Origin of the sequence: Microbacterium oxydans, from assembly GCF_900095745.1 — a bacterium.
Lineage (GTDB): Bacteria > Actinomycetota > Actinomycetes > Actinomycetales > Microbacteriaceae > Microbacterium > Microbacterium oxydans_B.
The window spans coordinates 1-55,872 of sequence record NZ_FMIR01000009.1 but is presented as its reverse complement, the minus strand read 5'-3'; the positions used below and the strand labels follow the sequence as shown (position 1 = coordinate 55,872).

At 70.6% G+C, this 55,872-nt stretch carries 53 protein-coding genes and 1 tRNA gene (1 of these 54 only partly in view); 26 read left to right on the top strand and 28 right to left on the bottom strand.

Annotation, left to right across the window (positions count from 1 at the left end; genetic code table 11):
- The 4 genes from BQ2383_RS03170 to BQ2383_RS03155 all read left to right on the top strand — a co-directional run.
- A protein-coding gene (locus tag BQ2383_RS03170) for an ABC transporter transmembrane domain-containing protein (RefSeq protein ID WP_167381523.1) crosses the window boundary here: on the top strand, positions 1–1,259 show its 3' portion. 376 nt of this gene lie to the left of the window's left edge; only the last 1,259 of its 1,635 coding nucleotides appear in the window; the start codon falls outside the window, past its left edge; the stop codon is at positions 1,257–1,259.
- A complete protein-coding gene (locus tag BQ2383_RS03165; RefSeq protein WP_167381522.1) occupies positions 1,252–3,069 on the top strand; it encodes an ABC transporter ATP-binding protein in 1,818 nt (605 codons plus the stop codon). The genes BQ2383_RS03170 and BQ2383_RS03165 overlap by 8 nt, the downstream gene beginning before the upstream one ends.
- A complete protein-coding gene (locus BQ2383_RS03160; RefSeq protein WP_091029412.1) occupies positions 3,066–3,956 on the top strand; it encodes a siderophore-interacting protein in 891 nt (296 codons plus the stop codon). The genes BQ2383_RS03165 and BQ2383_RS03160 overlap by 4 nt, the downstream gene beginning before the upstream one ends.
- A 71-nt stretch (positions 3,957–4,027) precedes the next feature.
- Positions 4,028–4,219 (top strand): hypothetical protein, encoded by a 192-nt coding sequence (locus tag BQ2383_RS03155; RefSeq protein WP_091029409.1) that lies wholly within the window; start codon positions 4,028–4,030, stop codon positions 4,217–4,219.
- A 27-nt stretch (positions 4,220–4,246) separates the two neighbouring features.
- On the opposite strand, the gene BQ2383_RS19280 is transcribed toward BQ2383_RS03155, so the two are convergent.
- Together BQ2383_RS19280 and BQ2383_RS03150 are read right to left on the bottom strand one after the other, a co-directional pair.
- Positions 4,247–4,322: transfer RNA gene (locus tag BQ2383_RS19280), tRNA-Met, on the bottom strand.
- A gap of 87 nt (positions 4,323–4,409) precedes the next feature.
- Positions 4,410–5,396 (bottom strand): helix-turn-helix transcriptional regulator, encoded by a 987-nt coding sequence (locus tag BQ2383_RS03150; protein ID WP_091029406.1) that lies wholly within the window; start codon positions 5,394–5,396, stop codon positions 4,410–4,412.
- A gap of 62 nt (positions 5,397–5,458) precedes the next feature.
- Between BQ2383_RS03150 and BQ2383_RS03145 the strand changes: the two genes are divergently transcribed.
- On the top strand, positions 5,459–6,523 hold the full coding sequence (locus BQ2383_RS03145; RefSeq protein ID WP_091029404.1) for an ABC transporter ATP-binding protein: 1,065 nt from the start codon (positions 5,459–5,461) through the stop codon (positions 6,521–6,523).
- Complete coding sequence (locus BQ2383_RS03140; protein ID WP_091029401.1) at positions 6,520–7,299, top strand: ABC transporter permease; 780 nt, start codon at positions 6,520–6,522, stop codon at positions 7,297–7,299. The genes BQ2383_RS03145 and BQ2383_RS03140 overlap by 4 nt, the downstream gene beginning before the upstream one ends.
- A 125-nt stretch (positions 7,300–7,424) precedes the next feature.
- On the opposite strand, the gene BQ2383_RS03135 is transcribed toward BQ2383_RS03140, so the two are convergent.
- Together BQ2383_RS03135 and BQ2383_RS03130 are read right to left on the bottom strand one after the other, a co-directional pair.
- Entirely contained in the window at positions 7,425–8,420 is a 996-nt protein-coding gene (locus tag BQ2383_RS03135; RefSeq protein ID WP_091029398.1) for an NADP-dependent oxidoreductase, read from the bottom strand.
- Positions 8,421–8,429: 9 nt separating this feature from the next.
- A complete protein-coding gene (locus tag BQ2383_RS03130) occupies positions 8,430–9,140 on the bottom strand; it encodes an SDR family oxidoreductase (RefSeq protein ID WP_091029395.1) in 711 nt (236 codons plus the stop codon).
- Positions 9,141–9,242: 102 nt separating this feature from the next.
- Here BQ2383_RS03130 and BQ2383_RS03125 point away from each other — a divergent pair, with 102 nt between their 5' ends.
- A complete protein-coding gene (locus tag BQ2383_RS03125; RefSeq protein WP_091029389.1) occupies positions 9,243–9,848 on the top strand; it encodes a TetR/AcrR family transcriptional regulator in 606 nt (201 codons plus the stop codon).
- A gap of 10 nt (positions 9,849–9,858) precedes the next feature.
- On the opposite strand, the gene BQ2383_RS03120 is transcribed toward BQ2383_RS03125, so the two are convergent.
- The 5 genes from BQ2383_RS03120 to BQ2383_RS03100 form a co-directional block, all read right to left on the bottom strand.
- The gene (locus tag BQ2383_RS03120) at positions 9,859–11,247 is read right to left on the bottom strand and encodes a DUF6716 putative glycosyltransferase (RefSeq protein WP_091029386.1); all 1,389 of its coding nucleotides are present in this window, start codon (positions 11,245–11,247) and stop codon (positions 9,859–9,861) included.
- Entirely contained in the window at positions 11,244–12,116 is an 873-nt protein-coding gene (locus BQ2383_RS03115) for an N-acetylneuraminate synthase family protein (protein ID WP_091029383.1), read from the bottom strand. The genes BQ2383_RS03120 and BQ2383_RS03115 overlap by 4 nt, the downstream gene beginning before the upstream one ends.
- 93 nt (positions 12,117–12,209) lie before the next feature.
- Positions 12,210–13,391, bottom strand: coding sequence for an acylneuraminate cytidylyltransferase (locus BQ2383_RS03110; protein ID WP_244175870.1), 1,182 nt, complete (start codon positions 13,389–13,391; stop codon positions 12,210–12,212).
- 5 nt (positions 13,392–13,396) lie between these two features.
- Positions 13,397–14,743 (bottom strand): polysialyltransferase family glycosyltransferase, encoded by a 1,347-nt coding sequence (locus tag BQ2383_RS03105; protein WP_091029379.1) that lies wholly within the window; start codon positions 14,741–14,743, stop codon positions 13,397–13,399.
- Positions 14,740–15,720: a glycosyltransferase family 2 protein gene (locus BQ2383_RS03100; RefSeq protein WP_091029376.1), complete on the bottom strand. Its 981-nt coding sequence runs from the start codon at positions 15,718–15,720 to the stop codon at positions 14,740–14,742. The genes BQ2383_RS03105 and BQ2383_RS03100 overlap by 4 nt, the downstream gene beginning before the upstream one ends.
- Before the next feature lie 404 nt (positions 15,721–16,124).
- Here BQ2383_RS03100 and BQ2383_RS03095 point away from each other — a divergent pair, with 404 nt between their 5' ends.
- Both BQ2383_RS03095 and BQ2383_RS03090 read left to right on the top strand, forming a co-directional pair.
- Positions 16,125–17,051: a hypothetical protein gene (locus tag BQ2383_RS03095; RefSeq protein WP_091029373.1), complete on the top strand. Its 927-nt coding sequence runs from the start codon at positions 16,125–16,127 to the stop codon at positions 17,049–17,051.
- Between the two features lie 9 nt (positions 17,052–17,060).
- Entirely contained in the window at positions 17,061–17,360 is a 300-nt protein-coding gene (locus BQ2383_RS03090) for a DUF4229 domain-containing protein (RefSeq protein ID WP_091029369.1), read from the top strand.
- 15 nt (positions 17,361–17,375) lie between these two features.
- Here BQ2383_RS03090 and BQ2383_RS03085 read toward each other — a convergent pair whose 3' ends face one another.
- From BQ2383_RS03085 to BQ2383_RS03075, 3 genes are all read right to left on the bottom strand, one after another.
- On the bottom strand, positions 17,376–18,350 hold the full coding sequence (locus BQ2383_RS03085) for a 1,4-dihydroxy-2-naphthoate polyprenyltransferase (RefSeq protein WP_091029366.1): 975 nt from the start codon (positions 18,348–18,350) through the stop codon (positions 17,376–17,378).
- Between the two features lie 51 nt (positions 18,351–18,401).
- On the bottom strand, positions 18,402–18,692 hold the full coding sequence (locus BQ2383_RS03080) for a DUF4287 domain-containing protein (RefSeq protein WP_091029363.1): 291 nt from the start codon (positions 18,690–18,692) through the stop codon (positions 18,402–18,404).
- Between the two features lie 103 nt (positions 18,693–18,795).
- Entirely contained in the window at positions 18,796–19,254 is a 459-nt protein-coding gene (locus tag BQ2383_RS03075; protein WP_091029359.1) for an Lrp/AsnC family transcriptional regulator, read from the bottom strand.
- Between the two features lie 72 nt (positions 19,255–19,326).
- On the opposite strand from BQ2383_RS03075, the gene BQ2383_RS03070 reads away from it, so the two are divergent.
- Positions 19,327–20,766: a DUF6421 family protein gene (locus tag BQ2383_RS03070; RefSeq protein WP_091029357.1), complete on the top strand. Its 1,440-nt coding sequence runs from the start codon at positions 19,327–19,329 to the stop codon at positions 20,764–20,766.
- 131 nt (positions 20,767–20,897) lie between these two features.
- A complete protein-coding gene (locus BQ2383_RS03065) occupies positions 20,898–21,557 on the top strand; it encodes an SDR family NAD(P)-dependent oxidoreductase (protein ID WP_091029353.1) in 660 nt (219 codons plus the stop codon).
- A 9-nt stretch (positions 21,558–21,566) separates the two neighbouring features.
- Here BQ2383_RS03065 and BQ2383_RS03060 read toward each other — a convergent pair whose 3' ends face one another.
- Complete coding sequence (locus BQ2383_RS03060; RefSeq protein ID WP_091029350.1) at positions 21,567–23,015, bottom strand: MFS transporter; 1,449 nt, start codon at positions 23,013–23,015, stop codon at positions 21,567–21,569.
- An 84-nt stretch (positions 23,016–23,099) separates the two neighbouring features.
- On the opposite strand from BQ2383_RS03060, the gene BQ2383_RS03055 reads away from it, so the two are divergent.
- Positions 23,100–24,167: a threonine aldolase family protein gene (locus BQ2383_RS03055; protein ID WP_091029346.1), complete on the top strand. Its 1,068-nt coding sequence runs from the start codon at positions 23,100–23,102 to the stop codon at positions 24,165–24,167.
- A gap of 21 nt (positions 24,168–24,188) precedes the next feature.
- Here the strand turns inward: BQ2383_RS03055 and BQ2383_RS03050 are convergent, their stop codons facing one another.
- The 7 genes from BQ2383_RS03050 to BQ2383_RS03020 form a co-directional block, all read right to left on the bottom strand.
- Complete coding sequence (locus BQ2383_RS03050; protein ID WP_091029342.1) at positions 24,189–24,911, bottom strand: FadR/GntR family transcriptional regulator; 723 nt, start codon at positions 24,909–24,911, stop codon at positions 24,189–24,191.
- Between the two features lie 14 nt (positions 24,912–24,925).
- Entirely contained in the window at positions 24,926–26,368 is a 1,443-nt protein-coding gene (locus BQ2383_RS03045; RefSeq protein WP_091029339.1) for an aldehyde dehydrogenase family protein, read from the bottom strand.
- Between the two features lies 1 nt (position 26,369).
- Positions 26,370–27,743 (bottom strand): glutamine synthetase family protein, encoded by a 1,374-nt coding sequence (locus BQ2383_RS03040; RefSeq protein WP_140403290.1) that lies wholly within the window; start codon positions 27,741–27,743, stop codon positions 26,370–26,372.
- A complete protein-coding gene (locus BQ2383_RS03035) occupies positions 27,740–28,504 on the bottom strand; it encodes an SDR family NAD(P)-dependent oxidoreductase (RefSeq protein WP_091029329.1) in 765 nt (254 codons plus the stop codon). The genes BQ2383_RS03040 and BQ2383_RS03035 overlap by 4 nt, the downstream gene beginning before the upstream one ends.
- 23 nt (positions 28,505–28,527) lie before the next feature.
- Entirely contained in the window at positions 28,528–29,298 is a 771-nt protein-coding gene (locus tag BQ2383_RS03030; RefSeq protein ID WP_091029326.1) for a gamma-glutamyl-gamma-aminobutyrate hydrolase family protein, read from the bottom strand.
- A 30-nt stretch (positions 29,299–29,328) separates the two neighbouring features.
- Entirely contained in the window at positions 29,329–30,813 is a 1,485-nt protein-coding gene (locus BQ2383_RS03025) for an APC family permease (RefSeq protein ID WP_091029325.1), read from the bottom strand.
- A 123-nt stretch (positions 30,814–30,936) separates the two neighbouring features.
- Positions 30,937–31,542, bottom strand: a complete 606-nt coding sequence (locus tag BQ2383_RS03020) for an NUDIX hydrolase family protein (RefSeq protein WP_091029320.1) — start codon at positions 31,540–31,542, stop codon at positions 30,937–30,939.
- A gap of 72 nt (positions 31,543–31,614) precedes the next feature.
- Here BQ2383_RS03020 and BQ2383_RS03015 point away from each other — a divergent pair, with 72 nt between their 5' ends.
- A complete protein-coding gene (locus BQ2383_RS03015; protein WP_244175869.1) occupies positions 31,615–32,271 on the top strand; it encodes an alpha/beta hydrolase in 657 nt (218 codons plus the stop codon).
- A 70-nt stretch (positions 32,272–32,341) separates the two neighbouring features.
- Here BQ2383_RS03015 and BQ2383_RS03010 read toward each other — a convergent pair whose 3' ends face one another.
- Together BQ2383_RS03010 and BQ2383_RS03005 are read right to left on the bottom strand one after the other, a co-directional pair.
- Entirely contained in the window at positions 32,342–34,093 is a 1,752-nt protein-coding gene (locus BQ2383_RS03010; protein WP_091029316.1) for a siderophore-interacting protein, read from the bottom strand.
- 1 nt (position 34,094) lies between these two features.
- Complete coding sequence (locus tag BQ2383_RS03005; protein WP_091029311.1) at positions 34,095–35,087, bottom strand: ABC transporter substrate-binding protein; 993 nt, start codon at positions 35,085–35,087, stop codon at positions 34,095–34,097.
- Positions 35,088–35,240: 153 nt separating this feature from the next.
- On the opposite strand from BQ2383_RS03005, the gene BQ2383_RS03000 reads away from it, so the two are divergent.
- From BQ2383_RS03000 to BQ2383_RS02980, 5 genes are all read left to right on the top strand, one after another.
- Positions 35,241–35,984, top strand: a complete 744-nt coding sequence (locus BQ2383_RS03000) for a helix-turn-helix domain-containing protein (protein ID WP_208617607.1) — start codon at positions 35,241–35,243, stop codon at positions 35,982–35,984.
- Positions 35,985–36,039: 55 nt separating this feature from the next.
- Positions 36,040–37,089, top strand: a complete 1,050-nt coding sequence (locus tag BQ2383_RS02995) for an iron chelate uptake ABC transporter family permease subunit (RefSeq protein ID WP_091029304.1) — start codon at positions 36,040–36,042, stop codon at positions 37,087–37,089.
- Entirely contained in the window at positions 37,086–38,135 is a 1,050-nt protein-coding gene (locus tag BQ2383_RS02990) for a FecCD family ABC transporter permease (protein ID WP_091029301.1), read from the top strand. The genes BQ2383_RS02995 and BQ2383_RS02990 overlap by 4 nt, the downstream gene beginning before the upstream one ends.
- On the top strand, positions 38,132–38,905 hold the full coding sequence (locus BQ2383_RS02985) for an ABC transporter ATP-binding protein (protein WP_091029298.1): 774 nt from the start codon (positions 38,132–38,134) through the stop codon (positions 38,903–38,905). Before BQ2383_RS02990 ends, BQ2383_RS02985 begins: the two co-directional genes overlap by 4 nt.
- Positions 38,906–39,151: 246 nt before the next feature.
- Entirely contained in the window at positions 39,152–40,843 is a 1,692-nt protein-coding gene (locus BQ2383_RS02980; protein ID WP_091029294.1) for an ABC-F family ATP-binding cassette domain-containing protein, read from the top strand.
- A gap of 45 nt (positions 40,844–40,888) precedes the next feature.
- On the opposite strand, the gene BQ2383_RS02975 is transcribed toward BQ2383_RS02980, so the two are convergent.
- The 3 genes from BQ2383_RS02975 to BQ2383_RS02965 are packed head-to-tail and all read right to left on the bottom strand — an operon-like array spanning position 40,889 to position 43,610.
- Entirely contained in the window at positions 40,889–41,548 is a 660-nt protein-coding gene (locus tag BQ2383_RS02975; protein ID WP_091029291.1) for a response regulator, read from the bottom strand.
- A complete protein-coding gene (locus BQ2383_RS02970) occupies positions 41,545–42,813 on the bottom strand; it encodes a sensor histidine kinase (RefSeq protein WP_091029288.1) in 1,269 nt (422 codons plus the stop codon). Before BQ2383_RS02970 ends, BQ2383_RS02975 begins: the two co-directional genes overlap by 4 nt.
- Positions 42,814–42,848: 35 nt before the next feature.
- Positions 42,849–43,610 carry a DUF998 domain-containing protein gene (locus BQ2383_RS02965; protein ID WP_208617606.1) on the bottom strand — a complete coding sequence of 254 codons (762 nt, stop codon included), beginning with the start codon at positions 43,608–43,610 and terminating at the stop codon, positions 42,849–42,851.
- Positions 43,611–43,758: 148 nt separating this feature from the next.
- On the opposite strand from BQ2383_RS02965, the gene BQ2383_RS02960 reads away from it, so the two are divergent.
- The 5 genes from BQ2383_RS02960 to BQ2383_RS02940 are packed head-to-tail and all read left to right on the top strand — an operon-like array spanning position 43,759 to position 50,559.
- Positions 43,759–48,363, top strand: coding sequence for an ATP-dependent helicase (locus tag BQ2383_RS02960; protein WP_091029284.1), 4,605 nt, complete (start codon positions 43,759–43,761; stop codon positions 48,361–48,363).
- 43 nt (positions 48,364–48,406) lie between these two features.
- Positions 48,407–48,655: a type II toxin-antitoxin system Phd/YefM family antitoxin gene (locus BQ2383_RS02955; protein ID WP_091029280.1), complete on the top strand. Its 249-nt coding sequence runs from the start codon at positions 48,407–48,409 to the stop codon at positions 48,653–48,655.
- Positions 48,652–48,918: a Txe/YoeB family addiction module toxin gene (locus BQ2383_RS02950; RefSeq protein ID WP_091029277.1), complete on the top strand. Its 267-nt coding sequence runs from the start codon at positions 48,652–48,654 to the stop codon at positions 48,916–48,918. Before BQ2383_RS02955 ends, BQ2383_RS02950 begins: the two co-directional genes overlap by 4 nt.
- Before the next feature lie 19 nt (positions 48,919–48,937).
- Entirely contained in the window at positions 48,938–49,786 is an 849-nt protein-coding gene (locus BQ2383_RS02945) for an EI24 domain-containing protein (protein ID WP_091029273.1), read from the top strand.
- Positions 49,786–50,559 (top strand): DNA-formamidopyrimidine glycosylase family protein, encoded by a 774-nt coding sequence (locus BQ2383_RS02940; protein ID WP_091029270.1) that lies wholly within the window; start codon positions 49,786–49,788, stop codon positions 50,557–50,559. Before BQ2383_RS02945 ends, BQ2383_RS02940 begins: the two co-directional genes overlap by 1 nt.
- Before the next feature lie 40 nt (positions 50,560–50,599).
- On the opposite strand, the gene BQ2383_RS02935 is transcribed toward BQ2383_RS02940, so the two are convergent.
- On the bottom strand, positions 50,600–51,301 hold the full coding sequence (locus tag BQ2383_RS02935; protein WP_091029266.1) for a helix-turn-helix transcriptional regulator: 702 nt from the start codon (positions 51,299–51,301) through the stop codon (positions 50,600–50,602).
- A 73-nt stretch (positions 51,302–51,374) separates the two neighbouring features.
- Between BQ2383_RS02935 and BQ2383_RS02930 the strand changes: the two genes are divergently transcribed.
- Positions 51,375–52,115 carry an alpha/beta fold hydrolase gene (locus BQ2383_RS02930; RefSeq protein WP_091029263.1) on the top strand — a complete coding sequence of 247 codons (741 nt, stop codon included), beginning with the start codon at positions 51,375–51,377 and terminating at the stop codon, positions 52,113–52,115.
- A gap of 534 nt (positions 52,116–52,649) precedes the next feature.
- A complete protein-coding gene (locus tag BQ2383_RS02920; RefSeq protein WP_091029257.1) occupies positions 52,650–53,057 on the top strand; it encodes a DapH/DapD/GlmU-related protein in 408 nt (135 codons plus the stop codon).
- Between the two features lie 44 nt (positions 53,058–53,101).
- On the opposite strand, the gene BQ2383_RS02915 is transcribed toward BQ2383_RS02920, so the two are convergent.
- Entirely contained in the window at positions 53,102–53,761 is a 660-nt protein-coding gene (locus BQ2383_RS02915; RefSeq protein WP_091029256.1) for a LuxR C-terminal-related transcriptional regulator, read from the bottom strand.
- Positions 53,754–55,001, bottom strand: coding sequence for an ATP-binding protein (locus BQ2383_RS02910; protein WP_091029253.1), 1,248 nt, complete (start codon positions 54,999–55,001; stop codon positions 53,754–53,756). Before BQ2383_RS02910 ends, BQ2383_RS02915 begins: the two co-directional genes overlap by 8 nt.
- 114 nt (positions 55,002–55,115) lie before the next feature.
- On the opposite strand from BQ2383_RS02910, the gene BQ2383_RS19155 reads away from it, so the two are divergent.
- The coding region (locus tag BQ2383_RS19155) for a PspC domain-containing protein (RefSeq protein WP_140403289.1) at positions 55,116–55,872 on the top strand (757 nt) is incomplete at its 3' end.

The window sequence follows — 55,872 nt, the reverse complement described above, 5'->3', positions numbered from 1 at the left end:
CGTACCGCGTGGCCGGAGTCGCCTGGTCGGTCGCGCAACAGTTCTCGACGATCGCCGCGATCGTCGGCGCAGGACTCGCGATGCTGGTGATCTCCCCCGTCGCGACGATCGTGGTGTTCGGCTCGACGATCGCGATGATGTTCGTGATGCAGGTCGTCTCCCGTCCGTTGGAGCGTCGCGGCTTCGCCGAGCAGCATGCCGCGACCGAGGCCGGGGCCGTCGCGGCCGACTTCATGGGCGGCTTCCGGGTGCTCGTGGGAATCGGTGCGCGCGAGGAGGCTGTGCGGCGGTACATCGCCGCCAGCGACGCCTCCCGCCGGGCCGCGACAGCTGCCGGCCGGTCCCTCGCCGCCTACGAAGCGGTGAGCGGCACCCTGGCCGCGGTCGCGACGACTGCCCTCGCCGGCATGTCGGCCTGGTTCGCGGCGGAGGGCCGCATCAGCATCGGCGAGTTGGTGACCGTGCTCGGACTCGCCCAGTTCATCAGCGGATACCTCGCCTACGCCGGCTCGTTCCCCTCGAACTGGATCCACAAGCTCGCCTCCGCCAAGCGCCTCGCCGAGGTGATCGACGCCGAGGATCTGCTCGATGCGCCCGCCGCATCTTCTCCGGCAGAACCGGCCGGCGATGTCGTGCTGGCTTTCCGCGCCGACTCGGGAGCCCCGCTCGTGGAGGTGCGCGAGCGCGAGGTGCTCGGCATCCGTCCCGCCGACAGCGACGCGGCCCGCGCGCTCTCCCGCCTGCTCGGGCTGCGCTCGCGCGCCGAGCCCGGGCTGGTGTCGGTCGCCGTCGACGGCGGACTCCGTGATCTGACCACCCTCGACCCCGTCGAGTACCGCCGCCGGGTCGTCGCCCCGCCCCACGGACAGACGATCGTGAGCGGCTCTCTGCGCGAGGCTGTGCGCGGTCACGGGACAGACGAGCCCGCGCATCCGCCGTTCATCGAGATGGCGGCACTGCACGACACCGTGGTGCAGGTCGGCGGCTGGGAATCGCAGGTCGGCGAAGCCGGTCGACGGCTCTCGGGCGGACAGCGCCAGCGCATCGGGATCGCCCGCGCCCTGCATGCGGAGGCCGACGTGCTGGTGCTCGACGAGCCGACCTCGGCCGTCGATGCCCTCACCGAGGCGCACATCGCCCGCGCGCTCGCGGAGCACGACGAGACCGTGATCGTGATCACCACCTCCCCGGTGCTGCTCGACGCCTGCGACCGGGTCATCGACCTCCCCTCTCCCGGAACGGATGCTCCCCATGAGTGACCCGACCTCGACCACCGCGCTGCTGCCGATCGCGTCCAGCGCCCGCGTACGGGCCGTCGTCGGCGGGCTGCTGCGGCAGCATCCGGGTCGGACGGCGGCGGTCGCTGCCCTCTTCCTCGCGGCATCCGCCCTCGGGATCGTGATGCCGTCATGCCTCGGCCGGATCGTGGATGCCGTCTCGTCGGATGCCGGCTTCGCGACCATCTCCGGGTGGGTCGCCGGCGCGGGCCTCGGTGCGATCGGCGCGGCCGTGATGATGCTGTGGGCCGTGCGAGTGCTCACCGGTCTGGTGCAGGACATGCTCGCCACCCTGCGCGAAGACGTGTTCGCCTCGGCGATGCGGCTGCCGGTCAGCGAGGTCGACGACGGCGAGAGCGCCGACCTGCTCTCCCGCGTCACCGGAGACGTGGATGCCGTGGCCGAGGCCGGCGGCAACGTCGCCCCGACCCTCCTGTCGGCGGGCTTCGCGATCGGGGTCTCGGTGGTCGCACTGACCGCCCTCGACCCGTGGCTCGCCCTCGCCGGAATCGCCTCGGCACCCTTCTATGTGCTCGGCACCCGCGCGTTCCTGCGGCGGTCACGTGTGGTGTTCCGCGAGGTGCGGGTGCGCGAGGCCGCGCGCAGTCAGGCCGTGCTCGACGCAGTCGAGGGCATCGAGACGCTCACCGCGTTCAACGAGCAGGAGCCCGCGCTCGAGCGGGTCCGTGAGCGCGCCGAAGCATCGATCCACATGCAGATCGAGGGCGTGCGGGTGACGAACCGGCTGTTCCGGTGGATCAACGGCGGCGAGCTCGTCGGGCTGGCTGCGATCCTCGGCACCGGGTTCCTCCTGCAGTCCGCAGGCGCGATCACGGTGGGAGCCGTCACCACGGCCGCGTTGCTGTTCCACCGCTTGTTCGGCCCGGTCGGGCAGCTGATCTTCGGGCTCAACGACATCCAGCGTGCGGCCATCGGGCTCGCGCGACTCGTCGGGGTCATCGACCTCGCGCCCGCCTCGGCCCCGCGGGACGAGGAGACGGATGCGGCACCACGGGCATCGGCCGGCATCGAGGTGCGGGACCTGACCTTCCACTATCCGACCACCGGTCGCGGCATCAGCGATGTGAACCTGCGGGTCGACCAGGGCACCACGGCGGCGTTGGTCGGCACCTCGGGGTCGGGCAAGAGCACGCTCGCGCGTGTGATCGCCGGGCATCATCCGCCGACCTCGGGCAGCGTGCACCTCGCGTCGAGCGCCGATGCCCCGTATTACCTGTCGCAGGAGCTGCACCACTTCCGCGGCACGATCGCCGACAACCTGCGGCTGGTCGCCCCCGAGGCGAGCGACGACGAGATCGTCGCCGCATTGCGGGCGGTCGGAGCGGAGTGGGCGGTCGGGGCGATGGTTCTCGAGCGGGACGGCCGTGCTGCATCAGAGTCCGCCGTGCCGCTCGACGAGGGACGCATCCAGCAGCTCGCGGTCGCGCGGGCGTTCCTCGCCGACCCTGACGTCGTGATCCTGGACGAGGCCACCGCCGACGTCGGTCTCCATCACCGCGAAGCCGTGGAAGACGCGATCGCGGCGCTGCGCAAGGGCCGCACCGCCGTGCTCATCGCGCATCGGCTGCAGCAGGCCGTCACCGCCGAGCAGATCGTCGTGTTCGCCGACGGCAGGCCGACGCAGCGCGGCACGCACGACGAGCTCGTCGCCACCGAAGGGCTCTACCGCGACTCCTGGCTCGCCCAGACGCGCAGCGCTCCCCATCCGCACACCCCCACCGGCCAGACCCCCACCGGCCAGATCCCCACCACAGAGACGGAGACTCCGTGAGCATCCACCGCGGCATCGTCAGCAGCACCACCACCCTCACTCCGACCCTGGTCCGCGTCACACTCGGCGGTGACGGCATCACCGACTTCCTCAGCACCGGCATCGGCGACGAGTATGTGCGGGTGTTCTTCCCGCACGGCGAGGACCCGAAGGATGTCTCGCTTCCCGTGCCCGCGGGCGACTGGTGGGAGACGCCGGAGGGCGCGCCCGAAGCCCCGATGCGCACGTACACGATCAGCGGTGTACGCCCGGATGCCGGCGAGCTCGACATCGACTTCGTGATCCACGAGGCGGGTGTCGCGGGGCCGTGGGCTGCGCGCGCGGAGCCCGGGCATGTGCTCGGGCTGAACTCCCCGACCGGTCTCTACTCGCCGCCGGAAGACATCACGTGGCAGGTGCTCGTGGCCGACCTCACCGGGCTTCCCGCCGTGGCACGCATCATCGCCGAGGTGCCGTCGGGCGTGCGTACCCGGGTCGTGCTCGAGGTGCCGAGCGAGGCGGACCGCGTGCCGCTCGAGGTCGGCCCCGACGTCGAGGTCACCTGGGTGGTCGGCGGCAACGGCCACGGCCCCAGCGCGCTCGGCCCGCTCGTCCGCGGCATCGTCGACGACCGGCTCCCCCTCGCCGAGGGGTACGTGTGGGTGGCCGGCGAGACCGTGGCGCTGCGCGACGTGCGCAAGTACCTGCGCAAGGAGCTCAGCCTCCCCGCGACCCGCTTCAAGGTCGTCGGCTACTGGACCCCCGTCGCCGCCTGGGACGAGAAGTTCGCCGCGCTCCCCGACTCCGTGCAGAACGAGTTGGACGCGATCTGGGCCGATGCCGAGGGCGACGAGCCCGAAGACGTGCAGGTGCGCTTCGAGGAGCGGCTGGATCAGTTGGGGTTGTGAGGGGCCGAGGTCGACGCCACCTAAGAGCCTCGTCGGTCGACATCGACGCACCCGACTGACAGGGTGGAAGGATGGGAGGCAACGGAACCAGCACCGGCATCCACTGGGGACTGCTCGCCTTCGGCGCCCTCTTCGGGCTGACCTGCGCGGTGCTGATCCTCACCGAGGTGCTGAGCCCGACCCTATGGTTCACCGTCGTCGCGATGGCCTGCGTGGTGCTGTCCCAGGCGCTCACGATCCGTTCGAAGCGACGGAACCGCTGACGGTTCCGCCCGACGGCTGACGCGAAGTGGACGCGACGGCGGGAGTCGAACCCGCAACGCCATCAGGTATGAGCTGAGGCCCGGGACCGCCCGGATCGCCGCGATGGGAATGACGTTACCCGGCTGTGATCTGACCCGCCAGGACCGTTGCCTGGGATAACCCTATGAGTCGGACAATGACGGATGCCGGTCACGCGGCGTCATCGGGCTCCGGGGCGTCGAGGGCGCGCAGCAGCCGAGCGACGGCCTCGCGCAACTCGCTCCGGTGCGGTTCGGCGAGCGCCACCGCGTACTCGACGCCCTCGGGGATCCAGAGCAACGCGTACATCGCCTCCCGCCAGTCCGAGCCTCCGAACGGCCACCGCGTGCGGTCGTCGCCCACCGCCGTCGCGCCCTGCGACCACGGCCCGAAGCGCTCCTGCATCTCGGCGAGCGGCAGCTCCATCACCGCGGCCGCCTCGACCTTCTGCGGCGACCACGACGAGGCGATCAGCACGCGTTCTTCGATCTCCTCGTCGGTGATGTCGCGGCGGGAGAACAGCACGCGCGTGTGCTCGACGGCGGCGATGCGGTCGACGCGGAACGTGCGCCAGTCCGCGCGGTCGAGGTCCCAGCAGAGCAGGAACCACTTGCGCCCGGCCGGCGCCAGGGCGTGCGGCTCGACACGGCGCACGCTCTCGCGCCCTTCGCCGTCCACGTACCGCAGCCGCAGCCGCTCGGTGTCGCGGGTGGCGAGCGCGATCTCCCCCAGCACCTCGGGCGAGACGACCGGACCGTCGCCGATGCGCGGCGCCTGCACCGACGCGGCGAGCGCGTTCACCCTCTGACGCAGCGCCGACGGCAGCACCTGCTCGAGTTTCGCGAGTGCCGTGAGCGTGACCTCGGGACCGCCGACGAGCTGCTGCGTGGCGGCGACCCGCAGACCGATCGCCATCGTGACCGCCTCGTCGTCGTTGAGCAGCAACGGCGGCACGGCACTCCCGGCCTCGAGCCGGTAGCCTCCGGCGACGCCCGGGGAGGACTCCACCCGATACCCGAGCTCGCGCAGCCGGTCGACGTCGCGGCGCACGGTGCGCTCGGTCACGCCCAGCCGGGTGGCGAGCTCGGTCCCCGGCCAGTGCCGGTGCGTCTGCAGCAGATTGAGCAGAGCCAGTGCACGCGAGGTGGTGTCGGTCATGCGTCTCAGATTGCCAGATCATGCGGACAGGATCTGTCCGCATGCCTTAATACGCTCTCCCCATGAACGAATCCCTCATCGAGACCGAAGGCCTGACCAAGGTCTTCACCGTCAAGAAGACGCCGGTGCATGCCGTGACCGACGTCTCCTTCACCGCCGTGCGCGGCGAGCTCGTCGCCTTCCTCGGCCCGAACGGTGCCGGCAAGTCGACCACCCTGCGGATGCTGACCACCCTCATCCCGCCCACCTCGGGGAGCGCACGCGTCGTCGGCCACGACATCCGCACGGATGCCGCCGGGGTGCGCGCCCGCATCGGCTACGTCGGCCAGCTCACCAGCGGAAGCTTCTCGCAGCGGGTGCGCGACGAACTGCTGAGCCAGGGTGCCTTCTACGGGATGACGCGGAGGGACAGCGCGAAGCGCGCCGACGAGTTGATCGAGTCGCTCGACCTCACCTCCTTCGCGACGCGGACCGTGCAGCAGTTGAGCGGCGGGCAGAAGCGCCGACTCGACATCGCGCTCGGGCTCATGCACGCACCGCCGCTGATCTTCCTCGACGAGCCCTCCACCGGACTCGACCCGCAGAGCCGGGCGAACCTGTGGGAGCACATCCTCGACCTGCGCACGCAGCACGGCACCACGGTCTTCCTCACCACGCACTACCTGGAGGAGGCCGACCGCTACGCCGAGCGTGTGATGGTCATGGACAAGGGCCGCATCATCGCCGACGACGACGCCGCCTCCCTCAAGGCGACGCTGGCCGGCGACGTGCTGACCTTCGGGTTCGCGGATGCCGCGGAAGCGGCGAGCGCCCGCGCCGTGGTCGCCCGCCTCAGCAGCGCCGAGGTCACGGTCGAGGGCGAGTCCATCTCGCTCGCGGTGCAGGACGGCGACCGGCTGCTGCCGGTGATCGTGCGCGAGCTCGACGCCGCCGGCATCCTCGTCCGCCGCGCGACCGGCGTCCCGCCCACGCTCGACGACGTGTTCCTGGCACTCACCGGACGCACCCTGCGCGACGCCGGCGAAGGAGCGGATGCCGCCGGCGACGCATCCGATTCCGCCGACACCAGCACGACCTCCGCGAACAGCACGACCGCTGCGAACAGCACGACAGGAGTCCTCTCATGACCACCACCGACACGCTCGTGCGCCCGAACCTCGCGCGCGACACCCGCAACGTGCTGACGCGCGAGCTCAAGCCCGTGGTCCGCGACCCGTTCACCCTGATCTTCAGCCTGCTGCAGCCGCTCGTCTTCCTCGGGCTGTTCGCTCCACTGCTGATCGGCGACTCGGGGCAGCCAGCCGGCGAGACCCTGGCCTGGTTCGTGCCCGGCGTGCTCGTGATGATCGTGCTGTTCGGCACCGGTGCCACCGGGTCGAACCTGCAGTACGAGATGATGACCGGCTCGCACGAGCGCACCCTGGTCGCCCCGCTCGCCCGCTCCTCGCTGCTGGTCGGGCGTGCTCTCAAGGAGATCGCACCGATCGTGGTGCAGGCGCTCGTGATTGTGCTGATCGCCTGGCCGTTCGGCTTCGCCGCCGACATCCCCGGGCTGCTCATCGGACTCGCACTGCTGGCCGTGTTCGGGGTGGGCCTCGGCTCGCTGTCGTATTCGCTGGCGCTGGCGACGAAGGACCGGGAGTGGCTGTTCTGGGGAGTGCAGCAGTCGCTGATCTTCCCGCTGCTGATCCTCTCGGGGATGCTGTTGCCGCTGGACGATGCTCCGGAATGGATGCGCGCCGTGGCGTCGGTCAATCCGGTCAACTGGGTCGTGCAGGCCGAGCGGGCGCTGTTCGCCGGAGACCTCGGCGACGTGACCGTGCTGTGGGGGTGGGTCTCGGCTCTCGCGGTCGCGGTGGTCGGGCTGATCGTGGGGGTGCGCGCCATCCGCCGCAGCAACTGACCAGACCCGACGGTGCGCCGCTGCCTGCGAAATCGCAGACGAAGCGGCGCACCGTCGGCGTGTCCACCCGCAGCGCGCCGGCGACAGCACGATGCGTCTGGGTTTCGGCTGGCGACTCCGAGGGTTCAGTCGTTCGTGACCACGAGCTTGCCCCGGCTCACCCCGGCGGCGAGGTCGGCGAGGGCCTCGGGCAGACGGTCCAACGGGTACGTCTTCGCGACGACGGGGCGGATCGCGCCGCTGTCGACGAGCGCCGTGATCTCGCGCAGCTGGTCGCCATCCGCACGCATGAAGAGGAACTCGTACCGCACGCCGAGCTTCTTCGCCTGCCGCCTGATCTTGCGGCTGAGCGCCGCGACCGCCAGCCGCACGAGAGCGTTCAGCCCCTGGGCGCGGGCGAACGCGGGGTCGGGCGGTCCCGATATCCCGACGACCAGCCCGCCCGGCCTCAGCACCCGCAGCGACTTCTCGAGGTTCTCGCCGCCGAGGCTGTCCAACACGAAGTCGTAGCCCGACAGCTCCTCGGCGAAGTCCTGCCGACGGTAGTCGATCACGACGTCGGCACCGAGCTCACGCACGAAGTCGGCGTTCGCGGCACTGGCCGTCGTGGCGACCGTGGCCCCGAGGTGCGCGGCGAGCTGGATGGCGATGGATCCGACCCCACCGGCGCCGGCGTGGATGAGCACCTTCTGCCCCGCCCTGACCCCACCGCGCTCGACCAGCGCCTGCCAGGCCGTGAGGGCGACCAGCGGGAGCGACCCCGCCTCGGCCATCGAGAGACCGGCGGGCACGGGGGCGAGATCCTTCTCGGCGACGGCGATCCGCTCGGCGAACGTCCCGATGCGGGCGGCGTCGGGACGGGCGTACACACGGTCGCCGGGCCGGAATCCGTCGACGAGCCGACCGACACGGATCACCGTCCCCGCCACATCGTTGCCGAGGACCAGGGGCAGGTCGTAGGGCAGGATCTGCGCGAACTCCCCCTGGCGGATCTTCTCGTCCAGCTGGTTGAGCCCCGCGGCCTCCACCCGCACGAGGACGTCTCGGTCGCCGACTTCAGGTTCGGCGACCTCCCGCTCCTCGAGCGGCTGCTTGTACTTGTCGACGACGAATGCACGCATGACGGCGTCTCAGGCGTTCGCCCGCAGCTGCGGGTAGACCGCTTCCAGCGGCGCGCTCAGCCCCGCCTTGACCTGCACCGAGATCTCATCGGCGAGCACTTCGTACTCGTCGCGCTCGGTTGCGTCCAGCACGGCCCTGACGAGATCGGCCGGATCGGTCTTGGGGTCGGTGACGTGCTCCGCCATGGCGGTGTCGACGTAGCCGACGTGCACCCCCACGACGTGCACTCCCGCCGGGGCGAGCTCGAGGCGGAGCGAGTTCGTCGCCGACCACAGCGCCGCCTTGGTCGCGCTGTAGATCCCGCCGACGGCGTACCAGGCGAGGGCGGAGTGGATGTCGATGATCGCCGCTCCCTGGCGTCCGGCGAGGAGCGGGGCGTAGCCGCGCGCGAGGAAGAGCGGCCCGAGGAAGTTCGTCTCCACGTTCCGGCGGATGTCCTCGTCGGAGTGGGTGAGTATCCCCGCGGTCGGCACCGAGGCGCCCGCGTTGTTGATCAGCACGGTCACGTCGGGCGCCGCGTCGACGGCGGCCCGGATCGACTCGGCATCCGTCACGTCGAGGGCGAGCGGAACGACGCGCTCGTCGTCCCAGGTGCGCGGCGTGCGGGCGCTGGCGTAGACCTTGGCGGCTCCGCGTGCGAGCGCCTGGTGGACGAACTGCGTGCCGATGCCTCCGTTCGCTCCGGTGACGAGGACGACGGCTCCGTGGAGTGAAGGCATGGACTGCTCTCTTCTTTGCGACAATGAGTGATAGTTGAGCGTGCGCATAAGCGACTCTCGTCATAACTGAGCGTAATCAGTTTCTATTCCCGGAGGAAGAGCATGTCGACGTCCGCTTCGAACGCCCTCGGTCGTCGCGAGCGCAACAAGCAGCAGAAACTCGAACGGATCACGGCCGCGGCGTCGGAGCTCTTCGCCGAGCACGGCATCGACGATGTCACGACTCAGCAGATCGCCGAGCGAGCCGATGTCGGCACCGGCACCCTGTTCCTGTACGCGAAGACCAAGGGCGAGCTGCTGCTGCTCGTGCAGAACGCGCACTACGCCGTCGCCCTCGAGAAGGGCATCGCGGCGGCCGAAGCGACTCCCGATGCGCGCGCGGCGATCGTCGCACTGCTGCGACCGATCGTCGAGTGCAACCGCGTTCAGGTCGAGAACGGACGCACCTACCTGCGCGAGATGGTGTTCGCCGAACCCTCTGACGGGCACCATGCCGAAGCGCTCCGCATCGTGGGCGAGACCGAGGACGCCGTGGCGTCGATCCTCCGCCGCGACCCGAAGTCGAGCGAGGAACGTGCCGCCGCCCTCGCCCGTATCGTGTCCGCCGTCATGTTCCTCACCCTGACGGCGAGCACGAACGTCGATCTGACCGTCGACGAGCTCGTCGACGACATCGACCGTCAAATCGTCGCCCTCCTTGGGCGCTGAGACCGCCGGTTCAGCGCCGGAGGGAGTCGTCGAACGGGTTCGGCTCGAGCGTGTAGTCGGTCGACGCGTCGGACCAGGTGTCTCCGCCGGACCGAGCTCGCCGCGCGCGGACCGCGGAGAGCGCGCGGGTCGCGGGAGCCCCCACGGCGAGCGCGACAGCACCCGGCACCGTGCGATCCTCCGCCCCGAGCACGCTCGCCCGATGCCACGCCTCGTGCAGCGCTCCCCCGCGAGCGGCCGGCACACGACGCGCCGGCAATGCCCCGGAACGCCGAAGAGCCACGAGCTGCTCCACCCGCTCCCACCACGTCGACTCGTCTTCGGGGTGGAAGTAGTTGTCGCGGAGCCAGTCCGGATGCGGATGCCGGAACCGCCCGGCCACGACCTCGCTGCGACCGCCGAGCAGACCGCTTCCCACGAACACCGTGTTCAGCAGGCTCTTGCTCACCCCGAACGAGTCGAGTGCGATGACGGGCACGCCGAGGGCGGTGGCCTCGATTGCGGCGGTCGAGCTCACCGTGACGAGACCGGCGGCCGTCTGCAGAGCGGCGGACATCGAGTCGTACGAGAACACGAGGTTCTGCGGCAGGCGCGACGGCAGCAACCCCGCGTAGGGCTCGCGTTCGAGGTGGGTCTCCGACTCCCCCGGCCGCGACCGCAGCTTCACCACCACGCGTCGCGCGGGCTCGGCCTCGGCCGCCCGCACCAGCATGGCCGCGATCTCGGCACGCTCGTCCTTCCCGACGGGCACGAGCGCCTGCGCGGCGAACACGATGTCGGTCGCAGGCGGACGTGCCGGAGCAGCCGGTGCCGGGCGCTCGGCGACCGCGATGCCACCGCGACCGCCGGCCGCCGCGTCGACCCGCATCCGCTCCGGGTGCAGCATCCGCTGCCGGCGCCGGGCGAACGGCAGGGTCGCGAGCGCCACGGGCGTCTGCACGCCGATGCGTCGTCCGAGCTCTTCGAAGGCCCGCACCTCTCGATGGGAATGCACGACCAACAGGTCGGTGTGGCGTCGGTAGTCGAGCGCCCCGCGCTGGGCGGGGATGGCCATGCCGGGAAGCCCCGAGACGGTGACCGGTCGATGCTCCAGCGCGTCGATGACCCGTCCCATCAACCGCACGAACGGTCCGCGCCCGGCGAGCAGCACCACGTCGGGGCGCTGCCCGGCCAGCCAGGCCGCCGTCTCCGCGAACCCGATCCGGGTGATGTCGTCGGGGCCGAGCGTCGTGCCCGCCAGAGCGGTGCGCTGCTGCTCGACACTGGCCGTGAGCGGGGTGCGCACGAGCAGCAGGTGCGGCCGCAGGCCCGGCACCGCCCCGAGCAGCGAGGCCGCCCACTTCACGAAGGAGTCGGCGTCCGCGATGGCGACGACGCGGATGCCGGGGGCCTCGGTCATGCCGAGATGCGGCGCAGCTTCGCCATCGGCGCCCGCTCGCTGTCGAACACCCGCTTGACACCGTCTCCGGTCGCCCGCTCGATCACCCGGATGTCGCGCACCAGGTGCTCGAGACCCGTCGGCTCGAGGGAGGCCGCGTGGTCGGAGCCCCACATGGTGCGGTCGAGCGTGATGTGGCGCTCGACCGCGACCGCGCCGATGGCCACCGCGGCGAGCGAGATCTGCAGGCCGCGCTCATGCCCCGAGTAGCCGACCGGCACACCGGGGTAGCGGTCGCGCAGGGTGGCGATCACGCGCAGGTTCGCCTCTTCGGGCTCGAGCGGGTAGGTCGACGTCGCATGCATGAGGACCACCCGGTCGGTGCCGAGCGTGTCGAGTGCGCGGTCGATCTGCTCGATGGTCGACATGCCGGTGGAGAGGATGACGGGCTTGCCGGTCTCGCGCAGGGCGACCAGGAGCTCGGTGTCGGTGAGACTGGCCGAGGCGACCTTGTGCGCCACCACATTGAGGTCTTCGAGGAAGGCGACGCTCGGCACATCCCAGGGCGATGCGAACCAGTCGAGGCCGAGCATCGTGGCGTGGTCGCCGATCTCGACGTACTCGTCGCGGCCGAACTCGACGCGACGGCGGTAGTCGAGGTAGCTCATGACGCCCCACGGTGTCTCACGCGGAACGTCGCGCATGTGCTCGGGGGTGGAGATCTCGGGCGTGCGCTTCTGGAACTTCACGGCATCGGCGCCGGCGCGGGCCGCGACGTCGATGAGCTTCTTCGCGATGTCGACATCGCCGTTGTGGTTGAGTCCGATCTCGGCGATGACGTAGGCAGGACGCCCGCCGCCGATCACTCGTGAGCCGATGCTGACAGTCATGATTCCTCCGGTCGTCGAGCGCTGGTGCAACCCCTCCCTCCTGACTACGGGCCGAGGATGAACACCGGGCGACGGCCGGGTTACCGGCATCGGTCAGCTCGACAACACTCGTTCGATCAGCTCCCGTACGGCGCCCTCGCCGCCGCGGCGGCGCAGCACGACGCGGGCCTCTTCGATGACGAGCGGGTGGGCGTTCGCGACGGCGATCGGCCACCCCACGATCCGCAGCGCCGGCAGATCGTTGACGTCGTTGCCGAGGTAGGCGATGTCGGCGAGGGGCACGTCGTTCTCCCGCGCCCAGTTCCGCAGCGCCGTCTCCTTGTCGTCGATGCCGTGCAGGACCGGCACGCGGAGCTTGTCGGCGCGAGCGCGGACGACCGGATTGACCTCGGTCGACAGGATCAGCAGGGGCACACCGGCGCGGCGCAGCAGGGCCACCCCCATCCCGTCCTCGCGGCTGACCCGCACCCGTTCCCCGCCGTCGGCATCGATGATCGCGGTGTCGTCGGTGTGCACGCCGTCGAAATCGGTCACGACCGCCCGGACCGGGATGCGCCCTGGGACCTCGTGCAGTGCCGCCAGGGTCCGGGCGACCCGGAGCTGATCCGCATCGTCGATCTCGATCGCCGTCCACTCCGGCACCGCCGCGATGCGGATCCTGCCGAAGAACCGATGCCGGCTCTCACGGAACCCCGCGGCCCGGAAGACGTAGAAGGCGCCGGTCTCGAGGTGGTGCGGCTCCCGGTCCTGCCGGCGCGGGCGGTGCGCGGCCTCGTGGTTGATCGCGACCGCCTCGCCACGGTTGTCCTCGCGCCACAGGAATCCGTAGGTCTCGTGGGCCGCGAAAACACTGTCGGCGCGGTCGGCGCGGATCTCCTCCACTGCCGCGGCGAGCGCGTCACTCGGGATGAACGGCGACGTCGCCTGCAGGAACGCCACGATCTCGACCCTGTCCCCGCCCGCCTCGAGCTCGTCCAGGGCGTGCAGGATCGCACTCTCCGAGGTCGCCGTGTCGCCGGAAAGCTCGGCGGGGCGGCGGATGACGCGGGCCCTCGCGGCCGTCGCGACCGCGGCGATCTCGTCGTCGTCGGTGGAGACCACGACCAGGTCGATGCCGGCTGCGGCAGCGGCCGCCCGCACGGCCCGCTCGACCAGCGGCACCCCGCCCACCCGCTGCAGGTTCTTGCGCGGCACCTGCTTCGATCCACCGCGCGCGGGGATGATCGCCACCGTGAGGGGCCGCTGCTCGTCCATGTCGTCCATCCTCGTCGTCATCGTCATCATCGCCCGCGCAGCGCGCGCCAGGCCCGGCCGACGCGTCGCCGCGCGCCGAGGGCGTGGAGCCGCCACTCCTCGACCCTGCCCACTCCCCCGGCCGGGCGCAATGCACGGTTCAGGGCACTCTCCCGCGGTGCCCCCGGCAGCCCCAGCTCCGCCAGCCGCCGCGGGGCGAAGTATCGATCCCGCTCGAACGCATCGAGCCCCCGCAGCAGCTCTTCGGCGCGACCGCGCAGGTGGCCGGCGTTCTCGGGCTGCATCGCGTAGCCGACCGCGTCGACCAGCAGCTGCAGCCGGGCAGGGTCACCGTAGGGCGAGTCGTCGCGGGTGAGGGCGTCGACCAGGGTCACGGGTATGCGGTTGCTGTTCTCGAACGGCGTCAGTGCCGCCAGCATCCGGTCGTTGCCCGCTGATCCGATCGCCCTGCCGAAGAGCGTGTGCACGGTCGGCAGCGCGGTCGAGAACCCGGCGACGACGGCCAGCGCATCCAGGCGTTCGGCCAGCAGCTCCGCCGCGAGCGGGCCGCGATACTCCACGAAGTCGATCCCGTGCACGTGCGCCCGATCGCGGACCGCCGCGGTCATCAGCGGCGGTGCGGCGGGGTGCGGCTTGAAGACGATGCGCTGCGGAGTCCACCGCGCGGCACGGTCGATCAGCTGCTTCTGCAGGTCGATCTCCTCGGCGGGCGTCATGAGCCCGAGCGCCGACAGGTACTGGCCGAGGACCAGCACGTTCGAGGTGTCGCGGTCGTCGCCCGACTCGCCGGCATCCGTCTCCCGCAGTCCCGCGGCGAACGCCGCGGGAGGAACCGGCACGATCTCGGCACGAGGGGACCCGACGAGCGGCCGCACTCCGGGCACCACGTCCGCATGGACCACACGTTCGATGCGCGCCGCGACCGCATACGGCAGTCGCACCCGCATCGGCGAGTACGTCATGAGGCCGTCCCCCACGATCGTGATCCGCGCGTGCGGGAACAGCGTCATCAGGGTGCGGGCGGGCGCGACCTGCGGGCTCTGCACGAAGAGTTCCAGGTCCCGCGGATCCAGTCGCCACGTCCGCACGAGCAGGCGCTCCAGCATCGGGAGGTCGGCCTCTGCGGGTTCCCACGAGCTCGGATGCAACGGGCCGAGAACGTCTTCCAGCGGCTCGATGCGGTCGAACCGCGCGCGCAGCGGCGCCACGACCGGGTCGTGGGCGATGCCGACCGCCGTCTCCGGCACCCGGCTCGAGGTGAACGGCACGAGGATGCGCTCCGCCCCACTCTCACGGCCGAGGAGCCCGGCGTCGATCGCCGCGGCGGCCGTGGCGAGTCCGTACGCACTGTGCAGCGCGAAGACCTGGGTCATGCCGTGCGCCCTGCCTGTCGGAGAACACGCGCCAGCACCCGCCGGCGCGGCCCGTCGAAGCGCGTGAGCGTCTCGTCGAGCTCGTCATCGGGCAGCCGGCGGAGCATGTCCCGGATGCCGCTGCGCATCTCGGCGCGCAGCCGCGGGTGCATGCGACGCGCACGCACCAGATGGTGGGAGCTGAGCGCGAGCGCGGTCCACACGACCTTGGGCAGGAAGCGCTCCGCCTCGGGATCCTGCTCGACGACGGCGATGACCTCGTCCATCGCGCGGGCGAAGTCGAGCTGGCGGCGATCCCGGGCCTGGGTGAGCGACGTCGCGATGCCGCGTCGGTAGAGCAGCGCGGGGGCATCCACGACGGCGAACGACCCCGCGCGAAGATGGAGCCGCCAGATCCAGGGCCGGTCCTCCGCCGTGAACAGCCCCTCGGGGAACCGCGCCAGCCCGTCGTCGAGAACGCGGCGGTGGAAGACACCCGCCCACGCGTAGGGGTAGTCGACCATCGTGGATTCGTTCTCGGGCAGGATCGCCTCCCGCGGAACGAGCACGCGTTCGCGCCACGGGTGCGGGGCACGCACGAGCGCCCGGTGCGATCCGGTGACCGTGACGTGGTCGGTGCGGAGGAAGTCGCAGTCCAGCTCGCGCAACCGCGACACCAGCACCTCGAGCCGGCGCGGCTGCATCCAGTCGTCACCGTCGAGGAAGCAGAAGGCGTCGCCCTCGACCCGTTCGAGCCCTTGATTCCGGGCGGTCGCCAGCCCCCGGGCGATCGGGTTCCGGATGAGCTCGACGTTCGGGAGGCGCTCGGCATACGCGCGCATGAGTGCACCGGTGTCGTCACGCGAGCCGTCGTCGATGGCGACGAGCTTGAGCGCAGAAGGATCGTCGAACTGGCGGGTGAGCGTCTCGAGCGTCGTCCCGATATACGCGCCGGCGTCTTTCGCGGGCAGGATGACGGTGACGAGGGGTGTGCGCACGGAACTCCAGGGACAGGTGGTGTCCCGGAATCGTGCCAGGTCGCTGTTGCCGGACGGCGACGCGAAGGTGAACGACCGGTGTCCACGGACGCTGCCGAGGTGCGCAGTGAGGTGTGGCCCCGTACCCGAACGGAGCCACACCTCCCAGTGCTACGCACTGCCGAACGCGAGGCGTTCGGAGAGCGGGGCCACCGATGATGGCCCCGCCCGCCTCGTGCCCTGCTGACCCCCATCAGCCGGACCCGGGACGTTCCGTGTCGTCGCGCTCCCTCCCCCTAGAGATCAACGCGACGACACGTAACATGATACATGTCGCATTTCGTTAAGCTGTACATCGGCCGAGATCCGACGCACGGTTCGTTGTCGAGTTCGCGACGGCGCCTTCGTTCGGCCACGATGGGAGCATGCTCTGGCCGTTCGGATCGACGTGGCGTCCGGTGCGGCAGAAGCAGCGCGACACCCTGGATCTGCGCTGGCTGACCGCCCGGACCTGGACTCGACGTTGGTACCCGCAGGGCATCGATCTCGGCGAGTGGCGCGGGCGGCGCACCGTGGCGGTGAGCTGGTTCCGGCAGCAGCTCGACGGCGTGCACCTCGCCTCGCGCGTGACGTTCGTCGATCTCGAGCGCTCCCGCCATCTGGACGTGCTGCTCGCCATCGCCGACGACGACGGAGAGCTGCAGCCGGCTCCGATCCATGCCGGGGGCCTCGCCTGGTTCGACGACCGGCTGTTCGTCGCGGCGACCGGACGCGGTATCTGGGAGTTCGATCTCGCGGATGTGCGGACGGTCCGCGGTGCCACCGCTCAGCGCATCGCCGGCGCACGCCCTCGGCGCGGTCGCGCCACGGCGCTCGTCGCCGTCCGCACGCGCGTGCACCCCGTCGCGCTGCGCTGCTCGTATCTGGGTCGAGTGTTCGACGAGGACGGCACTCCCCTCCGGCGTGTCCTCATCGGCGAGCACCGCACCGACGACCGCGGCCGGATCGGCGAGTTCTCGATCCCGGAGGACGCCGACGGCCGGTTCACGGAGGAGCCCGTCTTCAGCCCCGGCATCCCCCGCATGCAGGGCGCCGTGCGGTGGGGAGACCGCCACTTCGTCTCACAGTCTGACGGCCTGCGCCCCGGTGCGCTGTGGAGCGGGCCGCGGTCGGCGCTGGAGCGGGATGACATGCCCCTCCCGGTCGGCTGCGAAGACCTGGCGCTCGACATCGACGCCAAGCTGCTGTGGTCACTCGGGGAGCACCCGTGGCATCGGGTGGTGCGCGGCATCCCGTTCGCTCGGCTCGGCATCGAGGGCACCGGCGCCGAGCCACCCCCGCGGCGAACGTAGACTGGAAGGGTGAAGAAGCCCGCGCCTTTCCTCGTCTACACCGTGCTGCGGCTGCTGGCGTTCCTCGTCCCGCTCGCCATCCTCTGGTTCTTCTTCCCGATCTTCCGCGAGTACTGGTGGCTCGCCGCGATCTTCGCCGCGCTCATCGGCATGAGCATCTCGATGCTGTTCCTGCGCACGCCGCTCACCGATGCTTCGGCCCGACTCGCGGAGCGCCGCGAGAGCCGGTCGTCCGGCAGCCAGGCCGATGCGGATGCCGAGGACCAGGCGATCGACGCGAACGAGCCCACCGACGACCCGAGGGCCTGACCGCCGCGCTGCCGCTCAGCCGACGAAGGCCCAGAACAGGGCGCCCGCGTACAGCAGTGATGTCAGTGACGTCAGGGCGAGCGCGGTCACCAGTTCCCTCGGCTGCCGGTAGGCCCAGACGATCACGATGGCAGGAAGCCCGGCCAGCAGCGCGAGGAGCGAGATCCACGCGATCGGGAACAGCAGCGCGAGGGACACGGCGATGCCGAACGGCGCCAGGACGAACAGGGTGAACAGCACCTGAGTGGCCCGGCGCCCGATCAGAACGGTGAGCGTGCGCTTGCCGACCTCGCGGTCCTGGTCGATGTCACGCAGGTTGTTGGCGAGCAGCACAGCACACGCGAACAGGCCGGCGGCGATGGCTCCGAGCCACGCCTGCAGCGGCAGCTCGAACACCTGCACCCAGGTGGTGCCGAGCGTGGCGACGAGCCCGAAGAACACGAACACGAAGACCTCGCCGAGGCCGTAGTACCCGTATGGCCGCTTGCCGCCCGTGTAGAACCAGGCCGCGACGATGCACGCCGCACCGACCGCCAGCATCCACCACTGCCCGGTGCGCACGACGATCGCGAGGCCGACGACCGCGGCGAGCGCGAAGAAGACCAGGCCGATGATCAGGACGGTGCGTGGCTTCACCCGCCCGGATGCCGTCAGGCGCGCGGGCCCGACGCGGTGGGCATCGGTGCCGCGGACGCCGTCGCTGTAGTCATTCGTGAAGTTCACGCCGATCTGCAGCAGCACCGCGACGGCGAGGCACGCGGGCGCGATCACCCAGTGGAACTCGGGTCCGGTGCTGCGCGCCGCACCGGTGCCGATGATCACCGGGGCGATCGCGAGCGGGAGGGTGCGCAGCCGCGCGGCCCCGATCCAATCGGATGCGGTGACCGGGCCCGCCTCGACGACCGGACGCCGCGCCGGGTTGCCGCTGGTGCGGGCCGGGGTGTGCTTCGCGGTCCGACTCTTCTTCTTGCGCTGGGAGGATGCTGCCACGCAGGGAATCCTACTGGCCGGGGCGATGCCCGACCTCAGCGGGACGACGGATCAGGGATTCGGGTTGCTGTCCTTGCCGTCGAGCCAGAGCGTGTCGGAGGCGTCGCCGTGGGCACCGCCCGTACCGACGTGCTTGCTGCTGATCTGCGGGCCCTTGGTGATCACATGCACGAGGGCCATCGCGTGCCCCTGCCCCAGCGCGTAGTCCTCCTTGAGCCACGCGACGATGGGAGCGGCCTTCGTCGTCTGGTCGAACCCCTTCTCGGTCGCGAGCTCGATGAACTGTCGCGGGGTCAGCCCCGTCTTGGTCTCGATGTTGTCGAGGTATGCCTGGAAGGACATGGTGCTCCTGGTGCTCAGTCCTCGTCGAGGAACAGGGGTGGCCGGGGATCTGCCCGAAACCTAGCACCGCACCCCGACATCGCGGGAGGCCTTGTCCTTCGTTCTACTCGGCCGAGCCGACGGGGATGATCGGCCGGTGCTCGTAATAGGTCTGCAGCACCACGGTCGTGCGGGTGCTGACGTTGGCCGCGAGCCGCACGTCGCGGACCAGCTCCTCCAGCGCGCGCGGAGACGGGACCCGCACGAACAGCATGTAGCTCGCGTCGCCGGCGATGGAGTGGCAGGCCTCGATCGCGTCGAGGTGCTCGAGCAGTTCGGGGGCATTGTCGGGCTGGGCGGGGTCGAGCGGAGTGATCTCGATGAACGCCGAGAGCGGGGTGCCCACCTGCTCGGGGTCGAGGATCGCCTGATATCCGGCGATGACACCCCTCGTCTCGAGTCGTCGCAGCCGCGACTGGACGGCCGAGACCGAGAGCCCGACGGCATCCGACAGCTGGGAGAGCGTGGCGCGCCCGTCACGGGAGATCGCGGTCAGGATCGCACGGTCGACAGAATCATCCATGGCTGTAAGATTATCGTGAGTATTCCGTTTATACCGGAATCTTTCCGTTGAAAACTCCGATCGGAGGTCCCGATGTCCCTTCTTTCCGCCAACAGTTCCGCTGTCCAGGCCATCGTCGGCGAACCCGAGGTCGTCGAGGACGCGTCGATCGCCGAGCAGTCCGCCGCCTGGGGGCAGCTCAAGGACGCCGCGATCGCGATCCGCGAGATGCAGATCAAGGACGGCTCGATCCCGGATGCCGCGCACCACGCCGCGGCCCGCGAGCTCGTCGGCGCGATCACAACCGCGATCCGCGCCCTCGCCCCCGCCTTCCCGCACGACGCCGATTACCTCGCCGCTTCCGTGGTCGACTTCGACCGCTGGGCGTCGGAGGACTTCGGCGTGCCGGACTTCCTCGACTCGCTGATGGCCTTCCAGCCGCAGCAGACCCGCGTCGACGGCATCCGTCACCTGGTCGTGTTCCCGATGTACACGCAGAACGGCTCGAGCGACCGCCTGGTGGAGGCGCTGATCGTCGAGACGATCTGGCCGGAGTTCATCGCCGCCCTCGAGGCCGGCGACTACGGCAACAAGCTGTTCGTCTCACTGCGCCTCGTCGACTTCACGCCCGGCTACGACACGAACTCGGCTGTGCTCTTCCCCGAGACCGTCGCGATGCGCGAGATCCCGACCTTCACGTGGGGCGCGATCTTCCAGGACCGCGAGGCCGCTCGCTACCGTCGCGTCACCCGTGCCGCAGCCGAGATCACCAACCTCGACCTGCCCGAGCGGGCCGCCGCGATGCTCGACGACCAGCAGGTGGCCGAGAAGACCTTCGTCATGTGGGACATCATCCACGACCGCACCCACATGCGCGGCGATCTGCCGTTCGACCCGTTCATGATCAAGCAGCGGATGCCGTTCTTCCTGTACTCGCTGGAGGAGATGCGCTGCGACATGACCGCGTTCCGCGAGTCGGTGAAGATCGAGCGCGCCCTCGCGGCCCGCATCGCCGCCGGTGAGGAGCTCACCGAGACCGAGCAGGAGATGCACGACTACGCGCACCTCGTGCAGTACGCGGTGATCTTCGACCGCATCTTCCGCTTCTCGATCACCGGCACCCGCACGCGCAATTACGACGCGGTGGGCGGACAGCTGCTGTTCGCGTGGCTGCACCAGCGCGGCGTGCTGCACTGGACCGACACGGCTCTCACCTTCGACTGGGACGCTGTGCCGGACGCCGTCGTCGCGCTCGGCGACGCGATCGACGATCTGTACTGGCACTCGATCGACCGCCCCAAGGTCGCGCACTGGCTCGCCGCCTACGAGCTCGTCCGCGGCACGCTCACCCCGCACCCGGCCTCGCAGTGGGCCCGCGGACTGTCGGACGAGATCCTCGCCGGGGCGCCGAAGGGCTACACGGATGCCGTGATGGACGACGAGTTCCCGCTGTCGATGTTCTTCGAGACCCTCCACAAGAAGATGAAGCCCGTCATCGAATCGACCGTGGGCATCCGCGGCACGGACGACTGATGACCACGCGCGCATAGCGCGCGTTCCGAGTGTGACGCTGGGGCGCACCGCGCTGCGGCCGGAACCTGTTCTGCGGATATCTCCGCGGGTTCCGGCCGCAGAAGCCCCTCCGAACCGGAAGAGTGAGCGACATGGATGAACTCATCGACTCGAGACTGTCCGGCCGCACGGTGGTGCTCGCCGGAGCGACCAGTGCGGCGGGGCGGGCGGTGGCACACGCCCTGCACAGCGCGGGGGCACGCGTGATCGCGACCGGCCGTACCCCCGAAGGGCTGCAGCCGTTGGCAGATGCGGGCGCGGAGGTCTTCCTCGCGGATGCGACCTCGCTCGACGAGATGACGGCGCTGGCGGCGCAGATCGGCCCCGTCGACGCGGTGGTGCCGCTCGTCGGGGGTTGGCGCGGGGGCGGCGGCCTCGCCGGGCAGTCCGACGAAGACTTCGCCGCACTGCTGCCCGCGCTCGAGGCAGTTCGCGCGACGAGCCGGGCGTTCGACGCGGCACTGCGTGCGTCGGGGGCGGGTCGGTTCGCGATCGTGTCGTCGACGGCGGTCGCGCGGCCCCTCGCCGGCGGGGCGAACTACGCCGCGGTGAAGGCGGCGAGCGAGGCCTGGACCCGGGCCGTCGCCCAGGGGTACGCGAAGTCCGCACGCGATTCCGGTGAGCAGCTGCGCACGGCATCCGTCGTGTTCCGGGCCAGGTCGCTCGATCCCGAGGTCTTGGCCGCACGGATCCTCACCCTCTGGGATACCGACGCCACCGCCCTCAACGACCGGGTGTTCGACCTCGACTGAGCCCGACGCTCAGCGGGACTCGGGCGGCATTCCCGGCACGATGGGTGGGGCATCGGCATGCCGCCGCTCGCCCGCCCGCTCCTCTTGCGCGCCCGCCTCGACCCCCTGCTCGCCCCCGCCGGTGTCTCCGTGGTCGATCTCCTGCTCGGGAGCCTCGGCGTAGAGCTCGGTGAGCTTGCGGTACGACCGGGTGAAGAAGGCCAGCGTCGCGGCCACCACCATGATCAGTCCCGCGAACAGGCAGATCAGTGCGATGCCTCGAGCCTCACCCTCGCCGAGCAGCCAGCCCCACCTCTGTTGCCCCTCGCGGGTGTTCATGTACGGGATGATCAGGAACTCGGCGATCGGGGCGATCATGAACGCCGTGATCGGGGCCGCCGCCGCCTCCATCGCCGCGGCCACGCCGAACACGCGCCCCTGCCGTTCGTACGGCACGACCTTCTGGATGATGGTCTGCTCCGCCGCCTCGACCGGCGGCACCAGCGCCATGTACGCCCACATGCCGATCACGTACAGCGGCCACCACTCGCGCAGCATGAACACCGAGCCCAGCAGCCCCATGGCGATCACGACGAGCAGCATCGTGCGCATGGGCTTGGGGCCGAGCCCGAACTTCGCCACCAGGCCGCCGCCCACCAGGAAGCCGGTCGAGGCGAACGCCAGAGCGAAGCCCCAGGTCTGCGCATCGAAGAGGGTCAGGCCGTACGGGTCCATGAGCGCCATGTAGACGCCCCCGATGAGGTTGTTGAAGGTGGAGAAGATGATCAGGGCGAACAGGCCGGGAGCGAGTCGGATCGCCCGCACGCTGCCGCGGAAGTCGAGTGCGCTCGATGCGTCGGGGTCGGGCTCAGGCGTCCCCTCGGGGATGCGGATGAACAGCAGGTGGGCGAACGTGAGCGCCATGGCGGCGATCGCGATCGCGAGGGTCCAGCCCATGCCGAGGAACCCGATCGACAGCCCCGAGAACACGCTCGTGACGAGGAAGGCGATGCCCTGCACCGTGCCGACGAGTCCGTTGGCGTTCGCGCGCTTGTCTTCGGGGATCAGCAGCGTCACGGTCGTGGACAGGGCGATGTTGCGCAGCTGCTCGATCACGCCGCCGAACAGGATCACACCGGAGAACAGCCAGAACCACGGGCCGCCCAGATCGAGCAGCGCGGCCTCGGGCTGCCAGAGGTAGAGAAGCCCCGCCACCAAGAAGGCGGCGGCGGAGATGACGCTCGAGATCACCATGACGGTGTGCTTGCGGTTGCGATCGACGATCGTGCCGAACGCCATCGCGAAGAACGCGACGAACAGCATGTACGCCCCGCCGATGATGCCCGTGGCCAGCACTGACTGCGTCTCGATGTACACCCAGAACGTGAGCGCGAACCAGAGGAAGCTCGTCGTCACGTTGGCGATGAGCGTGTTGACGAGGACGTTGCCGAATGCCCGAGTGGCGGCGGTGCGCTCCATGGCTATGAGGGTAGATCCGGCATCCGACATCCGGAAGACCCTCCCCCGGACCGCGAGCGCGATGCGGACAATTAGGCTGGGTCGGTGAGCATCCAGCATGACCCCGCGATCCGGGGCTTCGCCAGTGACAACTACTCCGGCATCCACCCCGAGGTCCTCGCGGCCATCGCGGCGGCGAACGGCGGACACCAGAGCGCCTACGGCGAGGATGCGTACACCGCGCGCCTGCAGGAGGTCTTCCAGGCGCACTTCGGCGAAGGCGTCGAGGCGTTCCCCGTGTTCAACGGCACGGGTGCGAACGTCACCGGCCTGCAGTCGATGCTGCCCCGCTGGGGCGCGGTGATCGCGGCATCCACCGCGCACATCAACGTCGACGAGGCAGCGGCACCCGAGAAGATCGGCGGCTTCAAGCTGCTGACGGTCCCCACCGACGACGGCAAGCTCACCACCGAACTCATCGATCGCGAGGCCTGGGGCTGGGGCGACGAGCACCGCGCGCAGCCACTGGTGGTCTCGATCACCCAGTCGACCGAGCTCGGCACGCTGTACACGGCCGACGAGATCCGCACGATCGCCGACCACGTGCACGAGCGCGGCATGAAGCTGCACCTCGACGGTGCGCGCCTGTCGAACGCCGCCGCCGCCCTCGACCTGCCGCTGCGTGCGTTCACCCGCGACGCCGGCGTCGACGTGCTCACCTTCGGCGGCACCAAGAACGGCGCGATGCTCGGCGAGGCGATCGTGGTGCTGAACCCCGACGCCGCCGACGGCCTGAAGTACTCGCGCAAGTTCAACATGCAGCTGTCCTCGAAGATGCGGTTCGTCTCGGCCCAGCTGATCGCGCTGCTCGAGGGCGACCTGTGGCTGCGCAACGCGAAGCACGCGAATGCCATGGCCGCGCGTCTGCGTTCCGAGATCGAGGCCGGCATCGCCGACGGATCCATCCAGGGCGTCGACTTCACGCAGCCGACCCAGTCCAACGGTGTCTTCGCGATCCTGCCCGACGGCGTCGCCGACCAGCTCCGCGACTCGTTCCGCTTCTACGACTGGGACGCGGCGCGCAAGGAAGTGCGCTGGATGTGCGGCTTCGACACCGAAGAGGCCGACGTCGACGCGTTCGTCGCCGAGCTCTCCCGCCTCACCACGCGCTGACCTGCCCGAGCCCCTCGGGCGTCAGGATTCGACGACGCGCGTGAATTCCTCGCGCGTGGTGAGCAGGTGCGCGCGCATCGCGGCATCCGCGGCCTCGGCGTCGCCCCGACGCACCGCGTCGAGGATCTGCTCGTGCGCCTGCCAACTCGATTCCTTCACGAAGTCGAAGCTCATCAGGTCGACGGGCTCGAACATGCGAACCCTCGCCTCCTCGACCGCATCACGGACGAAGGAGTTGCCGGATGCCTCGGCGAGGGCGATGTGGAAGTCGGTGTCGGCGATGCGGGACTCGGCCTTCGTGCCGGCGGCGGCGAGATCGCGCTGCGCCAGCGCCATCGCCTCCAGGTCGGCGTCACTGCGGCGGTTCGCAGCCAGCGCCGCCCCACCGGACTCGACGATCGAGCGGAACTCGGTGAGCTCGCCGATCTCGGCCGAACGCGTGCGCACCTCCTCGCGGATGAGCCGCGGGTCGAGGGCGGCATCCTGCACGAACGCCCCACCGGACGCACCGCGCGAGATCACGATCTGCCCGCTGCCCTCGAGGATCCGCAAGGCTTGACGCAGGGTCTCGCGCGAGACGCCGAGCTGCTCCGCGAGCCGACGCTCCGGCGGGAGCCGATCGCCGGGGCGGATGCGGCCGAGCGCCATCTCGCGCCGCAGGAACCCGGCGACCGCCTGATAGCCGGAGACCGGCTGCAGCGCGGCACGGGAGAAGTCGTGCGGCGCGTCGTCACGCTCGCTCATCCGTGCTCCTCCGATCAGAGGGGCAGACCCGGGCGGTCGGAGCCCACGATCTGCTTCCCCACGAAGAAGTCAAGCACATCGGCGTCTCCGTGCCCTCCCAGCCCGCTCGCACCGAAGAAGCTCTGCGACGACTCCGGCGACATGTCGAGCACGCTCGTGCCGTTGACCTTGACCTCGCCCGCGACGAGCCGTGTGCCGAGTGCGGCCGCTGCGTGCTCGTCGGCGCCGAACACGTAGCCGGCGAGTCCGACCTGCCCGGTGTTCGCGAGGGCCACCGCCTCGTCCTCGTCGGCATAGCCGCCCACGAGCAGCAGGGGTCCGAAGACCTCGTCCGCGAGGCCGGGACCGTCGAGCACCGCCACCGTCGGCTCGAAGAACCATCCCTGTGCGGGCACCTGCGTGACGCGCAGCAGCTCGGCACCGGCCTGCGCCAGCCGCTCTCGCTGCTCGGCGAGCTCGTCGCGGCGCCCGGCGAACGCGACCGGCCCTACCTCGGTCGCATCGTCCAGGCTCGACCCGATCGCCCGGCGGCCGAACTCGGCGATCAGGAGACCTGCCAACTCGTCCCGGCGCGCACGGTCGATGAGCACCCGGCGGGGTGCCTCGCACCACTGGCCCGACAGCTTCAGCACACCATCGGTCAGCGCCTTCGCCGCCTGCTCCAGGTCGGCATCGGGGCGGACGATCGCGGCGTTGTTCGAGCCCAGCTCCAGCTGCAGTCTCGCGAAGCGCGGAGCGGCCGTCGCGGCGATCGCGCGCCCGGTCGGCGTCGAACCGGTCATCGAGATGGCAGCGATGCGCTCGTCGGCGACGAGACTGCGTCCGACGCCCCCGCTGCCCTGCACGAGACCCACCACCCCGTCGGGGATGCCGACCGCGTGCATACCCTCCAGCAGCAGCTGCGCACTCCACGGCGAGAACGAGGAGGGCTTGAGCACGACCGTCGCACCGGCGGCGAGCGCGAACGCCGTCTTCTTCACCGCCATGGCCGACGGGGCGTTCCACGGCAGGATCAGCGCGGTGGGACCCCAGGGCACTCGATACAGTCGCACGGGTCCGTGCTCGGCGGCGAGCGCCCGCGAGTCGCCGACCGCGACCGCGCGCCGGGCGGCATCCCGCAGGGTCGCGCCGTTCGCCCCGCCGAACAGCCGCGTGACGGAGATCGGCACGCCGCTGTTGAGTGCGTCGAGACGCGCGACTTCCTCGGCCCGCTCGTCGAGCCAGTCGGCGAGCGCTTCCAGCTTCTGCGCGCGGCGCTCGGGGGCGAGGCCGCGCCAGCGCCCGTCGTCGTGCGCCTGCTGCGCCGCGGTCACGGCGCGGCCGACCTGGTCGAGTGAGCTCGACGCGGAGGCGACCAGGGCCTCCCCCGTGTTCGGGTCGTGCAGCCAGGTGCCGTCGCTCTCGGGGCTGTCCTCGGCGACGCCGGCGATCCAGGTGCGCAGGGCGGGGTACGTCATGTCAGATCCGATCGAAGTAGCGGTGCAGGTCCCAGTCGGTGACGCGGGCCATGAACGTCGTCCACTCGTGGTCGAGCAGCACCTGCTGGTGCGAGATCAGCTCGGGAGTGAGCAGCTCCTGCACGAGCGGGCTCTCGCCGAACAGGATGCTCGCCTGACGAGGATCCGCGGGCATGGCCCCGTCGGCGGGAAGGTCGTAGGCGCTTCCGACCACGGCGTCGCCCAGCACGGTGTCCTTCTCCATGCCGTCGCGCGCCGACGCCAGGACCCCGGTGAGGGTGAAGTACGGGTTCGTGTCGGCGCCGGGCAGGCGGAACTCGAAGCGCACCGCCTGCGGCGAGTGCCCCACCACGCGCACCGTCGTGGTGCGGTTGTCGAAGCCCCAGGTCTGCCCGCTCCCCGCCACGTCGGACGAGTTGCTGCGGCGGTAGGAGTTGACGGTCGGCGCGTACCAGGCCATCAGCGCGGGTGCGTGTTCGAGCGCGCCGGCGATCGCCGACCGCATCCGTCCGCTGAGGCGATCGGAAGCCGACTCGTCCCAGAACACCGCCGTGCCCTCCTGGTCGACGAACGAGACATGCACGTGACAGGAGGATCCGGGCTGGTCATTGAGCGGCCGCGCCATGAACGTCGCCGACATGCCGGCGCGAGCGGCGGTGTCGCGCACCGCCAGCTTGTAGAGCGCGTGCCGATCGGCCATCTCCAGCGGGTCGCCGTACTCGAAGGTCATCTCCCACTGCCCGAGTCCCCATTCGCTCTGCGCGGCCTCGACGAGGATGCCGCTGGCGCGGAGGTCGGCGCGCAGCTTCTGGAAGAAGGGCTCGTAGAGATTGCCCTCGTGGATCATGAAGTCCGACGGCGTGAGGGTGGTCGGGTCGAGGTCACGGAATCCCGAGCGGCGCAGCTCCCTGGGGTCGTTGCGGAACAGATAGAACTCCAGCTCCGTCCCCGCGAGCGGGTTGAGCCCGAGCTCCCGGATGCGAGCGAGCTCCTGCTTCAGCAGCACGCGGGGCGAGAGCGGCATCGGTTCGTGCGTGTGCACGTCGACCGGGTCGGCGAGGCAGATGGCCACACCCTCGAGCCAGGCCGCGGGGCGGAGGGTCTCGAGGTCGGGGATCAGCGTCACGTCGGGGACGCCGTTGTGCATGCCGCACAGCGCGAACTTGTTCGCATCGATCAGTTCGAGGCCCTGGTCGATGTCCCACGCCCAGGCACAGGTGCAGATGTCGACACCGTTCTCCACGACGCGGCCGAAGCCCTCGACCGGGATGCGGCGGCCGACGAGTCGACCCTGCAGGTCGGGCGTCGCGACGATCACGGTGCGGATGCCGGCAGCCTCCAGCTCGTCCGGAGCCAGGCGCACGTCGTCGATCATCGCGTCAGCCACCCTCCGTCGACGGGGAGCTGGATGCCGTCGATCCAGGACGCCTCGTCGCTGAGCAGCCAGGAGACCGCGGAGGCGATGTCGGCGGGCACGCCCACCCGCGGCACCAGGAGGCGTTGCTTCATGAACTCCAGAGCCTCGGGGCTCGTGACGCTCTCGTAGTCGAAGAAGTCCGTCGCGATGGGGCCGGGCGCCACGCAGTTGACGCGGATGTTCTTCGCCGCGAGCTCGACCGCGAGCGCCTTCGTGAGCATCGGCACGCCGCCCTTGCTCGCGTTGTAGTGAGGCTGCGCGGTGCCGGTGCTCGTCACGACGACGAGGGCCTCGACGGTCGACAGGTTCACGATCGCCCCGCCGCCGGACTCGACGATGAGCGGGGCGGCCTCCTGCGCGACGAGGAACTGTCCCTTGAGGTTGATGTCGAAGACGAAGTCCCATGCCTCCTCGGTGAGGGTCTCGAACGAGTGCTCGGTGACGACCCCGGCGTTGTTCACCAGGAGGTGCAGCGCCCCCCACGCCGCACGGGCGACGTCGACCGCCGCGCGGATCTGCTCCCGCGAGCGCACGTCCACCACGGCCGCGAGGGCGGTGCCGCCTGCCTCCTCGATGAGGCGGACCGTCTCGGCCGCACCATCGGCGGACACGTCGGTCACGAGGATGCGCGCTCCTTCACCGGCGAGCCGGAGGGCCGTCTCCCGCCCGATGCCGGAGCCTGCGCCCGTGATGAGGGCGTTCTTGTCTGCGTGTCGCATTTCTTCTCCTTGTTCGGTGACGCCTAGGCGATGTTCTGTGTGGCGGAGGGGGTGAGCGTCGCACGGGCGGCGGCCTGTGCGACCAGCCACCCGAAGACCGGGTCGGCTCCGAAGGTCTCGGGATGCCACTGCACCCCGATCACCGGAAGACCCTCGAGCTCGATGGCCTCGACGACGCCGTCCGGCGCCCACCCGGTCACCACGACTCCGCGGCCGGGCACATCGACCGCCTGGTGATGGAACGAGTTGACACGGGTCGTCTCGCCGTAGAGCGTCTGGGCGACGCTGCCCGGCGCCGTGCGCACCTCGTGCACCCGATGGGCGCGCGGGTAGGCGTAGGAACCGTGCGACTCCCCCTCGCCCGGCGGCAGGTGCGAATGGAGCGTGCCGCCGCGGACGACGTTGAGGAGCTGTGCACCGCGGCAGACTCCGAGCAGCGGGATGCCGCCGCTGATGGCGGCCTCGATCAGCCCGGCTTCGAACGCGTCGCGCTGCGGGTCGATCAGAGGGGTGAACGGTCCCGGGGTCTGCCCGTAGAGGCGAGGATCGACGTCGTCACCGCCCACGATCACGACGCCGTCGAGGCGCTCGACGAGCTCGGCCGGCACGGCATCCATCGGCAGGTGCACCGGCAGCCCGCCGGCGTGCAGCACCGAGGTCGAGTACTCGCTGAGGTAGGCCTCGAGCGGAGCGTCGGCGAAACCGTGCGGAGCGCCGATCGCCGCGCCGCGCAAGCGTCGTCCGGAGATGCCGATCAGGGGTCGGGGCAGGGCGGGGGTGCTGATGATGTCCATCCTTCGGGTGCGGGGCGGGTGTGTCGAGGGTCAGGCGTTCTCGTCGAATCGGCGCACGATCTGGGCGTACGCCTCGGGCGCCTTCGCGCGCATGATCGCGGCCTGCACAAGCCCGATCACCGGGGCGATGACCACGACTCCGACCAGGGTGATGCTGATCGGGCCCCAGGCGGGGTTCCCCTCGGCGTCGACGTCACTCACGAGCAGCGGGAAGTTGGCGGCGATGAGAACGGCGGAAACGGCGAGACCGACGAAGCCCAGAATCGGGGCGATCACGGTGTGCCATGGACTGCGCAGCACCCGGGTACGGGCGAAGTAGACCACGACCGAGAGGCACGTGACCGCCATCAGGATCACGATCGCGAGCGTCCCGATGCCGGCGAACCAGGAGAAGATGTTCTCCGGCGCGAAGCCGATCAGGGCGAGCACGATGATCGCGATGCCCGAGGTCGCCACCTGCACGATCGAGGCGACGTGCGGCGAACCGTGCTGCGCGTGCACCGTGCCGACGCGGTCGGGCAGCACCCGGGCGTTGGCCATGGCGTGGTGGTAACGGGTCAGCACGTTGTGCAGCGACAGCACCGCGGCGAACATGCTCCCGAGGAACAGCACGGCGACGGCGATCGAGCCGACCGGGCCGAGGTACTGCTCGGTGACACGGGTGATCAGCGTGGTCGGGTCGGCGGCCGCTTCCTCGATGATCGCTCCCTCGCCGACACCCACCACGACGGCCCAGGCGGCGAAGGCGTAGAAGACGCCGATCACGATCGCGGACGCGTAGGTCGCACGGGGGATCGTGCGCTCCGGCGTGCGCACCTCATCGCGGTAGACGACGGTCGACTCGAACCCGATGAAGCTCGCGATCGCGAACATCAGGCCGAGCGCGGGAGCACCGGAGAGGACATTCTGCAGCAGGAACGACCCGAAGGTCACACCCTCCGCGCCGCCGGTGACGAGGATGACGATCCCCAGCAGCACGACGATGCCGATCTCGGCGAGCAGCACGACCACGAGGACGCGAGAGCTGAGCTCGATCTGCCGATAGCCGAGCGCGCCGACGAGCGCCACGGAGGCGAGGGTGAGCAGCCACCACGGGATCTCGGGGCCACCGAGGAGGACGATGCTCGAGCTGATCGTCGCGCCCAGGTAGGAGAACACCGCGATCTGCACGGTCGTGTAGCAGACGAGCGCGAGGTAGGCGGTGGCGAGCCCGGGCGTGCGACCGAGCCCGTGGGTCGCGAACACGAAGAACGATCCTGCTTTGGGGAGGAAGCGGCTCATCGCTGTGAGGCCCACCGAGAACAGCAGCAGGATCACGGTGGCCACGAGGAACATGACCGGGAAGCCGATGCCGTTGCCCACGAGGAAGCCGATGGGCACGAGCCCGCCGACGACCGTGAGCGGGGCTGCGGCCGCGATCACCATGAAGGTGACGGACACCGCCCCGAGGTTCCCGCGGAGATTGCGCTCCTGGGGTGCTGCCGTGCTGCGCGACGTCGTTGTCGAAGCATCCATGTCGAAGCATCCTTTTGCCGATTGGACTAATGGTCTACTTTCTAGCCCATTAGATTCGTCGACGCAAGAGTCACCCTCGGAAAGGCCCAGGGCGGCCGGAGGGAGTGCAGGGTGCGGAGGCGACTAGCGGAGCAGGCCGAGGTAGGCGAGAGCCTGACGGATGAGGGTGCCTCGTCCGTTCTCCATCTCGGCGGCGACCGCATCCGACCCCGCGGCCTCCGGCGAGAACCAGGTGACCTCGAGGGCATCCTGACGCGGCTCGCACGTGCCGGTCACCGGCACGACGAACGCCAGCGACACGGCGTGCTGCCGGTCGTCGTGGAACGCACTCACACCGGGCATCGGGAAGTACTCGGCCACCGTGAACGGCAGCGGCTGCGGTGGCATGATCGGGAACGCCATCGGCCCGAGATCGTTCTCGACGTGCCGGAACAGGGCGTCGCGGATGGTCTCGCCGAAGCGCACGCGACCCGACACGATCGTGCGCGTCATCTCCCCCATCGGCGTGGAACGCAGGAGGATGCCGATCTCGATGACCTGCCCGGAGCCGTCGGTGCGCACCGGGATCGCCTCGACGTAGAGCATCGGCAGTCGGCGCCGCGCCTCTTCGAGTTCGAACTCGCTCAGCCAGCCCGGGTTGCCGTCGGGCGCCGGCGGGTTCGAATCCGAGAACGCGCCGAGACCATCGTCTTCGGGCTCCGGATCGGGATCAGGTGTGCGGACCGACATGTGTCCTTTCTACCAGCCGTCTCTCCCGACCGACACCGCGTGCACGTCGGTCGTCCCTGGCAGGATTACGGTGTGAGCGAGAACCTGACGATCGACGACACCGCGACCCGCTGGTCGACCTCCGACCGCGGACGGATGCCGCTGCTGGTGCTGCTGCACGGCTACGGGGCGGATGAGCACGACCTGTTCGGGCTCGTCCCCTACCTCCCCGAAGGCATCGCCGTCGCATCCGTCGCCGCTCCCCTCGCACCGCCGTGGCCGATGCCGGGGCGGTCCTGGTACGCGATCGAGGGGCTCGACGGACGCAGCCCCGAGGCGGTCACGGTCGCCGCCGAGGCGTTCCTGCGCTGGCTCGACGCCGCGGCAGAAGAAGCTCCCTCGGTCGCACTGCTCGGCTTCTCACAGGGCGCGGCGGTGTCGCTGCAGGCTCTCCGACTCGCCCCGGAGCGCTTCGGCGCGGTCGCGGCGCTCAGCGGCTACGTGGCATCCGGCGAACTGCCGCACGATGAGGCACTGGCCGAGCTGCGCCCGCCGGTCTTCTGGGGGCGCGGCACGCACGACGACGTCATCCCGCCCGAGCTGGTCGATCACACCGCGCAGTGGCTGCCCGGCCACTCCGACCTGTCCGGCCGGGTCTACACCGGGCTCACGCACAGCATCTCCCAAGAAGAGCTGACCGACGTGCACCGCTTCCTCACGAAGTGGATCGACGGGATCGCGAAGAGCTGAGCCGGTCGGCGTTCGGTGGCGGCACCGCTGCGCACCCTCCGAGGAGCGCGGTGCCGCCGCCGAGACCGTTTCAGGCGCGGACGAGGACGGTCGCCTCGATCCCCCAGCCGAGCGGCTCCGCCCGCTCCCACGTCCATCCCGCCGCCGCGGCCAGTTCGCCGAGCCGCTCGCTGGAGCGGAACGGCGCACCGGTCATCGCGAAGCCGACGACCTGATGCTCCTCGGCGTCGGGGCTGAGCGCATCGGGCCTGCTCGACTCGAGCAGGATCAGGCGCGACGTGTGCGGGGCGAGCTCGTCGAGCAGCGCGACCGCTTCGGCATCGGTGCGATGAGCGAGGGCGAGAGCGGCCACCGCGACATCGACGAGTCGGCCGTCCCAGACGGTCGCGGACCCACCGGCATCTTCGACGATCGCGTCGCGCACCAGGCCGCTCTCGTGGAGCGCGATGTCGATGCCGCCCCGGCCCCCGTCCTCGAAGGCGCCGAGGACCGCAGGAGCACCCGGACCGACGATGAGCAGGTGGGCGACCTCGTCCCACATCGGGTTCGCGACGAAGCCGTCGAGCAGGTAGGCGAGTCGGCCGGCATCCTCCACGAGTGTCTCGACGTGCGCGGCATCCGTCTGCGCTTGCGCCGCGAGGGAGTCGCCGTACGCCCGTTGCCAGGGAGACACGCCCTCGCGCAGCGCGTGATCGAGATCGCGCAGCGCCAGCACGGCCTCCGCTTCCAGTCCGTCGAACTCCTCGCGGTGATGCTCCTCGAGCAGCTCCTCCCCGAAGCGCCCGAGGGAGAGAGCGTCGACGTCGCCGGCGACGACCTCGGCCGACGTGAGGATGCCGCGCAGCGCCTCGAGCGACCTCGGAGCCACCCCGAGCCTCGCGGCGAGCGTCGACAGCGGGAGCGGCCCGTCGGCGAGGGCATCCACCACACCCAGTCGGACGGCCGCTCTGACGACGAGCCACGGCACGGGAGACGCCGGCTCGACCACGGGCGGGAGCTCCGCGCCCGCGTCCGCGCTTCCGGGCGCGGCCTCGGCGTGCCAGTATCCGGTGATGTTCAGGCGGTCCTTCGCGAGCCCCCGCTCGCGCTGCAGGTAGCGTCGCACCGGCAGCAGCGCACGACTCTCCGCGGCGGCCCAGGCGTAGCCCTCGCCGTCGGCCGGAAGCGCGAGGTTCCGGACAGCCTCCTCCAACGCCGCCGCGTCGCCGCCGTGTGCCGTCACCCAGGTCACGGTGTCACCGGGGCGCAGGCTCAGCTCCTGGCGGGCGGCGTCGTCCTCGACCAGCAGCAGCACGTGCGCCGCCGCGTCGGTCGGACGCTCGTCGAGGAACCGACCGACCGCGGGCAGGCCCGTCTCGTCGGCGATCAGCGCGATCCAGTCGAGCTCTTCCGGCAGTCGCAGCGACGACTTCGGTCCGACGAAGCAGAGCTCGTCGCCGATCGTGGCCGCCTGCGCCCAGGATGCTGCCGGTCCGTCGCCGTGCAGCACGAAGTCGAGCGCCATCTCGCCGGCCTCGGCATCCACCCAGCGCGGCGTGTAGTCGCGGGCGAGCCGGTTCTCGGCGGCGGTCCATTCGATGCCGTGCGGGAGTTGGATCGGCAGCGCCGAATCGAGGTCGCCGTCTGCGGCGAAGATCAGCTTGATGTGGTCGTCGAATCCCGGGGCCGCGAAGGCCCGGTGGGTGTGCCCGTCGACGACGGTCTCCCCCAGGCCCTCTCCGCCGACGACGATGCGCCGCATCCGAGGAGTGATCTCCTCGATGCGGCGCACCGTCACGCGGCGCACGACCAGCGGATGCGAGGTGAATGCGCGCTGTGCCATCTCAGCCGAACAGCTCCTCGATGATGTCGAGCAGAGCCAGCGCCTCGTCGTAGTCGCCGCGGGCGACCCAGTACGGCAGCACGTAGGCGGCGTCGTTCTGGAACGCCGGGAGCGCGGCGAGGACCGGGTTCTCGGACAACGTGTCGACGTCGCCGATGTCGGTGTTGAAGCCGGTGATGAAGACCGTGGGCTGCGTGATGACCTGGCCGACCTGCTCGGTCGACAGCTCGAACGAGTCGCCACCCGGGGTGTAGGGCTCGTAGTCGCCGTCGGCGAAGAGCGGCGCGGCCTCGATGCCGACGGCGTCGAACACCACCGGAAGGCCCATGTCCTCGCGGGCGACGTACACCGTGCCGTCGGGGAGGATCGAGAGGAACGCGGCCGGGGCGGCCGGCACCGTGATGTTCGCGGCGACCTCGTCCACGCGGTCCTCGTAGGCGGCGAGCGCCTCGTCGTACACTTCGCCCTTGCCGAAGACGTCCTCGGCAAGGAACGAGTACTGGTCCTGCCAGGTCGCCTTGTCGCCGCTCACCAGCACGGTGGGCGCGATGTCGCTGAGGTCGTCGTAGGCGTCGGTGGCGAGGAACAGCGGGAAGCCGATGCCACCGCCGACGATCAGGTCGGGCTCGAGTGCGAGGATCGCCTCGAGGTCGAAGCCGTCGCCGCTCCACGTGATGAACTCGGTGCCCTGCTTCTCGGCATCCTCTGCCCAGAAGTCGGAGTACGACGCCTCGTAGCCGAAGTCCTCCGAGGTCACTGCCGCGACCGGCACGTCGAGGTCGTAGAGGTAGCCGGCGAGTGCGTAGTTCAGCACCACGACCTTCTGCGGATCGGCGGGGACGGTGACGTCGCCCTGCTCGGTGGTGACGACGCGGGTCGTCGCCTCTTCGGACGCGCCGGCTCCCGACTCGGGGGCGGGATCGGCGGCGCACGACGCCAGGGCGAACAGGGCGACCACGGGGAGCGCGGCGAGAAGACGGACGGATCTGGACATGGAGAGACCTCGGGTTCGACGGGTGCAGGGACCGGCGGGCAGGCGGCGGACGGCGCTGCTCGGGTAAGGTAAGGCTATTCTCACTAACCGGTCGAATCGTGACGCATGCGACATCGACACGGACGGATGCGACATGTCTCGGAGGGGAACAGCGTGCGATCCACCGCTCTCGCCGGCACCGTCCCGGAGAACTCGATCCGCTTCCTCGGACACGACACCCACGAGCACGACGAGCCGCACGTCGTCTACGTCGTGACCGGCTCGGCCGTGCTGACCGTCGACGGCGTCGACATCCCACTCGGCCGGCACGAGGCCGCCTGGCTGCAGCCGCACGTCCCGCACGCGGTCCGCGTCCGCGAGGGCGGGACGGTGCTGGGGCCGATCCTCGAGGACGCCGCAGCGCCCTCGACGCGCGTCCGTGTGCTCGGCGTCGTCCCCGCGCTCGTCGACGTCATGACCACCGCGCTCGTCGCAGCGCCCAGCACAGACGAGCAGATCCTGCCGTTTCGCCGGGCGATCGCCCGCGTGCTGGAGACCGTGTCGCGCCCCTACTTCCCGGTCGTGTACCCCGAGCATCCGGCCGCCAGACGCCTCGCGAAGGATGCTCTGCGCCTGCCGCTCCCCCTCGATGAGCTGTCGGCGCGCCATCGGATGAGCGCGCGCCAGGTGCAGCGCATCTTCGTCACCGAGACGGGCTGGTCGTTCTCGCGCTGGCGGGGTCGGGCTCGCATGAACGCCGCCGTCGCGCACCTGGTCGGGGGCGGCGATCTGACCGCGGCGGCACGTCTCTCGGGCTTCCGCACGAGGGCGGGCCTCGTGAAGGCCCTCAGCCGAGAGACCGGGATCCCCGCCGACCGCCTCACCACCGATGCCCGCGGCGCCCTCGCCGACGCCTGAACCGCACGGCGCGACCGCCGGAAGCTGTTAGCGTTTCGGCGTTCAGAGGAGCCCCATGACCACCGCCACGCGCACCGCGCCGGCCACCGGAGCCAGCGTTCGGCAGACCCGCACTCGGCGCCGGGTGTTCGGACTCGGCGTCTCGCTGCTGCTCCTCGCCGCGCTGTGCGTGCTGAGCGTGGTCGTGGGATCGGCCGCACTGCCGCTCGACGTGGTCTGGCAGGCGTTCGTGGCCCCGGACGGATCGGTGAGCCAGGTCACGGTCACCAGCGCCCGCGTCGACCGCACGGTGCTCGGCCTCCTCGTGGGCGCCGCGCTCGGAGTCTCGGGGGCGCTCATCCAGGCTCTCACCCGGAACCCGCTCGCCGACCCCGGCATCCTCGGGGTGAACGCCGGGGCGGGCTTCGCGGTCACGCTCGCGGTGGCCTTCCTCGGGATCACCCGGATCGACCAGTACCTGCCGTTCGCGTTCGTCGGCGCCATCGCGGCATCCGCTCTCGTGTACCTCGCCGCCGGCGCCGGTCGTGGTGCGGGGTCTCCGGTGCGCCTGACCCTGGTCGGTGTGGCGTTCGCGGCCGTGCTCACCGGGTTCTCGCACACGCTCGCCCTCATCGACACGGAGACGTTCGACCGGATGCGCTTCTGGGGTGCGGGCACGCTCGCCGATCGCCCGAGCGGCACGATCGACGCGGTTCTCGTGCCCATCGCCGTCGGACTCCTGATCGCGGCGTTCTGCGTGCGTCCGCTGAACGCCCTCGCGCTCGGTGAAGACACCGCGCGGGCCGTCGGTGTGTGGCTCGGCGTCACCCGGGTCGCGATCATCCTGGCCGTCGCGCTCCTGTGCGGTGCGGCGACGGCGGCCGTCGGACCCCTGGTGTTCGTCGGACTGGTCGTCCCCCACGCCGTGCGCTGGATCACCGGACCCGACTGGATCTGGATCACGCTGTACTCCGCCGTGCTCGCACCCGCCCTGGTGCTCGGCGCCGACATCCTCGGCCGGATCCTCGTGATCCCCGCCGAGCTGCAGGTCGGCGTGATGCTGCCGCTGATCGGCGCACCGGTGCTCATCGCGCTCGTCCGCGGCGGGAAGGCGAAGGCCCTGTGAGCGTGACCCTCGTCCTGCGCGCCGGCCCGCTCTCGGTGCGCACCACCCGCCGGATGCTGCTGGTCTGCGCGGCTCTCACCGCCCTCGCTTTCGGCCTCGCGGTCTGGGCGATGACGCTCGGCAGCTACGGAGTCAGCGCCGGTGAGGTGATCGGCGCCTTCCTCGGACAGTCCGAAGGTGCGGTACGCAAGGTCGTCATCGAGTGGCGGGCGCCCCGGGTGGTCGCGGCGCTGCTGTTCGGCGCGGCGCTGGGCATCTCGGGCAGCATCTTCCAGTCCCTCACCCGCAACCCCCTGGGCAGCCCGGATGTGATCGGCTTCAGCACCGGCTCGTACTCGGGCGTGATCCTGATGATGCTGACCGGCGCGACCGGCTATGCCGCCTACGCCGCCGGGGCGCTGATCGGCGGCGTGCTGACCGCGACGATCGTCTACCTGCTGGCGTTCCGCCGCGGCATGCAGGGGTTCCGACTCATCATCGTCGGCATCGCGATGGGCGCGCTCCTGCAGTCCCTGAACACGTGGTTCAGCACCAGGGCCGACGTCGACCTCGCGCTGCGTGCGGCCGTCTGGGGCGCGGGATCCCTCGCGGCGGTCGACTGGACCACTCTCGGATTCGCGGCGATCGCGATCGCCGCGGTGCTGCTGTGCGCCCCGGCCGCTCAGCGCCGGATGCGGCGGCTCGAGCTGGGCGACGACGCCGCGGCCATGCTCGGCATCCCGCTGGAACGCACTCGCGGCATGCTCATGCTGCTCGGCGTCGCCGCGATCGCCGCGGTGACCGCCGCCGCCGGGCCGATCGCGTTCGTGGCCCTGGCCGCCCCGCAGATCGGGCAGCGGCTGACCGGGCGCGGCACCTCGGTCGACCTCGTCGGGGCCGCACTGACCGGGTCGGTGCTGCTGCTGGTCGCGGACATGATCGCCCAGCATGCGATCCCCGACGTGACCCTGCCGACCGGCGCGGTGACGATCTGCATCGGCGGCCTCTATCTGCTCGTGCTGCTCATGCGCGAGAGCAGGCGCTTCACCGGAGGAGGACGACGATGACACGACTCGCGACCGAGGAACTGCGCGCCGGCTACGGCGGACGAGGGGTGCTCGACGGACTCGACGTGCGGATCCCCGACGGCGAGCTCACCGTGATCGTCGGGCCGAACGCCTGCGGCAAGTCGACGCTGCTGCGCGCACTCGCCCGACTGCTCCCCGCCACCGGAGGCCGCGTACTCCTGGACGGCGGCGACATCACCCGCCTGTCGACCAAGGAGGTGGCGCGGCGGATGGGGCTGCTGCCGCAGAGCCCGCTCGCCCCCGAGGGCATCACGGTCGCCGACCTCGTCGGACGCGGCCGCTACCCGCATCAGAGCGTGCTCTCGAGTTGGTCGGCCGAAGACGAGCGGGCGGTCGCGGAGGCCATGGCGGCGACGAACGTCACCGACCTCGCCGAGCGCAACGTCGACGAGCTCTCCGGTGGACAGCGCCAGCGCGCGTGGATCGCGATGGCGCTCGCCCAGGAAACCCCTATCCTGCTGCTGGACGAGCCGACGACGTTCCTCGACATCGGGCATCAGATCGAGGTGCTCGAACTCGTCACCCGGCTGCACCAGGAGGGGCGCACGGTCGTCGTGGTGCTGCACGACATTAATCAGGCCGCCCGCTACGCCTCGCACCTGATCGCGATGAAGGATGGGCGCATCGTCGCCGAGGGCGCACCGCGGGACATCGTCGATGCACGGCTGCTCACCGAGCTGTTCGACCTGAAGGCGCGCGTGATCGCCGACCCGGACACCGGCGCTCCCGTCGTGCTGCCCGGTCGCTGAGTCCTGGCCCCGGGCGCGACACGCCCGGGGTTGCGAAACTCTGACACGCCCGGGTATCGTCGGGGAGTCCTGTCCGCCGTGTCTGGAAGTCCTTTGATCTGATCCGTCGCCTCCGCGCTCCTCTTTCCGCGCGCTGAACCGACGATCGCCGACTCCACGGCAGACCCTCCCCTCCGCATCCGTGACGCGTTCACGCCCGGCCGGGGCTCGGTGTCAGTGCACCCTCGCACTCGACAGGAGACACTCATGTCACAACCCACCACTCTTCACGCGTCGGTCATCCTCGACCGGCTCACCTTCACCTGGCCCGACGGGTCGGTCGCGCTCGACGGCGTGTCCGGTGCCTTAGGGTCCGGACGCACCGGCCTCGTCGGACGCAACGGCGCCGGCAAGTCCACGTTGCTGCGCCTGATGGCCGGCGAGCTCGAACCGACGTCGGGCGTCGTCACGGCGTCCGGCGAGGTCGCGTACCTCCCGCAGCAGCTGACCCTCGACGTCAACCGCCGGGTCGCCGAGCTCCTCGGCGTGTCCGGGGCACTCGACGCCGTGCGGGCGATCAGCGCCGGCGACGTCGACCCCGCCCACTTCGACGCGGTCGGCGACGACTGGGACATCGAGGCGCGGGCCGAGGCGGCGCTCGCCGAAGCCGGCCTCGCTCCGGAGTTCCTCGACCGCCGCGTCGGCGAGCTCTCCGGAGGGGAGGCCGTGCTCGTGGCGATCGCCGGCATCCGCCTGCGTCGTGCGCCGATCACGCTCCTCGACGAGCCGACCAACAACCTCGACCGCGACGCCAGGGCGAAGCTCGCGGCGATGGTGCGCGCCTGGAAGGGCACGCTCATCGTCGTCAGCCACGACCTGTCGCTGCTGGAGCTGATGGACGACACCGCCGAGCTCTACGCCCAGACGCTGAGCGTGTTCGGCGGTCCGTACTCCGAGTGGCGTAGCTGGCTGGATGCCGAGCAGGATGCTGCGAAGCAGGCCGAGGTTACCGCCGCACAGGTGCTCCGCAAGGAGAAGCGCCAGCGGATCGAAGCCGAGGTCAAACTCGCGCACCGCGCCCGCACGGCGAAGAAGGCCGAGATCGAGAAGCGGGTACCGAAGATCATCGCGCACGGCCGCAAGATGGCGGCCGAGGTGTCGGCGGGCCGGCTCCGCACCGAGGTCGGCGCCAAGGAGGAGGCCGCACACAACGCTCGCGAGGAGGCCGGGCGCCGCGTGCGCTCAGACTCGTCGATGAAGATCGAGCTGCCCGATCCGCAGGTGTCCCGGAGCCGCCGGATCGCGACGATCGGAGACGAGGAGCGAGCCTGGGTGATCCAGGGTCCGGAGCGTGTGGCCCTGATCGGCCGGAACGGCGCCGGCAAGACGACGCTGCTGGAGCGGTTGGTCGCGGGTGGTGTTCACAACTCCTCAGAAACGACGGCCGACGGCCCGGAACAGGGCTCTTCGGCCGATTCAGCCGAAGAATTGAGGAGTAATCAACGGCCGACCCTGCACATCGAGGCCCACACCGACCTGATCGGCTACCTGCCGCAGCGGGTCGACGGCCTCGACGAGGAGCGGTCGGTGTTCGAGAACATCGCGGCCGCGGCGCCCCAGGTTCCCGAGAAGGAGCTGCGCAACCGGCTCGCCCGGTTCCTGATCCGCGGCGCGACGGCGGAGCGCCCCGTGTCCGCCCTCTCCGGCGGCGAGCGCTTCCGGGTGGCGCTGGCGAAGCTGCTGCTCGCCGATCCCGCACCGCACCTCGTGGTGCTCGACGAGCCGACCAACAACCTCGACGTCGACACGGTCGATCAACTGGTCGAGGCGCTGCGCTCCTATCGGGGAGCGGTGCTCGTCGTCAGCCATGACGACGCGTTCCTGCGCCGACTCGACCTCGATCTGACGCTCGAGATCGACGGCGGGAGGGCTCTGCAGGAGGTCTCGCTGGGGTCATGACCGGGGCGATCGGTGCCGGGCCGGGATCCGTCCCGGCCCGGCCCCTCACACCAGCCCGGCCTCGTAGGCGAGGATCACGGCCTGCACCCGGTCGCGGAGGTCGAGCTTCTGAAGGATGCGTCCGACATGGGTCTTCACGGTCGACTCCGAGACGAAGAGGCTCTCACCGATCTCGGTGTTGTTGAAGCCCTTCGCGATCGCGAGGAACACCTCCCGCTCACGCTCGGTCAGCACGTCCAACCTCGGATCGACCGTCTCGGTCTGCCGCGGCAGGCGGGTGGCGAACAGGTCGAGCATCGCTCGGGTGACCCGCGGGGAGACCAGGGCGTCACCCGCCGCGATCGAACGGATGGCGGCGAGCAGCTGCGCGGGAGGCGTGTTCTTCAGCAGGAATCCGCTCGCCCCCGCCCGGAGGCTCCCGAACGCGTACTCGTCGAGGTCGAACGTCGTCAGCACCAGGACGCGGCTCGACGGCGTCCCACGGACGATGCGTCTGGTCGCCTCGATGCCGTCCATCTCCGGCATCCGGATGTCCATCAGGATCACATCGGGCCGCAGATCTTCCGCCATGTGCACGGCTTCCGCGCCGGACGCCGCCTCACCGACCACGCGCATGTCATCCTCGGCGTCGAGCACCATCCGCATCCCGCGACGGATCAATTCGTGGTCGTCGACGAGGAGCACGCGAATCTGCTCTTCACTCATGAGTTCTCCTCCTGTTCGGGGATCTCCACCCGTACTCGCCAGCCGCCGCCGGATACGGGGCCCGCTTCCACCGTTCCCCCCGCGAGGCGGGCGCGTTCGCGGATGCCGACGAGGCCGCGTCCCGACCCGACCGACGCCGCCGGTGGCCCCTGCCGCCCGTCGTCGGTGATCTCGATGACGAACAGGTCGGCGCGTAAGTCGAGGTTCACGAGAACCTCCCGCGGTTCCTTCGCGTAGCGGAGGGCGTTCGTGAGGGCTTCCTGCACGATGCGGTGGATCGTGTTCTGCAGGGCAGGCGACGATGGCACGGCCCCTTCCATCCGCACCGTCACCGGCAGCCCGGCGGCGCGGAACGTCTCGACGAGCGATGCGAGCTCGCTGAGGCCGGGGTTCGGCCGCAGCGGACTCTGCTCCTCGCCATCGCCGCCGTCGTCACCGAGAGCACCGAGCAGCTGCCGCATCTCGACGAGCGACTGTCGACCGACCTCGCCGATCTCTTGGATGGCGCTGCGAGACCGCTGCGGATCCTTCTCGGCCAGGGCGCTCGCGCCGTCGGCGAGCGACACCATGACCGAGACGCTGTGCGCGACGACATCGTGGATCTCGCGGGTGATCCGGGCGCGCTCCGCCAGCGTCGCGATACGCGCCTGCTGGTCGCGTTCGCGCGCGAGCTGGTTGGCGCGGTCGAGGATCGCCCCGATGTATCGGCGTCGATCACCCACGGTCACCCCGAGGAGCGCCGCGATCAGCATCACGACGAGGAACAGCAGACTCCCCGGCACGGAGGTGAAGGCGCTCTCCGGTGCGCCGCGACGCACCCAGTCCAGCGCCGGGAAGACGAGGACGCCGGCCAGCACCGTCACTCCGAACGCGATCCATCCGCTGTGGTTCGACCGGTAGACGAAGAGGGCGTAGAGCGCGAGGCCGAGTCCGAACGGCTCCGCCGGGGTGTCCGACACGAAGGCGACGACCGCGACGACGGCGAACACCGCGAACGTGAGCCAGGGCCGCTGGCGGCGCAGGAGCAGTCCGGCGGCGGCGATCACACCGAGCACGAGCGGGACGATGATCGACGCGTCCGGCGCCCAGACTCCCGACGCCAGCGGGGTGACCAGCGCCAGGAAGGTGCTGAGGAGGAGATAGAGGGAGGCGAGCAGCCCGTCGAAGAGCCAGGGATGCCGGCTCCAGAACCGCCGCACCACCCCGGGAGGCCGCGGCAGATTCATCGCGCGGAGCTCGCCATCGGCGGGTGCTGACTCTCGCATGGGACGACTCTACGCACCGCACCCGTCGCGTTCCGTCAGCCGGCGACGGCGACGAGCGCTCCCGTGGCGGGGCGACGCACGGCGGTCCGGTCGACGGCGCGCCCCCGCGGCACCGGCTCCCACGTCTGCCTGCGCACCGCACGCGGTCGCTGCGAGACGGCCGTCTCGAAGCCGAGGATCGCGAGCCACCCCATCCCGATCGTCGTCGCGACGAGTTCGAGCATGCTGCCGATGTCGGTGCGGAACTGCAGGAGCGAGAGGATGCCGCCGGCCGCGGCGATCACCGCGGTCGAGATGCCCGCGCCCAGCGAGAGGATCCGCAGCATCGGGCGGTCTTTGACGAACGACACCTGCAGCATCGCGAACGCGGCGAGCGCGAAAGCGAGCACGGCGACCGTCGTGTGCACGAGATCCTGCCAGGTGAACGTGGGGCCGACCGGCAGGGGGCATCCGGTCGTGCACGGCACCTGCGAGGCGACGAGGAACAGCGACGAGGCGATCGCCACCGAAAGGGACGGCGACCCGACGCTCAGCCACGGCGCCGTCGAACGCAGGCCGCGCGCGGCCCAGGCGACCGAGAATCCGCCGGCGACGAGCAGGAGCAGTGCGAGCTCGAACCACCCGGCCGTCGGCTCACCGGCTGCCCCGAGCCCGCTCACGTAGAGCACCCGATCGATGCTCAGCCGGGCGATCCAGATGATCGTCAGGGCGACGGCGACGAGGACGCTTCCGGCGATCGCGATGAGAGCGCGGAGGGCGGTTCGGGCAGGAGCGGAGGCGGTCTGTTCGGTGGGCATAAGGAGACGGTATGAGCGGAGGCATCCGCGTCGCGTCGGTCCGAAGTGCCCACTCCGGAGGGGCGTCGTACCTCAGTACGACGCCCCTCGCCAGCTCTCCTCATGCCCCTTTCGCCCCGATGTCCCCGGCCTCGACGAAGATGGAGGGATGAGCGACGTGCTCGAACGCTTCACCCCCGCCACACAGGACTGGTTCCGGGGTGCTTTCCCCGCGCCCACTCCCGCCCAGGCGGGTGCGTGGGACGCGATTTCCGCGGGCAAGCACGCGCTGGTGGTGGCGCCGACCGGTTCGGGCAAGACGCTGTCGGCGTTCCTCTGGGCGATCGACAGCGTGTTCCGCGAGCGCATGACCGAGACCGCCCCGCCGGCCAAGGGCGAGCCGCGCACCCGCATCCTCTACATCTCCCCGCTGAAGGCCCTCGGCGTCGACGTCGAGCGCAACCTGCGGTCCCCGCTGATCGGCATCGGACAGTCGGCCCGGCGGCTCGGAGTGCCCGCCCCCGCGGTGACGGTCGGCGTGCGCTCGGGCGACACGACGTCGAGCGACCGCCGCAAGCTGGTCTCCGATCCGCCCGACATCCTCATCACGACGCCCGAGTCGCTGTACCTCATGCTCACGAGCCGCGCGGGCGAGACCCTGCGCGGGGTGCACACCGTGATCATCGATGAGGTGCACGCGGTCGCCGCCACCAAGCGCGGAGCGCACCTCGCCGTGAGCCTGGAGCGCCTCGACGCGCTGCGCCGACTCAACGGCATCGAGACCCCGGCGCAGCGGATCGGCCTCTCGGCCACGGTCCGCCCCATCGACGAGGTGGCGCGGTTCCTCGGCGGCTCGGCCCCGGTCGAGATCGTCGCACCGCCGGCATCGAAGACCTTCGAACTCGGGGTGGTCGTCCCGATGGACGACATGACGAACCCGCCCCCGCCGCCCGGGGTGCCAGGGGAAGCAGCGGATGCCGAGTACAGCGAGGTCACCGGGTCGGTCTGGCCGCACGTCGAAGAGGCGATCGTCGACCGCATCCTGCAGAACAACTCCACGATCGTGTTCGCCAACTCCCGTCGGCTCGCCGAGCGCCTCACCGGCCGTCTGAACGAGATCTACTCCGAGCGGATCGGGGTCGAGCTTCCGGCCGCGACGGTGCCTGCCGCGATGATGGCGCAGGCCGGGGCGACCGCGGGCGCCGATCCCATACTCGCCAAGGCGCACCACGGCTCGGTGTCGAAAGAGCAGCGCGCCCAGGTCGAAGAAGAACTCAAGTCCGGCGTGCTGCGCTGTGTCGTGGCGACGAGCAGTCTCGAACTCGGCATCGACATGGGCGCGGTCGACCTGGTGATCCAGGTCGAGGCCCCGCCGTCTGCGGCCTCCGGGCTGCAGCGCGTCGGCCGCGCCGGGCACCAGGTGGGTGAGATCAGCCGTGCCGCCCTCTTCCCGAAGCACCGCGGCGACGTGCTGCACACCGCGATCGTCACCGAGCGAATGCTGGCGGGCAAGATCGAGGCGATCCAGGTGCCGCGCAATCCGCTCGACATCCTCGCGCAGCAGACCGTGGCGGCGAGCGCGCTCGGAGCCATCAGCGTCGAGGAGTGGTTCGAGACGGTCCGTCGTTCCGCGCCGTTCCAGTCGCTGCCCCGCTCGGCCTACGAAGCGACGCTCGACCTGCTGGCCGGACGCTTCCCCTCCGACGAGTTCGCCGAGCTGCGGCCGCGGCTCGTGTGGGACCGCGACGCGGGCACGCTCACCGGGCGGCCTGGAGCGCAGCGCATCGCCGTGACCAGCGGCGGGACCATCCCGGATCGCGGCCTGTTCGGGGTCTTCGTGGCCGGCGAGACGACCGGCGCGCGCGTGGGCGAGCTCGACGAGGAGATGGTCTACGAGTCGCGCGTGGGCGACGTGTTCACGCTCGGCACCACCAGCTGGCGCATCGCCGAGATCACCCATGACCGTGTCAACGTGATCCCCGCCTACGGCCAACCCGGCAAGGTGCCGTTCTGGCACGGCGACGGCATCGGTCGCCCCTTCGAGCTCGGTGAGGCGCTCGGAGCGTTCTCCCGCGAAGTGTCGGCGGCGACCCCCGAGAAGGCGGCCCAGCGACTGATCGACGCCGGGCTCGACGAACAGGCGCGGGCGAACCTGATGGCGCACCTGACCGAGCAGCGCGAGGCGACGGGCACCCTCCCCACCGACCGCACGCTCACCGTGGAGCGCGGCCGCGATGAGGTCGGCGACTGGCGGGTCATCCTGCATTCCCCGTACGGCATGAAGGTGCACGCCCCGTGGGCGCTGGCGATCAACGCCCGGGTCCGTGAGCGCCTCGGTGTCGAAGGGTCGGCGGTCGCGAGCGACGACGGCATCATCGTGCGCATCCCCGATGCCGAGGCCGAGCCGCCCGGAGCCGAGCTGTTCGTGTTCGAGCCCGACGAGCTGGAGCACCTGGTCACCGAGGAGGTGGGCGGCTCCGCGCTGTTCGCCTCGCGGTTCCGCGAGTGCGCGGCGCGGGCGCTGCTCATGCCCCGCATGAACCCGAACAAGCGCACGCCGCTCTGGCAGCAGCGGCAGCGGTCGGCGCAGCTGCTCGAGGTGGCGCGGCGGCATCCGACCTTCCCGGTGATCCTTGAGACGCTGCGCGAGGTGCTGCAAGACGTCTACGACCTGCCCTCGCTGCGCAAGCTCGCGACCTCCATCGCCGATCGCCGGATCCGCCTCGTCGAGACCGAGCCCGGCCAGCCCTCGCCGTATGCCCGCGACCTGCTGTTCGGCTACGTGGGCGCCTTCATGTACGAGGGCGACTCGCCGCTCGCCGAGCGTCGGGCCGCCGCGCTCTCGGTCGACCCCGCGCTTCTGGGCGAGCTGCTGGGAACCGTCGAGCTGCGCGAGCTGCTCGACCCCGATGTGATCGCCCAGTTCGAGCGAGAGGCGCAGCGACTCGATCCGGACCGCCGCGCCCGCGGGCTCGAAGGCGTCGCCGACCTGCTGCGGATGCTCGGACCGCTCGACGCGGAAGAGGTCGCGGCTCGCCTCGACCCCGCGAGTGTGCTCGAAGCGGAGGCCGAGTTCGTCGACACCGAGACTGCCGCCGCACTGCTGAACGACCTGATCACCGCCCGGCGCGCGATTCCGGTGACGATCGGCGGCGTGAGCCGGGTGGCCGCGATCGAAGACGCGGGCCGACTGCGCGATGCGCTCGGGGTCGCTCTCCCGACGGGCATCCCGGTGGCGTTCCTCGAGCCGCTGGCCGACCCGCTCGGAGACCTCGTCGCCCGGCATGCCCGCACGCACGGACCCTTCACGACGGATGCCGTCGCCACCCGGTTCGGGCTCGGCGCCGCGGTCGCCCGCCACACCCTGCAGCGGCTGGAGAACGCCGGCCGTCTCACGAGCGGCTACTTCCTGCCCGAGGCCGCCGGCAGCGGCGACGCGATCGAGTGGTGCGACAGCGAGGTGCTGCGACGCCTGCGGATGCGCTCGCTCGCTGCCATCCGCGGCTCGGTGGAGCCGGTCTCCCCCGAGGCGTATGCGCGCTTCCTGCCCGACTGGCAGCACGTGGGTCGACCGCTGGAGGGCGTCGACGGCGTGCTGAACGTGATCGAGCAGTTCGCCGGTGTGCCGATCCCCGCGAGTGCGTGGGAATCTCTGGTCCTGCCGTCGCGGGTGCGCGACTACACCCCCGCCATGCTCGACGAGCTCACGGCAGCGGGTGAGGTCATCTGGTCGGGCCACGGCACGCTCCCGGGGCGCGACGGCTGGGTGTCGCTGCATCCGGTCGACCTCGCGCCGTTCACGCTGCCGGAGCGCGACGCCGAGATCGCTTCCGACTCGTTGGAGTCGCGCATCCTCATCGCGCTCGACGTCGGCGGCGCGTACTTCGCGGCGCAGCTGAAAGAAATGGCCGCGGCCGAGAACGAGCAGTCCGTGCTCGAGGCGCTGTGGTCGCTGACCTGGTCGGGCTACGTGACGAACGACACGTTCGGCCCCATCCGCTCGCTCCTCGCCGGCGGTTCGCAGGCGCACAAGGTCAAGCGCCGGGCTCCCCGCGCTCGGACGTATCGCGGGGTGTCCTTCACCGGTTCCCCTGCGCCTCGGCCGACGTCGATCGGCGGGCGCTGGTCCCTGCTGCCGGCGCTCGAGACGGATGCCGCCCGCCGCGCCACCGTCACCGCGGGCCTCCTGCTCGACCGCTACGGCGTCGTCACGCGCGGCGCCGTGCAGGCCGAGGGCGTTCCCGGCGGGTTCGCTCAGGCGTACCGGGTGCTCGCCGGGTTCGAAGAGGCGGGCCACTGCCGTCGCGGCTACGTGATCGAGAAGCTCGGGGCCGCGCAGTTCGCCGCCTCCGGCACGGTCGACCGGCTGCGCACCTACGCCGGGCTCGCCGATCCGCCGCCGCGCAAGGCCGTGACCCTCGCGGCCACCGACCCCGCCAACCCCTATGGCGCGGCCCTCGGCTGGCCCAAGCTCGACGGGGTCTCGCATCGCCCGGGCCGCAAAGCGGGCGGCCTGGTCGTACTGGTCGACGGCGTCCTCGTGCTCTCCCTCGAACGCGGCGGCCGCACCGTGCTGTCGTTCAGTGATGACGGCGAAGTGCTCCGCGCCGCCGCATCCGATCTCGCGGCCACCGCACGCGCCCGCCGACTCGACACCCTGACCGTCGAGAAGATCAACGGCGAAGGCGTTTACGGCACCGACCTCGCACTCGCTCTGCAGGAGGCGGGCTTCGTGGCCACCCCGCGGGGCTACACCCTCCGCAAGGTCGTCTGATCCATCCAGAGTGGTACCATAAGTGGTACCAGAAGGGATGCACATGGCCATCACCACGAGCGAAGCGCGCCGCGACCTCTTCGGCCTGATCGAGCGCGTCAACCTCGATCATTCCGAGATCGAGATCGTCTCCCGCCGAGGCGCCGCCGTCCTCATGTCGAAGTCCGAGTACGACTCCCTGATCGAGACCAGCCACCTTCTGCGCTCCCCCGCGAATGCCAACCGGCTGCTTGTCGCTCTCGCCGCCGCACAGGCGGGCGACGTCGCAGAACATCCACTCGACGAGGCATGACCTCGCGAGTGCTGGTTTGGACGCCGCAGGGGTGGGAGGACTACGTCCATTGGCAGACCGAGGATCGCCGGACTCTCAAGCGGATCAACCTCCTTCTGACCGATCTCCTGCGCGACGACCCCTTCGAGGGGATCGGCAAGCTGGAACCGCTCAAGCACGCTCTTGCCGGAGCCTGGTCTCGGCGCATCGACGAGACGAACCGACTGGTCTACACAGCCAACGACCATCAGGTCATCATCCTGCAGGCGCGCTACCACTACTGACACACCTACGCTGGAAGCCATGATCCGAGAGTTCGCCGCCGGCATCCGCACCCTGCTGCGGGGATTCGGCCTGTGGCGCACCCGCCCCGGTCTCATGGCGCTGGGCCTGATCCCGGCGATCATCGCCGTCATCGTGCTCGCCGCCCTGCTCGTGCCGCTGGTGATCGGTATGCCGTCGCTGTCCACGTGGCTCACCCCGTTCGCCGACGGATGGATCGAGCCGTGGCGCGGCCTGCTGCGCACCGCGGTGAGCCTCGTCGTCGTCGCTGCCGCTCTGGCTCTCGCGAGCGTGGTCTTCAGCGCACTGACCCTGACCATCGGCGACCCGTTCTACCAGCGCATCTGGCACGCGGTCGAGGTCGACCTCGGCTCACCCCCGCCCGCCGACGGCGGCAGCTTCTGGACCACGCTCGGCGAGGGGCTGCGACTGGTCCTCCTCGGCATCCTCATCGCCATCTCCGTCCTGCTGATCGGCCTCGTCCCCGGCATCGGCGGCTTCCTGGGCGCCGTCGCCGGCGTCGTCTTGACCGGCCGGCTGCTGGCGCGCGAGCTCACCGGCCGCGCCTTCGACGCGCGCGACCTCAGCCCCGCCGATCGTGCCGCGCTCTTCTCGGGCAGCCGCGCACGAGTGCTCGGCTTCGGCGTCGCCACGCAGCTCTGCTTCCTGATCCCCGGTGGGGCCGTCGCGATCATGCCGGCCGCCGTCGCCGGCAGCACGATGCTCGCGCGCGACCTGCTCGCGCGCACCGGCACCTCGGCGCCATCGGCGTCCGGAGCGGCGATGACACCTCCGCCGCCTGCACCGAACGCCGTATCGTCGCCGCTTCCGCCGCCCCCGCATCTCGGGGCGGGATCCGGAGCCTCCTGATGCCCGAGGGCGATACCGTCTTCCGCACCGCGCGACGCCTCGACGAGGCCATCGCCGGCGCGGAGGTCACCCGCTTCGACCTCCGCGTCCCTCGCTTCGCGACGCTCGACCTGACCGGGCAGCCCGTGCACGGCGTCGTTCCCCGCGGCAAGCATCTGCTCATGCGCATCGGCGACAGCACCCTGCATTCGCATCTGCGCATGGACGGCGCGTGGTTCGTGTACCGGCCCGGGGAGAAGTGGCGGCATCCGGCCTTCAAGGTACGTGCGATCGTCGGCACCGCCGAGCGTGATGCCGTCGGGGTCGACATCGCCGAGATCGAGGTCGTGCCCACTCGCGACGAAGACCAACTCGTCGGCTATCTGGGTCCCGATCCGCTCGCGGACGACTGGGATGCGGCTGAGGCCCTCCGACGACTCGGAGCCGACACCCGCAGCATCCATGTCGCCCTCCTCGATCAGCGCAACGTCGCAGGCTTCGGCAACGAGTACGCGGCAGAACTCCTGTTCCTGCGCGGAATCCTGCCGACGCGACCGACACCCGAGGTGGATGTCGCCGCCCTCCTCGACCTCGGCGTGCGCACCATCCGCGCCAACCGCGATCGCCGCAACCGCACCTTCACGGGCATCGATCGCCCGGGCCAGGGCACCTGGGTCTACGGTCGAGCTGGACGCCCGTGCCGCCGCTGCGGAACCCTCATCCGGCGCGGCGAGCAGGGCGCCGACCCGACCCGCGAGCGCGTCACGTTCTGGTGCCCGGTCTGCCAGCGCTGACAGCGCCGTCGCCGTGCCACAGACGCCTCGATCGAGTCGATCACTCGCTGCGGTGCCCGTGCACCGGCCGGGCATTCGCCGGCGGGGTCCCGACCTCCTGAACGGAGTGACCGCTGCATGCGGCGTTCGTCATGCGGGCCTGCTCGATTCGTGACACGACGAACCACCGCATCGCGTCGCGCAGCAGGCACCAGCCGACCAGGTACCACTGGCCGTTCGTGGAGGCGAACATGACGGGCTCGATCTCACGCGCGGTCGTGACACCGGCGAGGGAGGTGTAGCGGATCCGGATCGTCCGCTGCTCGGCCATCGACTCCTCGAGCACCGACCGGACGGCGCGGGAGGAAGGGGGCGATCCGTCGACCCACACTCGACGCCCCAGGTCGGCGGCCCTCTCCCGTGTGCGGGGATCGAGGACGTCCATGATCTTCTGCACGCCTGCCGATGCCAGGTCGGCATAGGGGGCATCGCGCGCCGCCGAGACAGCTGCGAGGAGCGCCACGGCCTGGGCCGGCGACAGGCTGATGGGCGGCAGGGACGCACTCGACGCCAACCCGTAGCCACCACCGGGTCCCGGGCGCGACCACACCGCCGCACCGCTGCTCGCCAGCGCGGCGAGGTCGCGCTTCACGGTTCGGACGGACACCTCGAACTCAGTGGCGAGGCGCTCCGCCGTACATCCGCGGGTGCCGTTGCGGCGCAGCATCTCGGTCAGGGCATGGAGTCGCTCTGCCCGCTTCACTGTCCCCACCGCGATGAATTCATGACAGAAATAGTGCCATACACCTGTCCGGAGGCGGTGCCAGCATCGAGTTATGACGACAAAAACACAGAATCCGACCATCATCCTGATCGCGGGTCACTGGCTCGGCGCATGGGCCTGGGACGAGGTGCAGGAAGGCCTGAAGACTCACGGCCACAACGCCATCGCGATGACGCTCCCCGGCCTCGACCCGCACGATCCCGAGCGATCGTCCCGGACCCTCGACGATCAGGCCGCGGCGATCGAAGAGGCCATGGCACGCGCAGGAGCCTCGGCAGAGCGGCCCGTGGTGCTCGTGGGCCACAGCGGGGCCAACGCCCCGCTCAGCATCGTCCTCGACCGGCATCCGGAGCTCATCCGTCGGATCATCTGGGTCGACTCCGGACCCGTCGCACCGGGAAGCGCCTCCGCCCCGGAGTTCCCCGAAACGGTGGCGGAGCTGCCGTTGCCGCCCTTCGAGGCCCTCGGAGAGCAGGCCAGCCTCGAGGACCTGAGCGCCGAGATGCTCGAGCGCTTCCGTGCCCGAGCCGTCCCCGAGCCCGGGCCGGTGCTCCGGCAGCCCGTGGAACTCACGAACGAGGCGCGCCGCCGAGTCCCCACCACCCTCGTCTGCTGCTCCATCCCCAGCGCGCAGCTTCTGGAACTCGCCCACGCGGGGCATCCCATGTTCGCCGAGGTCGACGCCCTCGATGACCTCGAGGTCATCGACCTCCCGACCGGGCACTGGCCGATGTGGAGCCGCGCTGCGGATCTCGTGAAGATGATCGGTTCCGCGGCGACCTCAGCGAACTAGGGCACGCAACTGCGCCACACTGAAGGCCTCATCGGGTTTCACCAGAACGCCATGATCGTCGCAGGAGTTGTCTAGTCCGGGGGGATCGACTTCGCGTGCTTCGCTCGATCTGCTTCTTTTCGTACTTGACGTGCAGTGAGCCAGCGGGTGGCGAAGCCGAGCATGATGACGCCTGTGATCGCGGCGGGCCATGTGAGGGGTGCGGGTACATATTGCAGGCACAGCATGAACGCGACGGGCATGCTCACAAGGCCGGCGATGAAGATGGCGGGTGGGGAGTTGGTGCTCATCCTCGGCGGAACGCCGCTGTTCTGAGCAGATCCCTCCGGCGGCTGCTGTTCAGCATTGGATGAGTCCACCGACGGACCTTTCTCTTCGTTGCTAGACCCCGCCCGATAACATGCTACCCGTTAGGCGACAGACGTGATTGGCGGGGGACTCACCCCTGCGCTCCCCACATCCATCCGCGGGAATGAATCCGCCCCTGCCGTGGTTGTTGATATATCCGGAGAACTCCGGAGCACGGGAGGAATCGTGGGTAAGAACTACGTCGACATCGAGAACGACCAGGGCGCGACGCTGCGGTACCGCAAGCACGCGAACGGTCGAGGTCTCGTCGCGCATGGCGCGAAGGTGCATCCGAAGGCGCACATCGAGGCGGGTGCCTATATCGAACCGGGCGCGCGAATCGGCGCCGGGGCGACCATCGCCCGCGGCGCCTGGATCGACGAAGACGCCGTGGTCGGTGAGGGAGCTTTCGTCGATGCGCACGCGCACATCGGCCAGGGAGCCGCGATCGGCGACCACGCGTACGTGGGTGTCCGCACCGACGTCGGCGCCGGAGCGCGCATCGTCCGTGGCGCCCGGATCGGCGACGACGAGACGGTCGCCGCAGGCCTCACCATCGCGACGGACCAGAAGGGCCTCTGGCTCGCAGCCTGACGCCCCGCGCTCGACCTGAGCGCGTCACGCGTCGCGTGGCCTGACTACAGCAGTCGCCGCTCGGATGCCCACGCGGTGAGTTCGTGCCGCGACGAGAGCTGCAGCTTGCGCAGCACGGATGACACGTGGGTCTCGACCGTCTTGATCGAGATGAACAGCTCGGAGGCGACCTCCTTGTAGGCGTAACCGCGCGCGATCAGTCGCATGACCTCCTGCTCGCGCGCCGAGAGCCGGTCGAGCTCATCCGTCGCGGTCGCGGTCTCCCCCGCGACAGCCCCGAACGCGTCGAGCACGAAGCCGGCGAGCCGCGGTGAGAACACCGCATCGCCGTCGGCCACGGCGTGCACGGCTTTGCTGACCTCGATGCCGGAGGATCCCTTGGTGATGTAGCCGCGCGCACCGGCACGGATCACCCGCACGACATCGGCCGCCGCATCCGACACGCTCAGCGCGAGGAATCGCGAGGTGGTCGGCGCCGAGCCACGGATCACGGCTTCTCCCCCGGTCGCGTCGTCGCCGGGGCCGCCCGGCAGATGCACGTCGAGCAGCACCACATCGGGCTGCGTCGCGCCGATCACCGCGAGGGCGGACGGCACGTCGTTCGCCTCTCCCACCACATCGACGCTGGCATCGAGATCGGCACGCAGACCGGAGCGGAAGATCGAGTGGTCGTCGACGATCACGACGCGGATGCTGTCAGCCACGGTTCTCCTCCCGGGTGGGCGCGGGGCGCGCGCCGGTCCGATCCTGGTGCACGCCCGACCTGATGCTCAGATGCACCTCGGTGCCGTTCTCGTCGCTGCGGACGCCGCCCGAGCCGCCGGCGCGACGCATCCGGCCGATGATCGACTCCCGCACCCCGAGGCGGTCGCTCGGCACGTCGTCGAGCGAGAACCCGGTACCACGGTCGCGGATGAACACGTCGACGCCGGTCGCGCTGCCCTCGATGTACACCGAGATCTCGCCGCCCGCGTGCCGGGCCGCGTTCAGGATCGCCTCTCTGGCCGCGGCCGCGAGCTCCCCACTCGCGCGCTCGGCGGAGAGGCCGGCCGACACGACGTCGATACGCACCGGGTAGTCGAGTTCGAGCGCTCCGGCATAGTCACGCAGATCCGTCGGCAGGTCGCTGTCGGCCGGGGCGTCGCCGTCGTACAGCCACGCCCGCAGCTCGCGCTCCTGCGCCCTGGCGAGACGCGCGGCCTCGCTGGAGGCACCGGCCCTGTTCTGGATCAACGCGAGCGTCTGCAGCACGGAGTCGTGCAGGTGCGCGGCCATCTGGCTGCGCTGCTCCTCGCGGATACGGCGGACTCGCTCACCGGAGAGTTCGCGCCACCGCGGGATCAGGGCCGACGAGACCACGGCGGCGAGCCCGGCGAGCGGGAGGAGCACGAGCGCCACCCCCGACCGAGCGATGGGCCAGGAGAGCAGCACCGTGAACAGCAGCGCCAGCAGCAGGATCGCGACGACCCGCACCGTCATCGTGTGCCGTGGCCCTCGGGCCGTGTCCGTCCGGTCGATGAGGGTGGCCCACAGCCCGGCGCCGGTCGCGAACGCCGCCGCGCCGCCCACCACGACCGCGGCGAGGTCCGGCGGGATCGACCCGCTCAGCCAGTCGCTGCCCCCGCGCCAGACCAGGACGACGAGCATCCCCACGGCGGCAGGAGCGATCAGCAGCCAGGCCACCGGCATCCGCCTCGTCGGTGCGCTCTCGCCCTCGGCCCACGGCATGAAGACCCAGCACCAGGCGTAGAGCAGGATGCCGGCGCCACCGCACAGTGTCAGCGCGAGGAACAGCGCCCGCACCAGCCCCACGCGCACACCGAGGTGACGGGCGATACCGGCGCTCACGCCGGCCACCAGACAGTCGCGGTCGCGGGTCAGCGGCGGGCGCGGCGGTGCAGCGACGCGCGGGGGTCGCGCAGAAGCGTGCGCCGAAGAGGACATGTGGCAATCCAATCATCCGCGTGCCCGCTCCGGGTCCTCCCCGGCCCAGAATCAGGGGTCGCTCAGGGGTTCCCCCCATGGCAGGGAGCAGACGGATGCCGCCAGGATCGAAGCATGACGATTCCGACTGCGCCGCCGCCCCCCGCCGATCACGCCGCTCCGGCCACCGGCACACCGGGCACCGGCATCCCTCGCGGAGCCGAGCGCTTCCTCCTCTGGGTCGCCGGACTCGGCGTCGCCCGATCCGAGGGCTGGCTCGGCGGTGTCTCGGCGGGCATCGCCGCCCGCCTGCGCATCGATCCCCTGATCGTCCGCGGCGTCCTCGTGGTCGCGGCCCTCTTCGGCCTGCCGGTCATCTTCCTGTACGCCGCAGCCTGGGCGCTGCTGCCGGATGTCGACGGCCGCGTGCACGTCCGCGATCTGCTCCGCCGCGACTACCAGCCGGTGCAGTGGGGCATCCTCGCGATGGCCGTCATCGGCCTGTTCCCGACCGCTCCCCTCGCCGGCCGTCTCTTCGGCCTCGGCTACGACGGCTGGTCAGCCCTCTCTCTCACGAGCTGGATCATCGGCCTCATCCTCGTCGCCGTCCTGCTCATCCTGATCGTGCGTGCTGCGAGCCGCACCCCGGGCGCTTCCACGCCGGATCTGCCGATGGCTTCCGCAGATCAGGCGGCCCCGGCCGCGTCCGTCGCCCTCGGTGGTTCGGGTACCGCCGAGGGGACGGACGCCACTCTCCCCTACGGCGCTGACGCTGCGGCGGATGCCGACACCGTGGTCGGGGACACGCCTGCCCCGGCCGAGATCGGGGCATCCGCTCTCCCGCCCCTCGACCCGGCGGCGACCGCGGCGATTCCGCCCGCACCTCCCGCCC

What these genes read in the sequence shown, in the direction of transcription:
- BQ2383_RS03165 (WP_167381522.1), top strand. Translation starts at nt 1,252, where the DNA reads ATGAGTGACCCGACCTCGACCACCGCGCTGCTGCCGATCGCGTCCAGC.
- BQ2383_RS03155 (WP_091029409.1), top strand. Translation starts at nt 4,028, where the DNA reads ATGGGAGGCAACGGAACCAGCACCGGCATCCACTGGGGACTGCTCGCC.
- BQ2383_RS03150 (WP_091029406.1), bottom strand. Translation starts at nt 5,396, where the DNA reads ATGACCGACACCACCTCGCGTGCACTGGCTCTGCTCAATCTGCTGCAG.
- BQ2383_RS03145 (WP_091029404.1), top strand. Translation starts at nt 5,459, where the DNA reads ATGAACGAATCCCTCATCGAGACCGAAGGCCTGACCAAGGTCTTCACC.
- BQ2383_RS03140 (WP_091029401.1), top strand. Translation starts at nt 6,520, where the DNA reads ATGACCACCACCGACACGCTCGTGCGCCCGAACCTCGCGCGCGACACC.
- BQ2383_RS03135 (WP_091029398.1), bottom strand. Translation starts at nt 8,420, where the DNA reads ATGCGTGCATTCGTCGTCGACAAGTACAAGCAGCCGCTCGAGGAGCGG.
- BQ2383_RS03130 (WP_091029395.1), bottom strand. Translation starts at nt 9,140, where the DNA reads ATGCCTTCACTCCACGGAGCCGTCGTCCTCGTCACCGGAGCGAACGGA.
- BQ2383_RS03125 (WP_091029389.1), top strand. Translation starts at nt 9,243, where the DNA reads ATGTCGACGTCCGCTTCGAACGCCCTCGGTCGTCGCGAGCGCAACAAG.
- BQ2383_RS03120 (WP_091029386.1), bottom strand. Translation starts at nt 11,247, where the DNA reads ATGACCGAGGCCCCCGGCATCCGCGTCGTCGCCATCGCGGACGCCGAC.
- BQ2383_RS03115 (WP_091029383.1), bottom strand. Translation starts at nt 12,116, where the DNA reads ATGACTGTCAGCATCGGCTCACGAGTGATCGGCGGCGGGCGTCCTGCC.
- BQ2383_RS03110 (WP_244175870.1), bottom strand. Translation starts at nt 13,391, where the DNA reads ATGACGACGAGGATGGACGACATGGACGAGCAGCGGCCCCTCACGGTG.
- BQ2383_RS03105 (WP_091029379.1), bottom strand. Translation starts at nt 14,743, where the DNA reads ATGACCCAGGTCTTCGCGCTGCACAGTGCGTACGGACTCGCCACGGCC.
- BQ2383_RS03095 (WP_091029373.1), top strand. Translation starts at nt 16,125, where the DNA reads ATGCTCTGGCCGTTCGGATCGACGTGGCGTCCGGTGCGGCAGAAGCAG.
- BQ2383_RS03080 (WP_091029363.1), bottom strand. Translation starts at nt 18,692, where the DNA reads ATGTCCTTCCAGGCATACCTCGACAACATCGAGACCAAGACGGGGCTG.
- BQ2383_RS03075 (WP_091029359.1), bottom strand. Translation starts at nt 19,254, where the DNA reads ATGGATGATTCTGTCGACCGTGCGATCCTGACCGCGATCTCCCGTGAC.
- BQ2383_RS03070 (WP_091029357.1), top strand. Translation starts at nt 19,327, where the DNA reads ATGTCCCTTCTTTCCGCCAACAGTTCCGCTGTCCAGGCCATCGTCGGC.
- BQ2383_RS03065 (WP_091029353.1), top strand. Translation starts at nt 20,898, where the DNA reads ATGGATGAACTCATCGACTCGAGACTGTCCGGCCGCACGGTGGTGCTC.
- BQ2383_RS03060 (WP_091029350.1), bottom strand. Translation starts at nt 23,015, where the DNA reads ATGGAGCGCACCGCCGCCACTCGGGCATTCGGCAACGTCCTCGTCAAC.
- BQ2383_RS03050 (WP_091029342.1), bottom strand. Translation starts at nt 24,911, where the DNA reads ATGAGCGAGCGTGACGACGCGCCGCACGACTTCTCCCGTGCCGCGCTG.
- BQ2383_RS03045 (WP_091029339.1), bottom strand. Translation starts at nt 26,368, where the DNA reads ATGACGTACCCCGCCCTGCGCACCTGGATCGCCGGCGTCGCCGAGGAC.
- BQ2383_RS03040 (WP_140403290.1), bottom strand. Translation starts at nt 27,743, where the DNA reads ATGATCGACGACGTGCGCCTGGCTCCGGACGAGCTGGAGGCTGCCGGC.
- BQ2383_RS03035 (WP_091029329.1), bottom strand. Translation starts at nt 28,504, where the DNA reads ATGCGACACGCAGACAAGAACGCCCTCATCACGGGCGCAGGCTCCGGC.
- BQ2383_RS03030 (WP_091029326.1), bottom strand. Translation starts at nt 29,298, where the DNA reads ATGGACATCATCAGCACCCCCGCCCTGCCCCGACCCCTGATCGGCATC.
- BQ2383_RS03025 (WP_091029325.1), bottom strand. Translation starts at nt 30,813, where the DNA reads ATGGATGCTTCGACAACGACGTCGCGCAGCACGGCAGCACCCCAGGAG.
- BQ2383_RS03020 (WP_091029320.1), bottom strand. Translation starts at nt 31,542, where the DNA reads ATGTCGGTCCGCACACCTGATCCCGATCCGGAGCCCGAAGACGATGGT.
- BQ2383_RS03010 (WP_091029316.1), bottom strand. Translation starts at nt 34,093, where the DNA reads ATGGCACAGCGCGCATTCACCTCGCATCCGCTGGTCGTGCGCCGCGTG.
- BQ2383_RS03005 (WP_091029311.1), bottom strand. Translation starts at nt 35,087, where the DNA reads ATGTCCAGATCCGTCCGTCTTCTCGCCGCGCTCCCCGTGGTCGCCCTG.
- BQ2383_RS02995 (WP_091029304.1), top strand. Translation starts at nt 36,040, where the DNA reads ATGACCACCGCCACGCGCACCGCGCCGGCCACCGGAGCCAGCGTTCGG.
- BQ2383_RS02985 (WP_091029298.1), top strand. Translation starts at nt 38,132, where the DNA reads ATGACACGACTCGCGACCGAGGAACTGCGCGCCGGCTACGGCGGACGA.
- BQ2383_RS02980 (WP_091029294.1), top strand. Translation starts at nt 39,152, where the DNA reads ATGTCACAACCCACCACTCTTCACGCGTCGGTCATCCTCGACCGGCTC.
- BQ2383_RS02975 (WP_091029291.1), bottom strand. Translation starts at nt 41,548, where the DNA reads ATGAGTGAAGAGCAGATTCGCGTGCTCCTCGTCGACGACCACGAATTG.
- BQ2383_RS02970 (WP_091029288.1), bottom strand. Translation starts at nt 42,813, where the DNA reads ATGCGAGAGTCAGCACCCGCCGATGGCGAGCTCCGCGCGATGAATCTG.
- BQ2383_RS02965 (WP_208617606.1), bottom strand. Translation starts at nt 43,610, where the DNA reads ATGCCCACCGAACAGACCGCCTCCGCTCCTGCCCGAACCGCCCTCCGC.
- BQ2383_RS02960 (WP_091029284.1), top strand. Translation starts at nt 43,759, where the DNA reads ATGAGCGACGTGCTCGAACGCTTCACCCCCGCCACACAGGACTGGTTC.
- BQ2383_RS02955 (WP_091029280.1), top strand. Translation starts at nt 48,407, where the DNA reads ATGGCCATCACCACGAGCGAAGCGCGCCGCGACCTCTTCGGCCTGATC.
- BQ2383_RS02950 (WP_091029277.1), top strand. Translation starts at nt 48,652, where the DNA reads ATGACCTCGCGAGTGCTGGTTTGGACGCCGCAGGGGTGGGAGGACTAC.
- BQ2383_RS02945 (WP_091029273.1), top strand. Translation starts at nt 48,938, where the DNA reads ATGATCCGAGAGTTCGCCGCCGGCATCCGCACCCTGCTGCGGGGATTC.
- BQ2383_RS02940 (WP_091029270.1), top strand. Translation starts at nt 49,786, where the DNA reads ATGCCCGAGGGCGATACCGTCTTCCGCACCGCGCGACGCCTCGACGAG.
- BQ2383_RS02930 (WP_091029263.1), top strand. Translation starts at nt 51,375, where the DNA reads ATGACGACAAAAACACAGAATCCGACCATCATCCTGATCGCGGGTCAC.
- BQ2383_RS02910 (WP_091029253.1), bottom strand. Translation starts at nt 55,001, where the DNA reads ATGTCCTCTTCGGCGCACGCTTCTGCGCGACCCCCGCGCGTCGCTGCA.